The organism is Anabaena sphaerica FACHB-251 (assembly GCF_014696825.1).
Classification (GTDB): Bacteria; Cyanobacteriota; Cyanobacteriia; order Cyanobacteriales; family Nostocaceae; genus RDYJ01.
The window spans coordinates 1-57671 of sequence record NZ_JACJQU010000003.1 but is presented as its reverse complement, the minus strand read 5'-3'; the positions used below and the strand labels follow the sequence as shown (position 1 = coordinate 57671).

The 57671-nt window shown below is 38.1% G+C and carries 33 protein-coding genes (1 of these 33 running past the window's edge); 10 read left to right on the top strand and 23 right to left on the bottom strand.

The features are described 5' to 3' along the window. On the bottom strand, window positions 1–62 hold the 5' portion of the coding sequence (locus tag H6G06_RS07430) for a TRAP transporter small permease subunit (RefSeq protein WP_190558627.1). Its footprint begins 562 nt before the window's first position; only the first 62 of its 624 coding nucleotides appear in the window; its start codon is at window positions 60–62; its stop codon lies beyond the left edge, outside the window. A 102-nt stretch (window positions 63–164) separates the two neighbouring features. On the opposite strand from H6G06_RS07430, the gene H6G06_RS07425 reads away from it, so the two are divergent. The 5 genes from H6G06_RS07425 (at window position 165) to H6G06_RS07405 (ending at window position 7122) form a co-directional block, all read left to right on the top strand. Next, window positions 165–1304 (top strand): TRAP transporter substrate-binding protein, encoded by a 1140-nt coding sequence (locus H6G06_RS07425; RefSeq protein ID WP_190558625.1) that lies wholly within the window; start codon window positions 165–167, stop codon window positions 1302–1304. A gap of 275 nt (window positions 1305–1579) precedes the next feature. Next, window positions 1580–4159, top strand: a complete 2580-nt coding sequence (gene leuS / locus H6G06_RS07420) for a leucine--tRNA ligase (RefSeq protein WP_190558623.1) — start codon at window positions 1580–1582, stop codon at window positions 4157–4159. Window positions 4160–4347: 188 nt separating this feature from the next. Continuing rightward, on the top strand, window positions 4348–6198 hold the full coding sequence (locus H6G06_RS07415) for an AIPR family protein (RefSeq protein ID WP_190558622.1): 1851 nt from the start codon (window positions 4348–4350) through the stop codon (window positions 6196–6198). Window positions 6199–6361: 163 nt separating this feature from the next. Continuing rightward, window positions 6362–6724: a hypothetical protein gene (locus H6G06_RS07410; RefSeq protein ID WP_190558620.1), complete on the top strand. Its 363-nt coding sequence runs from the start codon at window positions 6362–6364 to the stop codon at window positions 6722–6724. Further along, window positions 6721–7122, top strand: a complete 402-nt coding sequence (locus tag H6G06_RS07405; RefSeq protein ID WP_190558618.1) for an HNH endonuclease — start codon at window positions 6721–6723, stop codon at window positions 7120–7122. Before H6G06_RS07410 ends, H6G06_RS07405 begins: the two co-directional genes overlap by 4 nt. An 83-nt stretch (window positions 7123–7205) precedes the next feature. Here H6G06_RS07405 and H6G06_RS07400 read toward each other — a convergent pair whose 3' ends face one another. The 10 genes from H6G06_RS07400 to H6G06_RS07350 form a co-directional block, all read right to left on the bottom strand. Then, the gene (locus H6G06_RS07400; protein WP_190558616.1) at window positions 7206–7952 is read right to left on the bottom strand and encodes a methyltransferase domain-containing protein; all 747 of its coding nucleotides are present in this window, start codon (window positions 7950–7952) and stop codon (window positions 7206–7208) included. Between the two features lie 715 nt (window positions 7953–8667). After that, window positions 8668–11808 carry an Ig-like domain-containing protein gene (locus H6G06_RS07395; protein ID WP_190558614.1) on the bottom strand — a complete coding sequence of 1047 codons (3141 nt, stop codon included), beginning with the start codon at window positions 11806–11808 and terminating at the stop codon, window positions 8668–8670. 905 nt (window positions 11809–12713) lie between these two features. After that, the gene (locus H6G06_RS07390) at window positions 12714–14468 is read right to left on the bottom strand and encodes a choice-of-anchor L domain-containing protein (RefSeq protein ID WP_199306622.1); all 1755 of its coding nucleotides are present in this window, start codon (window positions 14466–14468) and stop codon (window positions 12714–12716) included. A gap of 314 nt (window positions 14469–14782) precedes the next feature. Continuing rightward, complete coding sequence (locus tag H6G06_RS27280; protein WP_242039620.1) at window positions 14783–19897, bottom strand: phytase; 5115 nt, start codon at window positions 19895–19897, stop codon at window positions 14783–14785. A gap of 613 nt (window positions 19898–20510) precedes the next feature. Then, on the bottom strand, window positions 20511–21530 hold the full coding sequence (locus H6G06_RS07375; RefSeq protein ID WP_190558612.1) for a tRNA-dihydrouridine synthase family protein: 1020 nt from the start codon (window positions 21528–21530) through the stop codon (window positions 20511–20513). A 444-nt stretch (window positions 21531–21974) separates the two neighbouring features. Next, window positions 21975–22946 (bottom strand): N-acetylglucosamine kinase, encoded by a 972-nt coding sequence (locus H6G06_RS07370; RefSeq protein ID WP_190558610.1) that lies wholly within the window; start codon window positions 22944–22946, stop codon window positions 21975–21977. A gap of 95 nt (window positions 22947–23041) precedes the next feature. Beyond that, on the bottom strand, window positions 23042–23359 hold the full coding sequence (locus H6G06_RS07365; protein ID WP_190558608.1) for a hypothetical protein: 318 nt from the start codon (window positions 23357–23359) through the stop codon (window positions 23042–23044). Between the two features lie 263 nt (window positions 23360–23622). After that, window positions 23623–24912, bottom strand: coding sequence for an MFS transporter (locus H6G06_RS07360; RefSeq protein ID WP_190558606.1), 1290 nt, complete (start codon window positions 24910–24912; stop codon window positions 23623–23625). Between the two features lie 402 nt (window positions 24913–25314). After that, window positions 25315–29265: a glycerophosphodiester phosphodiesterase family protein gene (locus H6G06_RS07355; protein ID WP_242039637.1), complete on the bottom strand. Its 3951-nt coding sequence runs from the start codon at window positions 29263–29265 to the stop codon at window positions 25315–25317. Window positions 29266–29652: 387 nt separating this feature from the next. Further along, window positions 29653–31833: an alkaline phosphatase PhoX gene (locus H6G06_RS07350; protein WP_190559134.1), complete on the bottom strand. Its 2181-nt coding sequence runs from the start codon at window positions 31831–31833 to the stop codon at window positions 29653–29655. Window positions 31834–32482: 649 nt separating this feature from the next. Here H6G06_RS07350 and H6G06_RS07345 point away from each other — a divergent pair. Together H6G06_RS07345 and H6G06_RS07340 are read left to right on the top strand one after the other, a co-directional pair. Beyond that, on the top strand, window positions 32483–33847 hold the full coding sequence (locus tag H6G06_RS07345) for a CHAT domain-containing protein (RefSeq protein WP_190558602.1): 1365 nt from the start codon (window positions 32483–32485) through the stop codon (window positions 33845–33847). 176 nt (window positions 33848–34023) lie between these two features. Beyond that, window positions 34024–34239, top strand: coding sequence for a hypothetical protein (locus H6G06_RS07340; RefSeq protein WP_190558600.1), 216 nt, complete (start codon window positions 34024–34026; stop codon window positions 34237–34239). A gap of 73 nt (window positions 34240–34312) precedes the next feature. Here the strand turns inward: H6G06_RS07340 and H6G06_RS07335 are convergent, their stop codons facing one another. Continuing rightward, window positions 34313–35815: a phenylacetate--CoA ligase family protein gene (locus H6G06_RS07335; protein WP_190558598.1), complete on the bottom strand. Its 1503-nt coding sequence runs from the start codon at window positions 35813–35815 to the stop codon at window positions 34313–34315. Between the two features lie 175 nt (window positions 35816–35990). Between H6G06_RS07335 and H6G06_RS07330 the strand changes: the two genes are divergently transcribed. Both H6G06_RS07330 and H6G06_RS07325 read left to right on the top strand, forming a co-directional pair. Then, window positions 35991–37706 carry a serine/threonine-protein kinase gene (locus H6G06_RS07330; protein ID WP_190558596.1) on the top strand — a complete coding sequence of 572 codons (1716 nt, stop codon included), beginning with the start codon at window positions 35991–35993 and terminating at the stop codon, window positions 37704–37706. Between the two features lie 75 nt (window positions 37707–37781). Continuing rightward, window positions 37782–39914, top strand: a complete 2133-nt coding sequence (locus tag H6G06_RS07325) for a serine/threonine-protein kinase (RefSeq protein ID WP_190558594.1) — start codon at window positions 37782–37784, stop codon at window positions 39912–39914. 140 nt (window positions 39915–40054) lie between these two features. On the opposite strand, the gene H6G06_RS07320 is transcribed toward H6G06_RS07325, so the two are convergent. From H6G06_RS07320 to H6G06_RS07270, 11 genes are all read right to left on the bottom strand, one after another. Further along, window positions 40055–41641, bottom strand: coding sequence for an Hsp70 family protein (locus tag H6G06_RS07320; RefSeq protein WP_190558592.1), 1587 nt, complete (start codon window positions 41639–41641; stop codon window positions 40055–40057). Between the two features lie 290 nt (window positions 41642–41931). Next, complete coding sequence (locus H6G06_RS07315; protein WP_242039619.1) at window positions 41932–42591, bottom strand: nucleotide exchange factor GrpE; 660 nt, start codon at window positions 42589–42591, stop codon at window positions 41932–41934. Window positions 42592–42618: 27 nt separating this feature from the next. Beyond that, window positions 42619–42831: a DUF2997 domain-containing protein gene (locus H6G06_RS07310; protein WP_071188455.1), complete on the bottom strand. Its 213-nt coding sequence runs from the start codon at window positions 42829–42831 to the stop codon at window positions 42619–42621. Between the two features lie 102 nt (window positions 42832–42933). Next, window positions 42934–43308 carry a DUF1257 domain-containing protein gene (locus H6G06_RS07305; RefSeq protein ID WP_190558590.1) on the bottom strand — a complete coding sequence of 125 codons (375 nt, stop codon included), beginning with the start codon at window positions 43306–43308 and terminating at the stop codon, window positions 42934–42936. A gap of 108 nt (window positions 43309–43416) precedes the next feature. Further along, on the bottom strand, window positions 43417–45006 hold the full coding sequence (locus tag H6G06_RS07300; protein ID WP_190558588.1) for an AAA family ATPase: 1590 nt from the start codon (window positions 45004–45006) through the stop codon (window positions 43417–43419). A gap of 113 nt (window positions 45007–45119) precedes the next feature. Beyond that, window positions 45120–46178, bottom strand: coding sequence for a hypothetical protein (locus H6G06_RS07295; RefSeq protein ID WP_190558586.1), 1059 nt, complete (start codon window positions 46176–46178; stop codon window positions 45120–45122). A gap of 314 nt (window positions 46179–46492) precedes the next feature. Beyond that, a complete protein-coding gene (locus tag H6G06_RS07290) occupies window positions 46493–47590 on the bottom strand; it encodes an SUMF1/EgtB/PvdO family nonheme iron enzyme (protein ID WP_190558584.1) in 1098 nt (365 codons plus the stop codon). A 363-nt stretch (window positions 47591–47953) separates the two neighbouring features. Further along, complete coding sequence (locus H6G06_RS07285; protein ID WP_190558575.1) at window positions 47954–49075, bottom strand: SUMF1/EgtB/PvdO family nonheme iron enzyme; 1122 nt, start codon at window positions 49073–49075, stop codon at window positions 47954–47956. A 571-nt stretch (window positions 49076–49646) separates the two neighbouring features. Beyond that, a complete protein-coding gene (locus H6G06_RS07280) occupies window positions 49647–50780 on the bottom strand; it encodes an SUMF1/EgtB/PvdO family nonheme iron enzyme (RefSeq protein ID WP_190558573.1) in 1134 nt (377 codons plus the stop codon). A 339-nt stretch (window positions 50781–51119) separates the two neighbouring features. Next, the gene (locus tag H6G06_RS07275) at window positions 51120–54239 is read right to left on the bottom strand and encodes an efflux RND transporter permease subunit (RefSeq protein ID WP_190559130.1); all 3120 of its coding nucleotides are present in this window, start codon (window positions 54237–54239) and stop codon (window positions 51120–51122) included. A gap of 97 nt (window positions 54240–54336) precedes the next feature. After that, window positions 54337–55650 carry an efflux RND transporter periplasmic adaptor subunit gene (locus H6G06_RS07270; RefSeq protein WP_190558571.1) on the bottom strand — a complete coding sequence of 438 codons (1314 nt, stop codon included), beginning with the start codon at window positions 55648–55650 and terminating at the stop codon, window positions 54337–54339. A 439-nt stretch (window positions 55651–56089) separates the two neighbouring features. Here H6G06_RS07270 and H6G06_RS07265 point away from each other — a divergent pair, with 439 nt between their 5' ends. Continuing rightward, entirely contained in the window at window positions 56090–57586 is a 1497-nt protein-coding gene (locus tag H6G06_RS07265) for a site-2 protease family protein (protein ID WP_190559128.1), read from the top strand. Window positions 57587–57671 lie beyond the last annotated feature (85 nt).

Below are 57671 nucleotides of genomic sequence, written 5' to 3'. Positions count from 1 at the left end.
TCAATAAATTGTGAAAATTTTAACAACCTACTGATTAAAGAAAATCTTCTTGATTCACGCATAAACAAGAAACATATAAATTAAGCATCTTATTTTACCTGAATTGTTGCATCAATATGATATTGTGGGAACATCTTTATGGTTAGTAAATAGTATTAACTTTTATGAAACGTCGAGCTATTGTTAACAGATTATCTCAAAGTGCGATCGCAGCTACAGGAGTAGCAATTGTCGGTGGCTGTCAAAAAGCCCAAACTCAAGGTGCAAAGGCACAAGCAGACACCAGCAACTTGCCCACCATTAAATGGCAAATGGCGACAAGTTGGCCATTATCCTTAGAAACCATTTTTGGCGGAGCGCAAGTTTTGGCAGATCGTGTCAAAGCCCTAACAAACGGTAAATTTATCATCGAACCCCGTGCAGCTGGAGAAATAGCCCCCGGTTTAGAAGTTCTCAATGTTGTTTCTCAAGGCGCAGTACAAGCAGGACATACTGCCGCTTATTACTACATCGGAAAAAGTCCCGCTCTGGCATTTGGTACATCAGTACCATTTGGACTCAATGCCCAACAACAAAATGCTTGGTTATATGAAGGGGGAGGTTTAGCTAAACTTCAGGAAATTTACGCACGCAAATTTAATGTAATTCAATTTCCTGCGGGAAATACGGGTACACAGATGGGGGGATGGTTTCGCAAGGAAGTTAAAACAGTCAATGACCTCAAGGGCTTAAAAATGCGTATCCCCGGTTTAGGCGGACAAGTTATGGCCAAACTAGGAGTAACAGTGCAGACTCTCCCTGGAGGAGACATCTTTCAAGCCTTACAAACAGGGGCTATTGATGCAGCAGAGTGGGTAGGCCCTTATGATGATGAAAAATTAGGTTTAAATAAAGTCGCTAAATTTTACTATTATCCAGGTTGGTGGGAACCAGGCCCAACTCTAGAAGTACAAGTCAATTTAGATGAATGGAAAAAGCTACCACCTCAATACCAAGCAGCTTTAGAAACCGCTGCATATCAGTCGAATACGACAATGTTAGCTCGTTATGATACCCGCAATAGTGAGTCATTAGAAAAACTATTAAAAACGGGTACTCAACTTCGTGCTTATAGTCAGGAAATTCTGGAAGCAGCCGAAAAAGCTTCTTTTGCTTTATATGATGAGTTTGCGGCTAAAGATGCTGATTTTAAAGCTGTTTATGAACAGTGGAAACCCTTTAGAGATCGGATGTATGGTTGGAACAATCTCAATGAAGGTAGTTTAACCCGTTATGCTTATGGGAAACTGAAGGCAGGGAATTGAGAGTTTCCTTAATCAGCAATCAGTCCGGTTTGACATCTAGGGTTATGCAATTTTTATACTTAGTTTAAAAGCAAAATTGTGGTTTTTAACTAATAGTTTGGTAGAAGAGGTACTGAAGAACCAAACTGTTAGTTAAAAGAAATCGAGGTATTCTCTCTTTGCGCCTCTGCGCCTCTGCGTGAGAAAAAATCATCCCATTAAACACTCAGCAGATACGCACCATCTAGATTATGCCACAATAGCGAAACTAGGAAAAAACATTAGGAGTTTTAATTGTGGAGTCCCCCCAAAAAACATTATACCAACCAGCCACAATTGAGGAAAAATGGCAAAAAACATGGTTAGAACTTGGCTTAGATAAAACACCTCAAGATCAAAACAAGCCAAAATTCTACGCGCTTTCCATGTTTCCTTACCCATCTGGAAGCTTGCACATGGGTCACGTCCGTAACTATACAATTACTGATGTGATTGCCCGCCTCAAACGTATGCAAGGGTATCGGGTATTACATCCAATGGGTTGGGATGCCTTTGGACTACCAGCAGAAAACGCCGCTATTGATAGAGGTGTACCCCCTGCTAAATGGACATATCAAAATATTGCCCAGATGCGGCAACAATTACAGCGTCTGGGTTTATCCTTAGATTGGGAATGTGAAGTTGCTACGTGTTCCCCAGATTATTACAAATGGACACAGTGGATTTTTCTGCAATTTTTACAAGCTGGTTTAGCTTATCAAAGAGAAGCCGCAGTTAACTGGGACCCCATTGACCAAACTGTATTAGCAAACGAACAAGTTGACAGTGAAGGACGTTCTTGGCGAAGTGGTGCAATTGTAGAACGTAAATTACTGCGTCAATGGTTTTTCAAAATTACCGACTACGCCGAAGAATTATTAAATGATTTGGATAAACTGCCTGGTTGGCCAGAACGGGTAAAATTAATGCAGGCCAACTGGATTGGAAAATCCACCGGTGCATATTTAGAATTTCCTATTGTTGGTGCAGAGGAAAAAATCGGCGTTTATACTACCCGTCCCGACACCGTTTATGGTGTTAGCTACGTCGTATTAGCCCCAGAACACCCCTTAACTCAAGTTGTCACCACTTCAGAACAAAAAGCGGCAGTAGAAGCCTTTATTAAAGAAGTTAGCAACCAAAGCGAGTTAGAAAGAACCGCAGAAGACAAACCAAAACGGGGTATTCCTACTGGTGGGAAAGCTATCAACCCCTTCACCGGGGAAGAAGTGCCGATTTGGATTGCAGATTATGTACTCTATGAATATGGTACAGGTGCGGTGATGGGTGTACCTGCCCATGATGTGCGAGATTTCAAATTTGCAAAAGAACAGAATTTAGCAATTAAAGTTGTAATTGTCCCAGAAATTGGTGCAGAGGAAACTTTAAAATCAGCATACACAGAAGCAGGAATTTTAGTTAATTCCGGTGACTTTAATGGCATGAATTCTGTAGATGCGAAAAAGGCAATTATCGAATTTGCAGAAAAACAAGACTTCGGTAAATTAAGAATACAATATCGCCTCAGAGATTGGTTGATTTCTCGACAACGTTATTGGGGCGCACCTATCCCTGTTATTCACTGTCCTAATTGTGGAATTGTGCCTGTACCTGATAAAGATTTACCTGTACAATTACCAGAAGATATCGAATTAAGTGGACGTGGTGGTTCACCTTTAGCACAGTTGGAAAGTTGGGTAAATGTGCCTTGTCCAACTTGCGGTACTCCTGCGAAACGGGAAACCGACACGATGGATACTTTTATTGATTCTTCGTGGTATTTCTTGCGCTTTACTGATGCTAAAAATGAAAATCAGGTTTTTGATGTCAGTAAAGTTAATGATTGGATGCCTGTAGATCAATATGTAGGTGGAATTGAACACGCAATTTTACATTTATTGTATTCGCGTTTCTTCACCAAAGTATTGAGAGATAGAGGTTTATTTAACTTTGATGAACCATTTCAACGCCTATTAACTCAGGGAATGGTACAAGGTTTAACTTACATGAATCCAAATAAAGGTGGTAAGGATAAATGGATTGCTTCTAATTTAGTTGATGCTAATAATCCTGTAGATCCGCAAACCGGAGAACCTTTACAACGTCTCTATGCTACCATGTCCAAATCAAAAGGAAATGGTGTAGCACCGGAAGATGTCATTAATAAATATGGCATTGATACGGCGCGGATGTTCATTTTATTTAAAGCACCTCCTGAGAAAGATTTAGAATGGGATGAGGCTGATGTTGAGGGACAATTCCGCTTTTTAAATCGGGTTTGGCGGTTGGTGACAGATTACGCTGCGGCAGGAGTTTGTAAGCAAAAAGCCGATTTGGAGAAGTTAAGTAAAGAGGAAAAAGATTTAAGGAGAGCGATTCATATTGCAATTCAAGCAATTACGGAAGATGTGGAAGATGAATATCAATTCAATACCGCAATTTCGGAATTAATGAAGTTAAGTAATGCGTTGACTGATGCTAAATGTAATAATTCGCCAATTTATGCAGAAGGTATTCAAACTTTGGTGATTATGTTAGCGCCTTTTGCGCCCCATATTGCTGATGAATTATGGCATTTGTTGGGGAATAAGGGGACGATACATACACAAGTTTGGCCGAGTTTTGATCCTGCGGCTTTGATAGCTGATGAAATTACTTTGGTAATTCAAATTATGGGTAAAACTCGCGGTTCTATTCAAGTTCCTTCCCAGTTAGATAAGGCTGAGTTGGAAAGATATGCGCGGGAGTCTGAAGTGGCGAAGCGTTATATTGAAGGGAAGGAAGTTAAAAAAGTGATTGTTGTTCCTGGTAAGTTGGTGAATTTCGTTTTGGGTTAATTTGGTTTGTAGGTTGTATGCGATACACTCTGACCTCTCTCCTGCGATAAGAGAGGCTTTGAGTCTTGTCCCCTTCCCTGCTAGGGAAGGGGTTGGGGGGTAGGTCTGTATTAGATTCAACTGCAAACCGCTATATTCTTCATTTTATACTACAATTAAATATATCTTACTCAACTAAAACAATAACTATGAGTTTAAAAATATTACTAGAAGACCAAATCGAAAAATTATTTAGTGATAACCCTGAATTAACTTCGGTTAAAAAGAATAGATTTGAAATAGCTACAGCTTCATTTTCTAATTTCAAATTTTTAAATGGTCTTGAGTTTGACGATCTTATTGATGGGATAATGGGTGAAGGAGGTGATGAGGGAATTGATCTTTGTTATGTTTATTGCAATGGAATTTTAGTTAAAGATATATCACATCCTATAACCAAAGACAGCACAGTAAAGGTTAAATTTTTTCAAATTAAAAAAGAAGACGGCTTTTCAACAGATGGTTTCAGAAAATTAAAGGAAGGCATTGAACAAATTTTTAATCTTGAAATTACAATAGAAAAACTTAGAACTATTGGAGCTAATGAAGAAATATTAGAAATAACAGAGCTAATTAGAAAGGTCTTTAGAAAATCAAGAGTTGAGAAAGCAAAATTCTCTTGTGAAGTTTTTTTTGTCACAATTTCTTCGGAAATGAGAATATCCCCAAAAATAAGGTATTTAGAAGAAGAACTTAAAAACAATATTTTGACAATACCATATGAATTTAATTATTTGGGCGTTCAGGATTTGCTTGATTTAACAAGCAAAACAGATGAACAGATAGAAATTAAATTTGACTCACAACCTTTGAATATTTCTGAAAAAGACGTTGAAACTACAGGCTTTGCTGGATTTGTTAATGGAAATGACTTACTTAAGAGTCTTATTGATACAGAAGGTAATTTTAAAAGCCATTTAACTGAAGGAAATGTTCGCTTCTTTCTAGGTGAAGATAAAAAAATAAATTCATCTATAATAGACACCGCGTTAGATGAGAGTAAATCATCTAATTTTTGGGCAATGAATAATGGTTTAACAATCATTGGAGATTCAATTGTATCATTAGACGCTAAAGGCTACAGTGTAACCAATCCACAAATAGTAAATGGATGTCAAACAATTCATTGTCTTTATATTGCATATACAAGAGATAATAAGAATAAGTTACCAGAAAATTTGAAAGTTTTTGTAAAATTAGTAAAAACAGAAAATCTAGATATACAAACAGATATAATTAGTGCAACAAATTCTCAGAATCCAGTTAAATCAGCAAGCCTAAAAGCTAACGACTATATACAACGAAATATTGAGAAATACTTAAAAGAAGTTGGTATTTATTATGAACGAAGAGATAACTATTATAAAAGACAAGGTATTACTGGAAATAAAGTAATAGGGCTTTTAAAGATGGCTCAAATTATTCACACGGTAGTAAATAAAGAAGCTATTTTAGCAGTCAATGATACTACAACACTTTTTGATACGAAAACTAAATATAACTCTATTTTCAATGACAAAGCAGATTTTGACTTATATAAATTTTCAACTATCCTTTATCAAAAAATTTGGACAATAAAAAATTCTGACATTAGAACAAATGATTATCAGAATGAACAAAGAGATTTAATTTCAAAAGGTGGCTTTATTTTCTTACATATTATGAGTTCACTAATTTTTAGTGATGCAGAATATCAAGAAGGTCAAGTTACCCAAAAGTCTAAACTTATAAATAATATAGAAATTCAGGCGAAGAAAAATGAATTTACAAAGCGTAAATCCTGGCTATTTGATAAAATATCAGATGATGCATTGCTAGATAAATATTACACTATTTCCAAAGAAATATTTTTTACTGCGGCAGAAGAGTATTCGATAACTCTAAATAAATCAAAAAATAGTTTATTTAAATTTAGAGGCTTTGATAAGGACTATTTAAAACCACAGATTGACAAGTACCTTACTAAGAAAGAAGAAGGACAAAAGATAATCAAAGATTAAACAGAAGAATAACTTAAAAATCAGAATTAGAAACAGTTTGTAGGTTGGGTTAAATGAAATGCAACCCAATTTATGTATTATTGTTGCTTGATGTTGGGTTTCCTTACGTCAACCCAACCTACGGACTATAATAGATAAATAACAGATATCCTTGTTCAGCGTTATGACTACAGTTGCTATTGTACCTACATCAAATGCCAATGGAGAAAAATCCTATTGTGCAATTTCTGGAGATAAACAGTCTATTGGCAAAACTGCCGGTCAAGCTTTAGATGCTTTGACTATACAGTTAGGTGAAGTTGAATTTCGAGCATTATTAATTATAGATAACTTTCGTCCTGATCAATTTTTCACTAATGAGCAAAAACAACGTTTATCAGAACTGATGAGTATGTGGAGAACAGCACGAGATCAAGGACAAACACTTCCCTCAGAAATACAACTTGAATTAGATAATCTTGTTGATGCTGAACTCAATGCTGCTACAGCCAGAACTGCATCTTTAGCACAACAATTGAATCAATGAATCCATTTTATCATCTAGTAGCAGATCGCGCTTTTCGTCGCTGTGAATATTGTCATGCACCTGAATTAGTATTTAATTTTCCCTTTGAAGTTGAACATATAGTTCCTACTTCTCGTGGAGGTGCTAATGTTGAAATTAATTTAGCCCTTGCTTGTCGTTCTTGTAACCTGCGAAAAGGATCTCGTATTAGTGAAATAGATCCCGAATCTAATACAGAAGTTCGTCTTTTTAATCCTAGAGAAGATAGATGGGAAAAGCATTTTCAAGTTAATTCTGAAACGGGTTTGATTATAGGTATAACGCCTATTGGAAGAGTAACTGTAAAGAGTTTAGAGCTAAATAGTCAATCTCAAGTGATAGCAAGACAATTATGGATTCGTTTGGGATTATTTCCGTAAAATTTGCAACTATATAAACTAATTTTAAGTTGTAGGTTGGGTTAAATAAAATGCAACCCAACCTACAATTTTATAGCTGAATTTTAAACTTCTGGCTTCACACCAGTTACGTAAATTGATTCATCTCTGTATTGTTCAACGTCTGTTTCACCTAACAAACCTTCTTGAAAACTGGCTGCTTTTACTTGAGTAAAACCTGACTCTTCCATCACCAAAGCTAATAATTCAGGATCATACATAAATCTATGTCCCCAACCATAAATAAGTCTGTTTTTAGATAACATCCGGTTGTTAACTTCTTGACCTTCTGGGACTTTAGAATTATTGTAGGCTTCTAAATAAGGTACAGCAACACGGATACACCCACCAGGTTTGAGGTAAGATAAGCAATTTTTCAGGGCTGTTGTTGCGGAAAGAGGATGAATGTGTTCTAAAACATGAGACAATATTATGCTATCAGCAACCTCGAATAAATTCTCATCGTAAACTGTTAGATTCAACAATAAATCATACTTTACTTTAGATTTTCCCGAAATAAATCTGAAAGCACTTTCAATTCCCCATTGTCCGTATATTCGTACCAGATCAGCATTAATATATTCTTCTTGTTCATCCCCCAAGCAACCAATATTTAAAACTACGTTCTCTCTATTTAAAATCGCTATTTTCTTTTTGTTATAACCTCTCCGTTGCATTAATACTGTCAAATTGACACTCAACCATTGTTTAAAGATTCCCTGGACTTCACGTAAGCTGAGTGAAGGAGGTGCAATAACTCTGGCTATCTTTTCAAACTCTTGTAATAAAATTTCTTTTTCAGTAGTTTGCATATTTGTCAAGAAATTGAATAGGTCAAGGAATTATTATTTTTGCTAATTAAAAACTGAAATCTCTCACCCTGGATCATAGATAGTAAGCTGACAGCGTTTGCTAATCTCGACAGGTTGCGGAAATCTCTCCGTTTAGACAGGATAAACTCTAAGGTTTATCCTGCATTGGGAGATAGCCTTGACCGTCCCAGCAGCTTTGAGTAGGTGATACATTTCAACTTTGAATTAGCCTTTGAAAATATAGTAATATATCCGAGTATCTTGTGCAAAATTATTACTCCGAGTATGCGCTAGGGTGAGAGTATGTGTGATGAATTAGGAAATGAGTAAAAAATATATCAAATTTTCATACGTAAATACCGTAAATACAACACTAAAAAAAGCCATAAATAAAGTATACTTCAGTCCTTGTCAGCAACTACAGCCCTAAAAAATTGCTTTGGTTACTTAAAACCTGGTGCAGGTATAAGCATTGCCGTCCCTTATGTTTGTACCTCATTAGACATCTCCGAAAAAGAATGTAGAGACGTTCCATGGAACGTCTCTACAAGGGTTCTAGGATACGCATATTTAATTTCCGGAGATGTCTATTTACCTGCAATCTGCTGTATCAAAAAAATAGTCGGCTCAAGCCGACTTTATCTATGAGCCAGGGAATATGGCTTACGCCACGCTACGCTATTATTCCCAGATTGTTACTCAATTATGAGACAGGTTAAACAATCGAAAAATCGAATTTAATAATTATGTCATTGTAATCCAAGTCACCACCACCAGGTAAATCTTCAAAACCAAAGGTGTTATCTCCTAACAAACGAATGTGATCTACTCCATCAGAATTTACTCCCAAATATGGGAAATAAACTTGAGGATCATTACCAGTGTTACTATCCGTTAACTGAGATAAACTACCATTGACAATGATCATCGGAGCCAAGATTGAACCACCCGCAATTACTGCGCTATCTGTAAATAAACCTTGGTTAGAAACAGCAAATTTGATCGCTGTACCACTATTTACATCTTTAATCAAATTATTGATTGCAGCTTGTAGATAATTTGCACGATTAGCCGCTGTTGCTTGCAAACCGCCAATTTCTCCTTGAGCAGTATCTACTTTATAAAAGTAGACTTCGTTGTTATATGCAGCTTCTCGGAAAACAGAGAAATCTGCTTTCACCGTACCTGTTATACCGCTGAAATCAATTAATTCTGCTTGGTTTGACCCTTGGAGTGCTGTACCTGTCGTTAAAGATTCGTTGGTTGACTCAACCTTAACTACTAGAGAATTAAATTGTGTAACAGTGGAACTTTCCTTCCAAGAAAGAGTGAAACTATCATCTTCTTGAGTAATTATTTGGGTTGAAGATTCAGCAAAGATAATGTTTGTACTTGAGATTTTTCCAGCCTGGAAAGCATCAATTGTACTCTCTCTGACTAAAAAGAATTTCAAGTGACTACCAGAATTAAATCCTAGTAAGCGCGTCAGTTTATCAGCTTCTATTTCAGTTTTAAACCGATCTGGAAGGTTTGCAATAGCGGAGAAAATGCCTTTACCTTGGTTTTTAGCTCGTTCTAAAGCTGCTTCGTTGTAACCTGCTTGCCCTGGTGCAATACCATTGATTCTACCTTCAGCATCGTCAACAGTAAATACACCCAGTTCATTGACAACACTAGAACTGCTGGCCAAGAGAGTGGCTTTGAGTCTGACTGTATTACCAATACCTTTGATGGTAAAGATGTTGTTGTTGGTAATAGCAGCGAGTGGAATATCATCATCATTGATAGTTCCTTTTGCTGTACCATTTGTAGAACTGATAGTTCCGCCGTTTGTGGCACTACTCAAGTTGACGGTGAAAGTCTCATTTTCTTCCACCCGGAAATCTTCTGCTGTCTCAACAGTAAAGGTTTTCTCGGTTTCTCCCACAGCAAAGGTGAGAGTTTCAGTTTTTGGTGTAAAGTCGTCATCACTAGCTGTATCCTGGGTATTGATTGATGTGGATACAGTCACACTTTGTTGAGCTTGGGCATCTCCTGTGCGGGTGATAGTGAAGGTTAAGGCATCTTCTTCTTCTGCTGATGCAGCAGCGATCGCAAATACAGCCCCTGGCTCATCATCGGTGATAGTTCCTTGGGCTGTACCATTTGTAGAACTAATAACCGACCCATTAGTAGCATTACTTAAGGTGACAGTGAAAGTCTCATCACCCTCAAATAAAGCATCTTGTGTGGTTTGAACAGTAAAGGTTTTTTGGGTTTCACCTTGAGCAAAGGTGAGAGTTTGAGTGTTTGCAGTGAAGTCACTGGCACTTGCTGTATCCCCAGCAGCAATAGATGTGGTGACAGTTATTGTTTGGTCAGCTAATATATCATCTGTGCGAGTAATGGTGAAAGTAATGGCATTACCTTCAACTGCTGAAGCGTTAGCAATTGAGAAAACTGGAATTATAAAGCCAAAGTCGTTGGAGGTAAGATCATCTTTGTTGATACCTCTTAAAATACCAAACTCTCTTTCAGAACCATCTATCAGAGCTTTGACAATTGTATCAGCCCCAACTTGCTCTAGGATGATATTGTCATAACTTTGGACTTGAGGGATGCCGGCAATGATAACTTTATCTACACCAATCGTAAAATCTAATACTTCCCCAGGTACATCTGGGACTGAGCCGTTACCAAGATAAAAGCGGTCTAAACCATCACCGCCGGTCATTTGAGAACCTTGTTTACCAGCAAACAGTGAATCATTACCAACTTCACCAAATAAGCGATCGCTCGCTAATAGCCCAATCAGAATATCATCACCATCACCACCTTCAAGGGTATTCTCACCAGTACCACCTTGAACTATTAATTTATCATTGCCAATACCGCCATTGAGGATGTTAAGACTACCCTCTATGACATAAAGCTCATCGTTGCCAGCATCACCAGTGAGTATATTATTGTTTCCTTCGACTACAACCAGGAGATCGTCGTCTTCTCCTCCATCAAGACTGTTATTCCCTGCAATACCTACGGCAAATAAGTTATCTTGGCCAACACCGCCTATTAATATATCGTCATGATTGGCAAAAAGTTCATCGTTGCCAACACCACCATCAAGGGTGTTATTTCCATTACCACCAACTGCATCTAGGATATCGTTTCCTTCCAAGCCAAACACTTCATCACCTTGTTGGGCAAACAATTCATCGTTATCAGGAGTACCGTTAATAATCTTAGTGTTGTCTGGTGCTAAAACATTTACAGTCACTGTTCCGACAGATGTTCCTCCTTTACTATCATTGACAGTATATTTGAAAGTATCTTGACCTAAGAATCCTGTTGCTGGTGTATATGTTCCTTTGTCATCGAAGGGGTTATCTGGTGTGCCATTATCATCGGCAACAATTGTACCACCTGCCTCTGAAGTAGGATCGAAACTAGAAATGAATAAAGGATCTGCGTTGGAGTCAGTATCATTACTCACTAATTCCGCAACAGTTTTGATTAATGGTGTATTCTGTGTAGTTGTCAAGAAATCGTCACCTGCTGTTGGCGGCAAGTTTGGTTCAGTAACTTCAACAGTGACTGTTACCTCTAATGTCCCCCCCTGACCATTATTGGCAGTATATTTGAAAGTATCTGTACCTATAAATCCCGTTGGTGGTGTATATGTCCCTTTGTCATCGAAGGGATTATTTGGTGTGCCATTATCATCAGCAATAATTGTTCCACCTTTCGATGAAGTAGTATCGATACTAGAAATAAACAAAGCATCTCCGGGCAGATCAGTGTCATTACTCACTAATTCCGCAACAGTTTTTACTAATGGTGTGTTCTGTGTGGTTGTAAACAAATCATTGTTCGCCATGTATTTATCTCCGTGCTATCTGCTAAGTAATATAACTTGAATTATGGAAAAAATATTTCAAATGAGAGTTAATTTTTCGGTTATGATTTGATTTTTTTGATAACAGTGGTCGCTCGCTAACATACTAATCAAAATCTTACAGCAGGGAATAGGGCGCAGGGTTGAAAGTCTGTTAGCATAAGACTGTTTTCTTAAATTTTTTACCTCATTTAACTTACAGCTATTTTCAGGTAAATGAATCACATTTTTAAATCTCACACAATCTCCTTAGGCGTAAAGGAAGAAAGGAAGATAAAAACAAGAGTGTGGTACAAATACATTAAAACTGCTGTAAATCTGCTGTATTACCTTGTGGGAGTAGGATATAGCCAGGTAAAAATAGTCTAAACCTATTGATTTCTAAATTTTCATCGAGTTAATATTACATAATTTTATCCTGAATTTTGATGATATTGATCTCATTAATTAATTGATTGTTATTGAAAGGTGATTAAAAAATTAAGAATTGATTTACTCTCTTGACAATTCAATCCGTGTGCTGTTGTTTAAAAACCACATTCCACAGATTAAATCCAATTCCGAATAATTATCACGAAGAATTCAGGATTGTACAAACTTTTCTCCAAAAATGTTCGCAGTAAAGGGGATAAATTCCTAATAGATGCTTTATAGTTCATTTGAACTAAAATCATCAAAAACCTTACTATTCATAGCTTTTGGAGTTAATTATTTTTTACCCTACGCTTCTGCAGAATGTGGGTTAAAAAGATTAATTTGATCCCAAAACTAGCATTTTTAGATATTTTTTTGTGTCAATTTAATTTTTTATGGGATGGGAAAACATAAAAGGGAAAAGGAAAACAGAGGAGTTTTACCTGTATCCTTTCCCTATTAGATCAAGCTATTTACATGAAAGCGAAATTAGCAGCAGTTAAACTGGTAGTATCCACACCATTTAAGGTAGCAATAGTTGTTGCACCGATCATAATGCTATTACCACTGAGAGTTAAAGCAGTGAAGTCAAAACCAGCACCTTGACCAGCAATACCTAACACATCAGTACCCATTGCAAAGTCAAGGATGGTATTAGCAGCACCAGGTAGATCGCCCGTTAGTATCCAGAACTGGTCAGCACCTTCACCACCGGCAATGATATTACCACCACCTTCTTGGACATAGAATTGATCATCACCTTCACCACCTAAAGCACGACCATCCGCACCCAGGTAGAAAATATCATTACCTGCACCACCGGAAAGGCGGTAGCCTGTGGCATCTGTAGCATCTATTTCATCATCTCCACTACCACCAAAAGAGCGATCGCCATCTCCCACATCAATAATATCAGCACCGCTACCAGTAAAGATGCGATTGTTACCAGCTTGGCTACCACCAAAGGGAACATCTACCTCATCATCTCCAGCACCAGTGAACACTGTATCATTGATAGCATTAAAGTCAACGCCACCTGTCAATACATCTGCACCTGGAGTTCCTGTGATGAGTTCTCCAGGATTATCTACAGGTGTCTCCACCAGGGACTCTACGGCAATAGTTTGGTCATCAAATTGTAGTTCTTCTACATTTGTGAGGATGTCACTATTAGTGCCTACCTGAATAATCAGATTCTCAATATCAATGACAGTCACATTAAAAGTATTAAATGAGCCATTGAATACAACTTTATCGAAGCCTAAACCACCATCTATTTGATTATCATCTGTTGACTGACCATCCCCTATAATAATGTCATTACCAGGACCTGCATTTACTGTGTCATTACCAGGTCCAGGACTGATAAAATCATCACCATCCCCAGCATCAATATCATCATCACCATCCCCAGCATCAAAGAACTCATCCAAATCTGCACTAGTATCAGAACTACTCAATGTATCATTTCCTGATGTTCCTTCTATGTTGAGAAGAACTCCACTACCATTACCTGTATCTATATTACTGGTAGTTAGGTTAGCAATAAATAAACCAGAATCGTAAATTTGATCTCCTGTATCTGCGACTCCAAACTTAATTGTGTTAGTTCCTTGGTTAACAGGAGCGACAATTGTTAAACGAGAACTAATACCATCGTATTCAATAGGAAGTTCTGCATTTACGTTATCCCTGAAATTACCCAAAGATAAATTGGTATCTATAATACTTAAGGGCTGGACTACATCGTTATTGAATAAGGCAAAGTTTGTCCCATTGATAAATACTCCAGCTACATCCACAAAAGAAGAGTTGGAAAATTCAGGAAACTCGTCAGAACCAAAAACTAGATCAAATTGGATAGACTTTACAGTTGTATCGTCAATAGTAAAAGAAAATTCTAAAGTGTTAGCATCTTCAACAGTACCAGCACCACTAAAAGCACTATTAGCTACTGCTTGTAAATCATTGTCAGTGTTTCCTTGTTGACTACGGCTAAAAGAAGACTCTGTATTTGTAGTAGGTGGATTCCCTTCCCCAGATGTAAGTAAAATACCTGCACCTATTCCTAAGGCTGTCAAACTGCCATCATAAAACGAGGTTTGAGAATCGTCTCCGAACAGGACAATGGTCTCTGTATCAATTGTAAGATTAGCATCATCATCTACAATTGCATTCACCAAACCTAGTGTACTGTTAGTTAATGAATCGAATACAGTAAAAGCCATAGTGAATATCTCCACTGTGTAAAAAATTATCCATAGCCGAGTATACATCACTTGTTACAGCACTGGTATATATTTTGATTAAACTATTATTAAATGTAATTGATATTATACAATCAATAAAAATATAATATGATATGATATTAGATCAGGGTGCATCTGTGCGTCTGTAATGATATATTTACTTTTCTCAAAGATATTGATAGATGCACATAAAAACGATATAAAATCCTCGATCGCAAAAATAGATCGAGGATATGATACTGTTTCAAAATCATTAATTCCTGGTTGTTAACTAACCAGTGTTGCAAATGCTTTTACATGAAAGCGAAATTAGCAGCAGTCAAACTGGTAGTATCCACACCATTTAAGGTAGCAATAGTTGTTGCACCGATCATAATGCTATTACCACTGAGAGTTAAAGCAGTGAAGTCAAAACCAGCACCTTGACCAGCAATACCTAACACATCAGTACCCATTGCAAAGTCAAGGATGGTATTAGCAGCACCAGGTAGATCGCCCGTTAGTATCCAGAACTGGTCAGCACCTTCACCACCGGCAATGATATTACCACCACCTTCTTGGACATAGAATTGATCATCACCTTCACCACCTAAAGCGCGACCATCCGCACCCAGGTAGAAGATATCATTACCAGCACCACTGGAGAGACGATAAGCAGTAGCATCGGTAGCATCTATTTCATCATCTCCGCTACCACCAAAAGAGCGATCGCCATCTCCCACATCAATAATATCAGCACCGCTACCAGTAAAGATGCGATTGTTACCAGCTTGGCTACCACCAAAGGGAACATCTACCTCATCATCTCCAGCACCAGTAAATAGGATGTCTTTAATACCGTCAAAATTGGCTGTAACACCTGCAATTAAAGTATCTGAATTTGGACTACCAAAAACTAGTTCAGGAACTTCTACAAGGTTATAGGGTAATTCTAAAATACCCAATTTTTCAGGAGTTTTAGTTCCGTTAACGTTGAAGTCGTCATCATTAATTAACGCTAAGGTGTTGGGTGCAACTAACGCCAAACCCTCTAATTTTTCAACTCCGGTATAACCCAATTGTGCTGCATTAGCAATCAAACTCTTACTAACGGGAGTAATCTTAGCAGTAGTTAATTCTGATGGTGTTAATTGTTCAATTGTCTTACCCGCAGGTAAGGTAAAGTTTGCAGGATTATGGATATTAGTTGCTGTTGCTAAATCAATTTGATAGATAAGTTTGTTGGAAGTTTCATCACTTCTATCATCTCGTTCTACAACTGCAAATTTACCATTACCTAAAGAAACAGCATCACCGATTTTATCGGTTTTAGCATTACCACTGCCTGTAATATCATCAAGAAGATAGAGATATTGACCAGTTACAGTTTTAGAAACTATGTCAAATTCCAGAATTCGCAAATTACGAGAATTTCTAGAAGTTGTATCTCCAGAATTATCAGGATTATCAATTGCACTTTGAATAAAAGCATAAAGCTTATTACCTTCCAAAGCCACAGCTTCAAATCCTCTGTTAGCGCGTCTTTGGGAGTAAACTGCTGGTAAAACTTCAGTTCCAAAAGTTCCTGCGGTTTGATCTGGGTCTGTTGCAGTTGCTGTTCCTTGGGGAATAAAACGGTCAAGTAACTTCCCATTGACATCAAAATGATAAATCGCCGGACGGTATTCATCCACCAGCCAATAGTCGCCATTTGGTGCAATAACGATACCTTCTAAATCAGCCCCCAAGGTATCATTAGGTAAAACTTGACCATTAATATCAACACCTATTTCATCAGTGTAAGCTGTTCCACCTGTCCCAGCTTGCAAGTTAGGAAGTCCTGTTAATGGGGTTGTACCATCTTCACGAAATAACCCCGTTCTCTTCGTGATGGTAATTTCATTAGTAGTTTGGTTGAGTTCAAAACTGATTATTTCTGGTTGGAAGTCAGGTAATAAAAACGGTCTATTTTGACCTGTGGGTTCTCCATTTGGTCCTCTGTCTGTGTGGGTGACAAATTTGAGGTTGCCGTTATTTGCAATCCCTTGAAAATATAATCCAGAAAAACCACCTAAGAAGATATCTTGACCTGCGGAAGTTGTCCCTAATTTGGGTAAGTTGGTAAATTCGTAGTTAGTTAATCTCGGTTGAAGTACGGGGTTGCGGGGGTCGTAACTGGTGGTGTCAATTTTGAAGATATCGGGAAGGGTATTAGCAATATTTTCCCAAGGTACAAATTTAAAGTTGCTATTGACGTTTTCTAGTTCTCCGTCATCTTCAACTAGTTTGGCTGGGTCGTTGTTACCATCTTGGGTGACAAATAAACCATAGGGGAAGTTTGCACCAAGAGGAACGTTAATTACATCTGCACCATCTGATTCTTGGACGCTATCAATTGCACCGTTATTACCAACAGCAAACCGTCCTAAAAATGCGTTATTGCCTTCACGGGTGTATGCTGCAAATGTATTGTCTCCTTGACTAGATGCAAGTAAATAACCTGTACCGTTTGCATCGTAGTAAATGGTTAAACCTTCTACGTCAGCTACTAAATTACTTCCACCAAAATCTTTGACTACATCAATTAGTTTACCTGTGTTGCTGCCATTTGGTTCTGCTTCAAATTTCCAAATACCGACATTTTCTTGACCGATGTAGAGGAAACCGGTTTCTTGGTCTGCAACCATTCCCTCGGTTTGGGGGTCAACATTACCAAAATTAGTAGGAGGAGTAACTGTAAAATTCCGTACTCTTTCTGCACCGATTTTACCATTGCCCAAGTCGATTAATTTAAGCTGGGCAATATCTCCTGTTTCTCTGCGTCCTGTGAAGACATAGTAATCATTGGTGAAAGGACTGCGATACATTGCTATTCCATAGGAACTGCGGGAAGATGGTTCGTATGGAGGTTCAAAGGGTGCAGCTTGGAAAATTGTGCCGATATTGCTGTCGGTGATATTTTCTAAATAGTTGCCGTTGGTAGCATTGGGGTTGATTTTGAAGATTACTAGTTTATCATTATTGCGATCGCTGGCTACGGCAATATCAATTTTTTCATCACCTAATTGAAATCCATATTGCAAGTCAATGTTATTGTAACGGATATCGCCAGGATTCACTGTTTGCAATAATTCCCCAGACAAGTCATAAACCCGCAAACCAGCATTTTTTACCGAAGTTAATACTAAACTATTCGCGGAATTGGTAGCATTTACATAAATTGCTGGGTCATCCGCATCGGCATTTTGATCTACTATAGCTTGTCCTGGATCTTCATCATCAAATAGATCGGGACGGGTTTCAACTGTGGGTGCAGCACTGGGAAGTATTTCATAAAAGCTAACAGTATTACTAACTTCATTAGCAACTGCCAGCATGGGTTTACCATTAGAACTATCTTCACCAGCAATGAATTTTAAACCTTCAGGACTAACATCACTTTCAGTTGTAATGTACTGAACAAACTCCGGTGCAGTCGGGTCACTGAGGTTATAAACCATCACCCCACCACCAGCACGTTCTAAACCAATAAAACCATAGGGTATACCATCAATAACACCAACAACTACACTTTCTGGTTCAGGTCCTTTATTATCAGAACGAGTATCAACATCGTCAGGAGAACCATTATTAGCATTGAAAAGTGCGGGAGTTTGTTGGGCTGTAATTCGTTCAAGTTGATCGCCACTATCAAATACTAAATTACCTTGAGCATCCCAAATCGTGAAAGAACGACCACCGTAAGCATAAAGTTTATCAAAATCTCCATCTCCGTCGGTATCTCCCAGAGTCTTGGTAATTATGAGACGACCCAGATTTTCATCAGCTTGTAATTCAGCAGCATTAGGAAAAGCTGTAGGATCTAGTACGATATCCTTAACCCTTTTTTCTTCATTGAAAATATCACCTTCTCCATCATTAGGAACAGGTAAAATATCATCATCGGTAGGACGGATGCGAGCATCTCCTTCATTAGCGGTGATATAATAGGTTGCACCACCAACTTGAAAAGAGCTAATAGCATCGGGTTGGTACATCCCCAAAACAGGCCAGTTTTGGATATTAATCCCACCGTCTCTATCACTAGCATCTAGACCATTTCCAAGTAAACTATGGTCTTTGAAACCTAAAGGTAAAACATCGGTAATAGTACCATTGTTAATACCAAGAACGGCAATAGCATTATTATCTTGTAAAGTTATAAAAGCAATTTGATTATCAGGAGAAACTGCAATATATTCTGGTTCTAAATCTTGAGCTACTGAAGCATTTTGTCCAAAAATTCTCACTCCTGCTGCTTTTAATGTTGCTTCTTGACTATTAAATGCAGTGAAGTCAGCGGTGGTAACATTCTGATCATTGAATACTTTTTGTAGCTTCCCACTGTCAAAAGAGACCGTTGACTGCTGAGTATTAGATAAAGGTTGGATGCCAGAAATTTCAACGATCATGTCATCGAAATCTTGATTAGAGTCTGCAAATGGCAACTCTTCTGCACCAAGAACTAATACATCTCCATCCTTATAATAAGTTACAAACTGTGAACCACTATCAGGATTTAGTAAGTTATTAGTAGAAAAAGTATATTTTTCAGCACCATTACCAGTTGGATCACCGTTAGGGAGATTATTTATTAGTCCAAAATGGAACTGCTGACTAAAACCTGTAGCAACTTGTAAGCCATCAATAGCTACATTACCTAGTTCATCAATAGTAATGTTAACTGTTTTACCAGATCCATCAAGACCTTCAAAAATTGTAACTGTTTTGGTAGGATCAGCAGCATCCTGAAGAATGAACTGATTGGTATCTCGCACATTACCAAACAAATCTAAAACATCTTGTGGACTATCTAGTCCAGGATTTTGTTCGGCAATTAATTTGACTGTAAAGGATGTGCCGGTGAAAGTAGCAAAATTGGTTTGGTCGTTGTTGACATCAATGACATTAATTGCACCATCAACATCAATAATACTAATTGAACCTTCTGGATCAATAGTATAATCTTCGCTAGGTTCTCCTTCGTTAGCAACTAGTAATTTGTTGCCATCGGGTGTGAAAGTGATCATATCAGGTAAAGCACCGACTGTCACTTCAGAAATTTTAGCGAGAGTAACCGCATCGTAAAAAACAACTTTACCAGCATCGGTAAGATTATTTGCAGAAATAGCAACAGCAACAATGCTATTTTCAGTTCCTGTTCCTTTTCTAACTGCTACACTTTGAGTTCCTGCACCTAAGCTAGAAAGATCAATGTTAGTAATCAGAGTGGGATTGCTTGGATCAGAAGCATCAACAACTTGCAGAACAGGTTTACCTTCAGATTCTCCAGTTACAAACAGACGTTGAGATTTGGGGTCAAAATCAGAAATCTCTGCACCGTTTAAACTGACATTACCAAGATGGTTAACTTGAATTGAATTTGTCATTTTTATATTTGTAATTAGAGTTTGATAGTTACAAAGAAGCCAGGAGGCAGGGGGCTGTCTTGCAGGAGGGAAGAAGCATGAATTAAAACTTTAGTTCTGGGTCTCAAGCCCAGTTTAAAAGAGGAATTGTATCGAGACGCATAGCGCGTTAGCGAAGCGGCACGAAGTGCGATACAAATCGTCCTTGCTTCAATCCCACGGACAGAAAACGTGGGTTCCTCCTGCCTCCTGCCTCTTGAATTAGTTTGTAATCAGGAAGTTAGTCCTATTGAAATAAAAAAATCAGGGTTAAAACCCAGACTACAAATAAAAACTTATAGCAGTTACTTTAAGAAAAAAATAATAAAAGGTTAAGGAATTAGTAATTGCATAATTTTGATATGATCAACAAAAATATCCCCTACTTCTCTAAACAGTAGACATAGGAGTGGAAATTAAATATGCGTCATCCAGAACCCTTGTAGAGACGGAGAAGTTACACCAATTTTATGTGAGGCTGCACAGAATGATGACATCAACAGAATGAATTTAACTGTTTTACCTTTGTTTCCTCATTCTAATTTTAGATTAGGTTTATATTTAATTTTACTTCAACACTAAATAATTGCCATAATTACACGCTCAAAGATGGTGCTAGGGCTAAAGTTTTTGTCAGATCAGTAAGGAGAAAGCGATCGCACAAATTAAACATTTCTACCTCAGTCTGCGCCCGTCGCATCAGCCGCAGAAAATGACCTTCAGTGTCAACACTCAAAGCAATGTAGTTAAGGAACATTTTCAGGTAGGCTACCCGCGCCCTTTCTGGTATAGTTGACGCTGTGGGAGTTTGCCATAAACGGTCAATATAGTTGCGTACCTCTACTAAAGGAACCAGTGTGATCTCCTCTCCTCGTAAAGCTTGCCGAATTTGATTAAACAGCCACGGATTCCCAATCGCCCAGCGTCCCACCATCACACCCGCCGCGCCCGTTTGAGAAAGCACTTCCAGGGCAGTTTTCGCCGAGTTGATATTGCCATTAGCCAACACTGGACAATCAACCCGTCTTACCGCTTCCGCAATCAAATCATATTTAACTTCCCCGTGGTACATATCTTTCACCGTGCGACCGTGCAAACTCAGCAAATCAATGTTGTGGCGATTGATTATATCGAGAATTTCGTAAAAGTTATCTGTATTTTCAAAGCCTACGCGCATCTTCACAGTCAAAGGTTTATCATTCACAGCAGCACGCAATTCTCCCAAAATCTGCTCTACTTTTTCCGGTTCTCGCAGCAATCCACCGCCAACATTTTTGCGATAGATTCGAGGTGCTGGACAGCCCATGTTTAAATCTACTCCCGCGATATTATATTTGCAGAGTTCCTTGGCTGTTCTTACTAAGTCGGGAATGCTTTCACCAATCATTTGAGCAAAAACGGGGCGACCGGTATCGTTTTCGGTGATTGCTGACAGAATGTTACGATTGAGACGTGAGGTATCATTGACGCGGAAATACTCGGTAAAAAAATAGTCAGGACTGCCGTAGTGAGCGATGACCTTCATAAACCAGAGGTTTGTTACATCCTGCATGGGCGCAAGAGCAGTGAAGGGTAGGTCTGGCTGAAGCGATTGGGGGAGTGATATCTGGGACATAGAGAATTTGATAAAAAAATCAGTAATTCAAAGTAATTCAAAGGAAGTCAGGGAATAAATTCCCTGTCTTAGAGGATGTTTTAAAAGTTTTGAATGTATAAATAAACCCCTCTCCAAACCTCTCCCCGACGCGGGGAGAGGCTTTGAAACCCCCATTCCCTCGTAGGGAAGGGGGGAAGGGGGGTTAGGTTGCTGAAGATTATTGGTTTCATCTAATACTTTTCAAACAACCTCTTATAGCTGAAGTCGGTTAAAACCGACTATTTGTGGTCTAGTTCTTCTATTTTGAGTTTAAAAAGAGTGCGTTTCAACGCACTTGAGCTATGAGACCGGAAATTGATTTCCGGGCGGGTGTGAAAGCTAACAGATAACCCATTAAACCTCTACGCATCTAGGCTTTTCGTAATTTTGTAAAACTCCATTTCCCAACCGTGTTTAATATAACTACCAATTACCAGATAAAGCCTTTAATGCCAACAAACCCGCCCCATAAGCTGGTTCATAGCGGGGATAAATTACATTTACCAAAGGATACTGATCAATAATAGAGTTAACAAATCTTTCCCGTAACCCACATTTTCCCAACCAAATACTACCTGTACTCACAATTTCCACAACCTGATTAGAATCAAAAATGTGATCCATAACTGTAGAAGTAGCTATTACCAATTCTTTAATAGCTTCATCAATAATGCTATTAGCAATTTTATCACCTTCACTAGCTGCTTGATCAACAATTGGCGCTAAAGCTGCTATTTCTTTTACACCCCATCCTTTTCGATATATCACCTCTATTAAGTTTTCCATCCTTTCTAAACCAAGATGCTGTTGCAAATTCTCCACAAGACTTGTTGGTTTACCACGTCCATCATAAGCTTTTAGTGCAGCTTGCATTCCAGCAACAGCTATTTTATAGCCGCTACCTTCATCCCCTAAAATATACCCCCAACCACCGACTCGTTTAGTTTCTCTTTGATGATTTCGTCCAAACACGATAGAACCCGTTCCGGCTGCTACCACAATACCCACAGCATCACCAACTCCTCCCATTAAAGCAATTAAAGCATCATGACAAATAACAATATGAGATGGTTGTAATTCCCAGGTAATGGGTAGGATATCTTTGCTATTTTGCAATTTACTGACTATAGCTTTTATTACTTCCATATCCTCTGGACGACTAACACCTGCTAACCCCAAACAAATAGCGATAATATTAATATTATTTATGTGATTTAAGGCTGTAATTGTTGCTTGATGAATTGCAGATTGAATTTGTGATTGGGCGGCTTCTATCCCCATACTTTGATAATTAGATGCACCTGCTTCACCTCTTCCTAGAATCTTAGCAGCATCATCCATAATGATACAAATAGTTTTGCTACCGCCGCCATCAATACCCAAAATACAATTCATATAACCCTCTTTCATCACTATCGGATAAATTGATTAATTTTCAAGGTTACAGCCCATGAAAAATTAAGGTTTCACCCTGATTTGACGGCAGCAGGTTAATCATCCAGCCATAAATAACCTTTTTCCCCTGCTCCCTTACCTTTCCATTCCATTTGTTCACTCATAGCTTTAATTTTAAAAATAATTCTTTTTGGATCTTCTGATGATTGTTCCCAATCTTCAATTATTCCTTGTAAATAAGATAATTCTTGTTTAGTTTCATGAAGTGCAAAATAAATACCTTTATCTAATTTTTGTTTAGTTATATGTTTTTTCGCCACCCACCAATGACCACTTCTGAAATACCCATTATCTAATCGTTCCACTCTAAGTCTGTCTTCACAAATAACATGGATTCCTGCAACTCTTGACATTTTAACGTTTCCTTTAATCACTCATTGGTATTTTTAACGCATGAAAACTAGTTGTTGGTCTTAAAATAATATAGCAGTCCTACCCTAAACATGAGAAAACACGTAGACAAAAATCCTTATTTTATAAGCATTTGAGGCTTCTAGAACTCTCACGTATCATTGAGGATTGCTATATAATCCAAAATGCTTAAATAAATGAAAACCTCACACTATTTCAACAAAATATTTCTGAAAATCAGATGGGCAGTATCCATTCTACAACATTAATTTACTTGGCGATTATTTTCCGTTTCTGAAGGTAAAGGAATAAAAAATATAGTTAACATCCCTGGAATAGTTGCCAAACAAACTAACACAAAAAACAATGGATATCCTAATGCTTGTTGAATTTGTCCACTAATGGCTCCTGGTATCATCAAACCTAAAGCCATTAATCCCGTAGATATGGCAAAATGTGAAGTTTTATGTTCTCCTTTAGAAACATACATTAAATAGACGGTAAAAGCTGTAAATCCTACACCATAGCCAAATTGTTCTAGGGAAACTAGAGGATAGACAAATTTTATTGGTGGTTTAGCATAAGCCATATATACATAAAAAATATCAGGTAAATTTAATGCTAAGGCCATAGGTAATAGACATTTTTTTAAACCAAAGTTAGCAATTAATAAACCTCCTAAAATTCCCCCACAAATGAGAGATATAACCCCAAATGTACCGTATACTAAACCAAATTCTTGGGTAGATAAACCTAATCCTCCAAGTTCGGGTTTATCTAATAAAAATAAAGAAGCTATTTTGAGTAACATTGCTTCACCAAATCTGTAAAGCAAAATAAACGCTAATATTATTACTATTTTGGGTTGTCTAAAATATGAAACAATAATCTTTAGAAAAGGTATATTAGTTATATTTGTTGCTGGATTTGATTCTAAGTTTTTATTATTTGATTCTGGTTTTGGTAAAATGACTAGATGAAAAACAAATAAAAATGCAAAAATGACAGCAGCTATCCCGATCACAATACTCCAACTTAAAGGAAGATTCTGAGTTGATTCTTCTAGATAACCTGCTAAAAATACTAAAAATCCTGTACTAAATAAAATTGCAAATCTATAAAACAATGAGCGAATTCCCACAAACAAAGCTTGTTGTTCTGGGTGTAAAGCCAGCATATAAAAGCCATCTGTGGCAATATCATAGGTAGCAGAAATAAATGCCGCAATGGTTAATATTCCTAGAGATATAAAGAAAAAATTAGGAAGATGAAAAGATAAAGATAAAAAACTCAAACAAAAAAACATGATCATTTGCATTGTCAGCAACCATTTTCTTTTTGTTGAGTAAATATCTACAAATGGCGACCAAAACATTTTCAAAATCCAAGGAAAACTGATTAGACTTGTCCAAAAAGTAATTTGAGCATTATCTACTTCCAGTTTCTTGTAGAAAATGACAGATACTGCGTTAATAATCATGTAAGGTATCCCTTCCGCAAAATAAAGGGTGGGTATATAAAGCCAAGGGGAAAGAGATGTAGTTTTATTTGTCATAGATTTGATTTTGAAAATAAATAGTTCCCCTGATATGCACAGGAGTTAAAGGGGAATTATATTACTTTTCTTGTTTAGTGAGAAATTGTGAATGTTAATTTTGATAGCGTCTGGTTAGAGAATTTTCCGATTGTTGCACAGATGGCGTAATCATACTTGTATCTTCAACGAGCAGCGAAGCTCACAGTCGGACATGATATGAAAATATCCCCGACCTCTCTAAGAAGTCGAGGATATGAGACTTTTTGGGCGTTGCTGAATTAGGGTATGAAATTGAAAAATCAATGATTTCAAACTCTTACTCTCTGTGACTGGAGCGCCTCTGCGTGAAACAAAATCATACTCTTAATCAGCAACGCCACTTTTTGCAAGTCAAAAATTACAAACAAATGCTATGCCTTTTTAAGCAAAAGCGAAATTAGCAGCAGTCAAGCTGGTAGTATTCATTCCTGTCAGAATTGCAACAGTTGTGCTACCTACCATAATGCTATTACCACTTAAGGTCAGGTCACTGAAGTCAAAACCTGCACCTTGACCACCAATACCTAAAACATCCGTACCCATCTCAAAGTCAACGATGGTATTAGCAGCACTGGGTAAATCACCTGTGAGTATCCAGAATTGATCAGCACCAGCACCACCAGAGAGTAAGTTACCACCACCCTCTTGGACGTAGAACTTATCGTCACCTTCACCACCTAAAGCGCGACCATCTGCACCCAGGTAGAAGATATCATTGCCTGTACCACCAGAGAGACGGTAGTTACTGGCATCTGTAGCGTCTATTTCATCATTGCCACTACCACCAAAAGAGCGATCGCCATTACCCACATAGATAATATCAGCACCACTACCAGTAGAGATACGGTTGTCACCTGCGCGATTACCACCAAAGGGAACATCTACTTCATCGTTGCCAGCACCTGTGAAAACTATGTCACTGATACCATCAAAGTCAGTTCCAGCTATCAATATATCTGCGTTTGGTGAACCTGTAACCAGGTCTTTTGCCGGTTGACCTACACCCGCAGCTAGGTTGAGGGTTTGATCTAATTTGAGGATGATGATTTCGTTGTTGTCGATATCTGGACCACGACCAACAGAGAAAGGATAGTTATTGTCATTGGCCACCAAAATGGTTTTTTCGTCAATAACTAATACATCTTCAATGGTGACAAATGGGAAGTCAAATGTCGTTTTGCCATCTCCGTTGAGGTCGTTGGGGTCTTGGATGTTGAGGAGGTCAGCTACTTCCACTTTCTCAACAAAGCCGTTAGCGTCTTTTTTCGACAAATCAACTTTGTAGATTTTTTTGAATTTAGCCGCGTCACCTTGACCACCATCTCTTTCTATGATCAGGTACTCATTGTTATTAATGACTGTGAAATCACCAATAGCATGACTGGGGCTTTCCATGCGGTAGAAACCCTGTAATCCTTGGTATTGCTGGGAAGCGACATCAAATTTATAGATTCTCAGTGAACCTATAGGATCACCAAAAACGGTTCCTTCCAGTAAAGGATATAAGGTTTTTTGGTCGGGACTAATAGCCATCCCTTCAAACCCTCTGGAACCACCAAGGTTGGAAACAACAGTTTCACCTACGAATTGGTCACGCACCAAGTCACCTGTACTGGGGAAGTCGGTAAAATAGCCGTCAATACCCAATTCGATAAACTGCTCATATTCAGCTTTTGGATCACCGTTGTAGTCTGATGCCAGAAACAGTCCTTCATTGCGGAAGGTGTAGGGATGTACCAGCAAACCTGCTTCATGGGCATCTTGGACTAAAGTTGTGGGAGTACCAAGAACTCGGTCAGCTTCGTTAATTGTGCCATCACCATTGAGATCATCTGGTTGACCATCACCATTATTATCTACTGTGTTGGCAGGAATAATTAAACGCTTGCTGGGTCCAATTCCAGAGGCATACTCGGCAATTTTAGCTAGTTCTGCGGGAGTGGTAAGATTGCCGTAGGTGCGAATATCACCACTAACTACAAAATCATAAGGTCTTTGTGTTGCTCCCCCATATAATTGAATTAGTGGTAGATCAATACTTGCCGCTGGCATGATCACATCATTGAGTTCTTGGAGATTGCCTACTTCAAAAGACTGGATAAATACCCGTTTTGGATCAGTAAAGTTATTAGCAACTAAGGTGTTAACTAGCAACTGCCCTAAATTGGTATTAATTGGGGTTGTTCCGTCTAGAAGTTTACCTTCAGTCGCAAAATAGGTGGGGTGTTTGGTTTCTGGATAAATACCGATTTTGCGACCTGTTTCTGTTTCTACCTGTTTGACTAAATCAATGATTTCTGTGAGGGTGGGAACTTCTAAGTTGTCATTGTCGTATTCTGTTCCCCGTAAGTCTGGTAGTCTTTCTATCGCTTTTAGGGTTTTGATTTCTGCTAAAGTTAAATCTTCAGTAAACCAACCTCTGATAGTACGACCATCAATGATTTTGGTGGTGAAACGGTCTGCAAATTCTGGACGGGTAGCAATATCAGTGCTGGTGTCCGTGCGGTTGATTGTACCATCAGCGTTGAGAATTGCTAAGGCGTTTTCATGACGTGCGATCAAAATTCCGTCTTTGGTAGCTACCAAATCAGGTTCAATAAAATCTGCCCCATCTGCGATCGCTAATTTGTAAGCTGCTAAGGTATGTTCTGGACGTGAACCACTTGCACCTCTGTGACCAATTACTAAAGGTGCATTACCATCTAAGGTGTTAAACTCGGTTTTAGCTAGAACATCAGGGTTTTGGGGCGATCTTACAAATGAACTGGTAATTTGGTCGCGTGCTAAGTCACCTGTACCTGGAAAATCGGTAAAATAGCCATCAACACCCAAATTGATCAACTGTTTAAATTCTTCCGCTGGGTTGCCATTATAATCTGAAGCTAAATAGCGTCCTTCATTACGGAAGGTGTAGGGATGTACCAGCAAACCCACAGCATGGGCATCTTGGACTAAAGTAGTAGGGGCAGTTAGAGTTTTATCAGCATCGTTAACTGCACCATCACCATTGACATCATCCGCTACACCATCATTATTAGCATCCACACCCTTGACAGAAACAATCATCCGTTTCCAGGGGCCAATACCATCCGCATAGGTAGCAATTTCTGCTAAACCTGCGACTGTTCGTAAGTTTGCATAGGTGCGGATATCACCGCTAACCACGAAATCATAAGGTTGAACTTCTTGCAGAGAACCATCAAGATTGACATCATAAGCATCTAATAATTGAACTAGAGGGATATCCGTTTTGCCATTCAGTTCTTTGAGGTTAGCAACTTCAAAAGATTGGATAAACACCCGACTAGGATCAGTAAAATCTGCTGCTTCTAAAGTTGCTAACAGCGGTTCTTCTAAAGATAGATTCAGATTATCGTGGAAAGTTGGATGTTTAGTTTCTGGATAGATGCCAATTTTGCGACCTGTATCTAGTTCTACCTGTTTAACCAATTCAATGATTTCCGCAAAAGTAGGAATTTCATACAAATCATTAAACACTTGAGTGCGGAAACCTTGAGGCATTTTTGCCTTTAGTGTTTTGATTTCTGCTAAAGTAAAGTCAGAAGCAAAATAAGCAGTGACTTCTACACCATCCAGCATCTTGGTAGTTTTGCGGTCTGCACCAAAAACTTCTGCTACGTTGGTAGTGTCATCAAGCATTGGTTCATGACGGGCAATTAACACACCATCCTTAGTAGAAACCAAGTCTGGTTCAATGAAGTCTGCACCTTGTTCAATTGCTAACTTATAAGATCCCAGAGTATGTTCTGGTAGTTCACCACTAGCACCTCTGTGTCCAATGACAATTGGCGCTTCACCAGTTAATGTATTAAGTGTGATTGTGTTAGGTGTAGGAATAGGTGCATCTAACAATTTGCCAGTAGCATCAAAATGTAATAGATAAGGACCAAATTCTTCACCAATCCAGATTGAACCATCTTTGGCAATCACAAATGATTCAATATCAAAGTCTGCACCAGTTAATAATCTTGCCGTAGTTCCTTCATTAACGATTGAAAACGGAATTTTATTATCAGGGTCAGAAAGTTGAATGAAACCTAAAGTATTAACAGTACCGTCACCATTTTCTGTCCCCTGAAAATTAGGATCTACCCGATGGATACGCAGTAAATAATCTGCACTATTGTTTTTTGCCCCATAACCATTATCTGACAGAAAATAAAAACTCTTATCATCTGCAAATTGTACACCGCTAAAACCTTGTATTGGCTGTCCGGGAAAGGGTCCGGTTCTACCATTACCAGAAATACCATTTCCTGATTCTGGACCCTCAGCAAAACTATCAGCAGGGAGAGAAGAAAAACCAATCAATTCAACATTTTGAACCATATATTTAATATCTCTGTTTTTGATGTTTTTGATTTTTACTTTTGGGTACTATTAAATTTCTCAGTATTCACTCACTAAAAAAGCACAATGAGAAACTTTAACAAGTACCAATAAGTGATATTTTCATAAAAAGATTAAGATAGAAATAACTTAGGTAAAACAAAAGGTTAAAATAAATCATAGTTCATAATTAACTTTAAAAATTAAGCATTAAAAATTAAGCATTTTTTTCTTCTCTCTGTGTTCTCTGTGCCTCTGTGGTTAGTTAAAAAAATAAGATCCCCGACTTCTTAGAGAAATCGAGGATCTGAGACCTTTTAAAAGTCAAAAATTTAAAATGAATGCTGTCTTTATGAATGCTGTCTTTTACTAAACAAAAGCGAAATTAGCAGCAGTCAAACCAGTCGTATTCATTCCATTCAACATAGCCACGGTTGTTGCACCAATCATAATGCTGTCACCGCTCAAAGTTAGGTCGCTGAAATCAAAACCAGCACCTTGACCGCTAATACCTAAAACATCAGTACCCATCTCAAAGTCAACGATGGTATTAGCAGTAGCAGGTAAATCTCCAGTCACGATCCAGAATTGGTCAGCACCAGCACCACCGGAAATTAAATTTCCGCCACCTTCTTGGACATAGAATTGATCATTACCATCACCACCTAAAGCACGACCATCTGCACCCAGGTAGAAGATATCATTTCCAGCACCACCAGAGAGACGGTAGTCAGTAGCATCTGTAGCGTCTATTTCATCATTGCCACTACCACCAAAAGAGCGATCGCGATCGCCCACATAGATAACATCTGCACCGCTACCAGTAAAGATGCGGTTGTCTCCTGCTAGATTACTACCAAAGGGAACATCGACTTCATCATTACCAGCACCTGTGAACACGATGTCATTGACCCCATCAAAGTCAATACCACCTGTCAAAGTATCTGCACCAGTAGAACCAGATACCAATTGAGAATCTTGAATCAAAGAGGCATTAGGAGTAACTAAGAAAGCTAACTGGCCACCTTGCACCAAGTTGTCACTAGCTTCAACTGTGCCATCTCCATCGGTATCAATACCGGGTTTATTAATAATATCGCCATCACGAAGGCTGTGAGCTTGGGTATCAATGATGAACTGTGTACCAGGAGCGTTACCAAACAGTTCGGAAACATCGAGAATACCGGAGGATTCCCAGTTACCAATATCTGTAGGGCTAGAATCAGTTTGGCCGACAGGTACACCAGAGCGATCAATTTGTGCTACACGGGTTGCAGTTGCAGCAGGATCTGCGGCTGATGGGTCAATACTCCAGATAGAAGCTTCTTCTCCAGAAGTTGCACCAAATAGGTCAGCACCAATGGCGCGGTCTTCTTGGACATAGATTTTGCCATTATCAGCCCAGTCTAAGTTATCAGGACTCCGCAATCCAAAATCTTTGTTACCGTCGTCGTTACCATCGTAGAGGATGTTAAGGTTTGCGGTGATTTCAGTTGCGCCAAAGTCAACATCTATTTTATAAGTTGTACCCCAGGTATCAGCATCATCGAAAATACCAGTACGACCAGTGGAAGCCAAAACAGCTTCAGTACCATCAAAGGGGTTGGTGGCTACATCTTCAGGACGAGAGAACAAGAAAGCACCTACTCCCGCAGCTAACGCATCCTGTTTAGCTTGATCGGCAAAACCTTGAGCATCGTAACCATTAGTACCAGCTAAGTCGGGGCGATAGTGGTCGATTTCCACAAATTTACCGTTTGTGTTGTTACCACTGCCATTAAAATCTCTAGGATCAGCTTCAATAGCATCTGCGGCATCTGCGGCATCATCGGCAACCCAAACATACAATTTACCGTCAGCTAGTCCATTACGATCTAAGAAACTGCCATCACCATTAACATTTTTGTTACCAACATAGAGAATTAATGGTGCAGCACCGCGATCATCTCCTACTAACAGGGCTACTTGATCAGTGTTACCAGTGTCTAGTTCGGTGACGCTTTCCCAAGCCGCACGACCTAACCAGGGTACAGCCCACAGTTCACCTGTTTGTACATCCAAGGCAAATTCTGTACCACCGTCGGTTTCTTCACCAGCAAAGTAGATGGTATCCGCAAAACCCATACCAGCACCAAACTGGTTGGCTTCCATTAAGTTGGCAGAACAAAAGCGGTCAATACCACCAAATTCTAAGTCAGAAGCTTCGTCTACAATTTCACCAGCACGGTTGTAAATGGTGTCATAAGCTAGACCTGAATCAACTATTTTCAGGGTACTTTTATCAATGTCAAAATAGCTAATTCTTGCACCAGGTAATGAAGCACCACTTTCCAGGGTATATTCATAACCTACGTTGCTGCTCAGTTCGCTGTTAACCAAGATTCTAACTGTGGTTTCGTTGAGTTCAAAAGCACCTGTACCATCAAGAATACCTGGTGGGGTATAACCATTAATGGTTTCACCAACAGTAAAAATAGGGTCAACTGTATAACCGTTCAAACCTTTAACTTGTGCGGGTTGGGTTGTATCGAATGGTGTATTAATATGCATCAAATTCTTCAATTTTCTTGGCAATAATTACTAATAAATCAGCGCAAAAGCTGTAACAACAAAGGCTCAAAACTATAAACCGAAAGTTGCATCAACCTTTCTTTCTATGACGGTTTTAGAAAGATTTACATGGACTGATTATTTTTTGATATCACAATAAATAGGATTTCATTTAGAGGTTAAGAAGTGAATATGATCTAGCTATTAATTGATTATTAATTGATTATTAATTGATTATTTGTTAATTATTATTTGATTAAAATTTGTGATTTTGACGAAAATAGACTTGCTATAATATAATCTCGGTTTTTTGTCAAGGATAAATCAACGATCAATATTTTCACAATTCAGGAGTCCAAAGATTAGACATTGTATAAAAATAATCCATCATGTTTTCATCCTGATTAAATTATTTATATTTATGTTTAATTCCTGATCTCTAGCAATCCTATTTGATTCGCAAACGCTGAGAGGCTTAGATACAGGACTCCTTAAAGAAGTCCGGGATCTTCTTGTTCATAACTCATTTAGGATTGCTATATTACTTACACGTTAACTAAACCGAAGTAACTAAAAACTTATATCACTGGCAGGGGATATGGAAAATATGCTTAAATTAAGTAAGTAGTAAAAGCTAGGGAGTACATTAATGTTTCACAATCGATGGAAAAAAGCAATTACTTTTTCTTTATTATTTGCTTTGGTATTTTTAAGTACAATTACCTTTAATCTTCTCCTGCAAAATCAATCTGCTTATGCTGTTAAAGAAGAAGATTGGGATAGATTTCTCAAAAACAAAAACTTTATTGAAGCAGTAAATGAAGTTGAGAAACATTGGGAAAAAGACTATGAACAATATTTTGATCAAAATTTGGCGGATTTTACCTTAACGGCTGAAGATATAGGGAAGACACTTACTAAAATATCTCAACAAACTTCTACAAAATCTGCTGTTATCTGGATATGGCCACGAGAAACACAACTGCAATTAGTAATCATCACTCCTGGGAAAAAACCACAGGTTTATAGTGTTGTAGAAGCTGACAAAAAGACTTTAATGGATGTGATCAAAAGGCTAAATGTCGCCATTACCAGTCCCAGCAGACGTAGAACCAAAGCTTACTTGGAACCAGCCCAAACATTATATAAGTGGATGGTAAAACCATTAGAATCTACGCTAGAAACTGAAAAAATAGATACCATACTTTTTTGTTTAGGAAGTGGTTTACGTACTCTACCAATAGCAGCATTACATGATGGAAAACAGTTTTTAGTAGAAAAGTATGCGATCGCCCGCATTCCTGCTTTTAATTTAATGAATTCTAACTACAAAAAAACTAAGTATTCGCAAGTTTTAGCAATGGGTGCATCGGAATTTTCTCAACTGGAATCTTTACCAGCAGTACCAGTAGAATTAAATGAAATTACCCAAGAATTGGGTTCAAGTAAACAATTTATCAATCAAGAATTTACCCTCAAAAATTTCCAAGCACAACGAAAAAAACAGCCTTTTAAAATTGTTCACTTAGCTACCCATGCAGAGTTTAAACCAGGAAACCCCGATCAGTCTTATATTCAGTTCTGGGGTAATGAAAGAATTAGATTAGATGAAATCGACAAGTTAAATTTGGATAAACCACCAGTGGATTTATTAGTTCTAAGTGCTTGTAGAACTGCGTTGGGAGATCAAGAAGCAGAGTTAGGTTTTGCAGGGTTAACAGTTAAATCAGGAGTAAAATCCGTTTTGGCCAGTATTTGGAATGTTAGCGATGTGGGAACTTTGGCTTTGATGACAGAATTTTATCAGCATTTGCAACAGACACCACTCAAAGCAAAAGCACTGCAAGCAGCACAAGTTGCTATGCTAAAAGGGAAAGTGGGTTTAAAAAGGGGTGAGTTACAGGGATCTAGTGGAGGTTTGCAACTTCCATCAGAATTAGCAGCATTGAGGGATGAAACTTTCTCCCACCCTTATTATTGGTCAGCTTTTACAATTATTGGTAATCCCTGGTAAATTTTTTAGGAATCTTAGATCCCTGACTTCTTAAATATGTTGGGGATTTGATTATAAAAATCTTTTTGTTCATCACTAAATTTTGGTGCTAAGATATATTCACAGCCTTATGGAATCTCCGCTTCGTAAACTTCCTGCGCTTCTAGAAATAATTACCAACTCTTCAAATTACCCTCATGAAACGTATTACTTCTTTTTTTATCGCTACTGTAATAGCGTCTATGTCCGTGTTGGGTATTACACAAAATGCTGATGCACATCCTCATTATCGTCGTCAGACTACTACCCATGTAAGACGTTATCGGACTTGTACTGGAAGAAATCGTTATAGATATTATCATGGCAGGTATTATAGATGTCGTTACTCTAGACAGAATACAAGACATCATTAATTACCTATTATGTAGGTTGGATTGCGACTGCCTATGCCAACCTACAAAATAAATTATGAATTATGAATTGGTATTACTTTCGTGTATATCGATGTTTGACACCTACAGGGAAATACTCAACATCACCCGTAGGTTTTAATTCTACTTGCGGTGTTTGATATTCCACGGGAACATAATTAGCAAACTCGCTATTTAACCGCAACAGTTGAGAAAGAATAGAACTAGTTATAGCTTGTCTTTTCTCTTCACTACCCTCTATATTTGGTGCTAATTCCACAACCACAGATAAAAAGCGATTTTTATCTAAATCTTCTTGTACCTGCAATACAAACTTACCTGTTACCCATTCTCGAATTATCGGTTGTTCTAATCCCACTGTCACATTTTCTGGGTAAATATTTGCACCAAAATAGGAAACGGTAAAATTAGAACGTCCAAAAACATAAACAAATGGTAATTGATTAATTCCTCTATTTTGCTGTAATTCTATAATGGGATTAAACCCCCACTCTACTAAAAATTTCAGCATCTGGTCATAACTAATTAACCCACCATTATCTAAGATATTATATCTAATTAAAGGAATGCCGTTATTACCAGAAAATATTAATCTACTATCTTCAACTTCAAAAAATCGACTACAAGGATCATACTGTACTAATGTTGGTAAACGAGACTCTCCAAATAATGCTTTAGCTGCTGCGGGATTTTCTGCTAAAAACCGCCGAATACAAATACTTAAAGGTGTTTCATTTCCTAAAACTCCTGCGTCTGCTGTTCCATACATGGAAGCAAAATCATAACAGGGATTTTCAGATCCTATCCTTTCACTAACTAAACTCCGCCATTCTTCACTAAATACTTCTCCAGCCATTACTAGTTTAATTTGATATTGTCCCCACTGTAAACCATTGGCAATACCCATATCAATTACATCTTTAAGAAATGGCGGATATCCTAATAGTACAACTTGCTCAAAGTTACCACCCAGTTCCTGCACAACTCGCAAAATTTCTGTTTTATTGTTACCAGGAGTAATGACTGTGATAGGATATCCTTTGAGGGCAAGATACCGACAACAATTGGTCGTGAACATTCCCCCTACCCATGTTCCCAAGGTAAAACACACTACTGCTAAGGTGCTTTTGGTGTCTGCATGAAAACTATCGTGAAAAATCTGCTCAAACCTTGTGGCTATTTGTAGTTCATCTGTCAAGAAACGCGGCCAAAATGTGGGTTTCCCCGTTGAGCCAGAGGAAGCTGCGATCATATCACAGCTTCCTAATGTTCCATAGTTACATAATTCTGATAAGGAGTAAAGAGAAATATAATTTTCTTTACAAATGACTGGCAACTTTTGGAAGTCTGCTAAGGTTTGAATTGTCTCAGGATTGATGTGATGTTCTGCTAAAAATGCTTTGTAAGCTGGTACAGTAGCAGCTACAGTTTGAAATAGATGTATAACTATTTCTTGAGTGTCAATGTTCAGATGCTGTGCTAATTTCTCTGCTAAGGGAGTAGAGACAAAATTTTCCAGTTCTTTAATTGCGTTTTGGGTTTGTGTTTGCGGTTTCATCAGGCTTGTGATTTTTAATGATTCGGTGATTTGGGCGGGCAAGATGCCCACCCCACAAGATTGTATAATTAATTTATTTTTTGTATTTTTTTAATATATGCCTTGGTGGAAATGTTCGTAAATTACCTTTTCGCTGTTGTAGAACTGTATGAGTAACTGATTATCTTCCCCTACCATGTCGGTATATTGCAGCAAAAAACACGTGAATAATAGCAGTAACAGTTTTTGTACTCACTGCGGAGAAGCGTTACCTCTAACTGTAGGACAGGTAATAGATAATCGTTATGAAATTGCGCGTATACTGGGGCAAGGTGGTTTTGGACGTAGCTATTTGGCGATTGATAGGCAAAAAAGCCGTCAAAAGTGTGTTTTAAAGGAATTTGCCCCCCAAGTTGTCAAATCAGAAGATTTACAGAAAGCTAAAGAATTATTTGAACGGGAAGCAAGTGTACTCAAAAAAATTCAGCATCCCCAAATTCCGCGTTTTCATGCTTCACTACAAGCAAAGATTGGCACTAAGGATTTTTTCTTTTTAGTCCAAGATTATATTGAGGGTGCTAATTATTATCAGTTATTTGCACACCGTCAAAGTCAGGGAAAATCTTTTAGTGAGGAGGAAGTTATTAACCTTCTGTACAATCTTCTCCCCGTTTTGAGTTATATTCACTCTCTAGATATAGTTCACCGCGATATTTCACCGGATAATTTGATTTTACGCCAAAGTGATAATTTACCTGTGTTGATCGATTTTGGAGGTGTAAAACAATTACCAGCTTATCAGGGTTTTTGGCAGACACAGTTGGCTGGAAATGGAACTTTATTAGGTAAAAAAGGCTACGCACCTGAAGAACAGTTAATTCAGGGAAAAGTATTTAAAAGTAGCGATTTATACTCGTTTGCAGTGACTGTTTTGGTGTTAGTGACTGGGAAGGAACCGCAATTACTTTATGATAGCTATAACGGGACTTGGTACTGGGGAAAGGAAATTAATGTTAGTCCGAAATTAGAGGCCATCTTAAAAAAGATGTTGGCATATAAGCCGAGCGATCGCTATCAAAAAGCTGATCAAGTCCTCAAAGATTTACCCCCATCAGCTTCTCTCCATACAGTAAATACAATAAATACTATGCAACCTCCCGTCAATACCCAAAATCCTTATATTACCAAGTTGAAAACGATGGTAGCCGCACCTGGGGTAAAACGCGCCCAAGCTATTGGTAGTAAATTCCATCATCGGACTCAACTTGCTGTCCAACAAATCCCCATGCCAGTATGGTTGCGCCCTTTTGCTGTTAGCTTTATCATTACGACGGGAGTAACTTTAACTGGCGTGGGTGTGTGGGCGTTGGGAAATTTTATGGTAAAAAGTGTATCATCAATTACTTTACCTAAAATTGAAGTTCCCAAAATACCATCTATCAATAATCCTGGGGGTGTAGCAAATAGTAATCGCAGTATTCAAGAAGTTTTCAGCCGCTTGCAAGAGTTGGAAATTTCTCCAGTGGTTTTTACTAGGATAGTAGATGAACGCTTTTATACCTTAAGAACGGGATTGCAAAGAAGGGTGTTAACAGATAAACCGGAAGATAGAGTTTTACGTGAACAGTGGAATAGTACAGCTGATGAGTTGTTAAAGAACATTGAACGGGCTAATTTAAGTCAAACAGCACGCCGGAAAATAGGTAGTTATAGTCAACAAGATTCTCAGCGTTGGGATCAACTGGCTAAAGCTGGTAGATTGGGTAAATATAAGTCTTTTCAGGATTTGCGAGAAGAGACATATCAGAAATTTGATCCATTGTTTCCTGGTCAAGAGCGTGGGAAACTAAATCAGCAGACTTTTCTGCAAATTTGGTATGCGATCGCATCTGATCAGGTAGGGAACAAGTGATTGGGGACTGGGGACTGGGAACTGGGAAGAAAATCTACCAATTACTAATTACTAATTACTAATTACTACTAACTAATGACTAATCTTTATTGTTCTCAAGGGCATCAAAATCCGTCGGGTAGTAAGTTTTGTCTCCAGTGCGGGGAGAAAATGTTAGATATCCCTACTGCAACCAGTGGTATCCAAGCTGGACAAACTTTAGGCGATCGCTATGTTATTGTTCGTCTACTCGGACAAGGTGGGTTTGGACGGACTTATTTAGCTGAAGACCTCAACCGTTTCCGAGAAGCTTGTGTTTTAAAGGAATTTTCTCCCCAAGTTCAAACTCCCTACGTTGTCCAAAAAGCTAAGGAACTATTTCAGCGGGAAGCAAGTGTTCTTTATCAATTAAAACATCACCAAATTCCCCGCTTTCGGGAATTATTAAGTATGAACTTGCAAGGTAAAGAATACCTGTTTTTGGTGCAAGATCATGTAGAAGGAGAAACTTATAATTCTTTATTAAATACCCGCAAACAGCAGGGGTTAAGATTTACAGAAATAGAAGTACGTCAGCTATTACAGCAAATTTTACCAGTCTTGGAATATATCCACTCTGTGGGTGTAATTCATCGTGATATTTCTCCTGATAATTTAATGCTTCGCAATGTTGATAAATTACCAGTATTAATTGATTTTGGTGGTGTTAAACAAGTCGCTGCAACTGTCGCTTCTCAATATTATCAATCGGGTGAAATCTCATCTAGTAACAGTGGCACTCTGTTAGGAAAAATAGGGTTTGCACCTCCAGAACAAATGCAAACAGGTCTGGTGTCTCCCCACAGTGACTTATATGCGTTAGCTGTAACAGTGCTAGTTTTACTGACAGGTAAACAACCGCAAGAATTAATTGATACTGAAAATTTAAATTGGCAATGGCGGCGAGAAGTTAACCTCAGTCCCGTCTTAGGTAACATTTTAGATAAAATGCTATCGCCAAGACCAAGCGATCGCTATCAGTCAACCCGTCAAGTTCTTGCAGCACTCAACCCCCAAGGAGTTGATTATCCTCCCACCCAACTCCCAGCTAACTATCCTCCTACTCAATACCCAACTCCCACACCCCCACCTATTCCCACAGCAGGAACAGTGGCTGTCTCTCCCCCCAAAACACCAGTCCATCAACCTGTTGTCACGCCCACACCTCAAACCGCAAGTGTATGGACAGCTACAAACGTCTTTATTGTTACCGTCGCCTTATTTAGTAGTGTAGGTCTGCTGTGGTGGGGATTCAATAACCGCCCAGAGGGTTTAAAGGGAAGTGATCCCTTGATTACATCCAGTCCTACCCCTAGCAAAACTCCATCCCCTGAACCCACAGCTAATTATTCACCAGCAGAAAGAGAACGCAAACAAAGATTGAGCGATCGCCGTCAACAGTTGGGTATAAATAATAGCTTTTATGTCAGTTTAATTAATCAAATCTTTTGGCAAAAAAACCCCAGTCTTACAGGACGCACCCTCAGCGATAAACCAGAAGATGAAAGTTTGCGGTCAGAATGGGATCAAACCGCCTCCGAAGTCCTTGATAAGCTTTCTCCTCTCAGTGAGAGTTCCCGTAGGCAAATAGGAACTTATACACCAGCAGAACGCGATCGCTGGAAAGTAGAAGTTAACAAAATCAATGTTGGTAGTCGTTCTTTGTATGACTTGGGTGATGCTGCCTTCTACCGTGTATTCCCAGAACAGCGAGGTAACAATTTCCTAGATCAACCAATAGGGCAAGTTTGGCACGCATTTGTCAGTGATAAACTAAACGCCATCCTTGCAAACAGCGCCTTTCAAAGAATAGTGTTTCCTGAAGGTGCTACAGGTAAAACAATTAGCGGTACTCTCCAACCAGGAGGAGGTAAAGTTTTCATTGCTGGACTGGCCAAAGATCAAAATATGGAAGTTAAACTAGATGCCGGTTCTCAAGTTTTACTATCAATTTATTCTCCCTCTGGTAAAGTCACATTTTTAGAAGATTCTACACAACGTAACGTTTCCAAGACATTACCAGAAACCGGATTTTATGAATTTGTCGTCGTTTCCAAAGCGTCAAAACCCGTAGATTATCAACTAACTGTCACAGCAGAAAATCCTCCAGAACCAGAACCCACACCCACAGAAACACCCACACCAGAACCCACACCAGAACCGACAGAAACACCAGAACCCACACTTTAGACTAGAAGGGACTGGGAACACAGGAGTTTTTGAATTTTGAATTTCACTATTTCTGGTTTTAACAGAGATTATTAATATATGAATTTTATTCTTTTTCCTGAGTAGTTTCGGGAGTATCTTTTTCTGGGTATTACCAAAAATTACGTCAATTTATAAATTTCTCCCCTATCAACTAACACTTCTCCTGTTAATAAATCTTTCACAGTTGCTAACAAAGTCCGCCGAGAATCTACCTCAAATAACACCGATATTCTATCAAATCCTGCTTCACCTGGAGGGTTAAGTTTTGCCACACAAACCTGTTGATGTTGAGTATCTAAAGAACAGTAACTTTCTTGATGTTGAAGAGTGCTAGAAGTCATTCTTCCTGAAGCATCAAAAGCAATTTCTGTTTGTGTCGTATCACCTAACTCACCAATATCTAAACGAATCTCTCTTTGTCCATTATTAGCAGCTTGTAAAGTTAACCATTCTTGACGTTGACAAGGATATTTTTCACCTTTGGTAAATAAATGATGATAAATATAACTTTTACTGTAACTTTCCCATAAACGAATTGCGTAACTATGACGCAAAAAATCATCTATTTCGGTAATCTGCGTTATTGCTAATGCACCATGACAAACTGCATCAAAAGGTTTATTTAACTTTACCTTAGTTTTACCAAAATAAGAAATTATCAATTGTTGAACTGCGGGAATTAAACAACTTCCTCCCACTAATAAAACTTGTTCAATATCATTTTTAGAAATACCCTTTCGCAATGCAAAAGTTAAAACTTCATCTAACGCATCTCGTAACTGTTGTAAAAACTGTCTATATTCTAAAATCTCTTCTAACTTTTCACGAGTTATTTTTAATTCATAAGACATAAAAGATTCATCATCAAACCAACTTTCAGAAACAGATGAATTTTTTGATAATTGAATTTTTAACCTTTCAGCAATTTCTAATAAATTCTGATAACTAATTTTACCCACTGCTTCCGGTGTGAGATTTTGAGAACGTAAATAATCATCAACTATCCAAACATCAATATCTTCACCACCTACATAAGCTTCCGACTTAGCTAAAACCTCAGCGCGTAAACTATTATTTTTATCAGAATTAGTTACAGTTTTAACTAAACTTAAATCGAGAGTTCCCCCACCAAAATCTACTACTAAAATCAATTTACCGGGACTTTTTACAGCATAACCTAAAGCTGCTGCTGTAGATTCATCAACGATAGATACTTTTGGAACATTTAACTTTTTTCCTAAATCTCGAAACCAATCTAAATAACGTTCAAAAGCACCAACAGGAACAGTAAAAATTAAATGACTAGGTTCGATATTTTGCTTTTTAATTTCTGTCCAAATAGTTTGGATAAACAACTCAGAAACAGAAACAACATGATAATTTATGCCATCAATTTGAATTGCTGGTGGTTGATAATCCCCAGCTAAATCACGTTTAAACTTTTTAAATAACCGTTCAGGAGGATAACTTTGAGAAAGTCCTAAACGTTGACTTCTCACACCTTCACCTAATATAATATTATTACCTGATTTAATAAATATTAAACTAGGAATAACCGGATATTCTAATCTTTCACCTTGAGAAGTCACACCCACAAATACACGGGATAAATTAGGAAAACGTAAACTTTTAGGTTGTTGAGTATCAGGTTCTAAAATACTAATTACAGTATTACTTGTACCAAAATCAATTGCAATAATTGTCATAATTCAAGTAGGTTGGGTTAAGCGAAGCGCAACCCAACAAAAACGAAATATTTTTATGTTGGGTTCAGACATAATAAAGATATTAAGTAACTTGGCACAATTAAATATAAAACCTCTCTCCAAACCTCTCCCCTACCAGGGGAGAGGCTTTGACTCCCCCTTCCCTAGTAGGGAAGGGGGCTGGGGGGTTAGGTTTATATTATATTTTTTAACGCCCACTTACTTATTTAATAATTTGTAAGCAGTAAATGTTGGGTTTCGTTCCTCAACCTAACCTACTATATTATCATTTAATTATTATCAAATCCTGGAGGAAGAGTGCGACTAACCTTAGCAGCATAGAGAATTTTATCACTATTTTGATAACCAATAAAACGAATATAGACTAATTCCCCTTCTTGAATATCATCACTATCAGCTTGATGTAATTGGGGATTATAATTAACCTGTTCCCAAGTTTCACCAATAGCAGTATAACCCCAACTGGTAATTAAATTATCTAAAGATGTAAATAGGGAAATTAGATTTTTAGCTGGTAAATCAGGTTTAGCTAAAGCCATTTTTTTGACTGTGGGATAGTTGCTGAGTAAGGTTTGTAATTGGGTAAAAGTTTCATTTTGAAAATCACTTTGCAATTGTTGAGATTGTTGTTTTAATTCCTCCCTTAGTCGTTGACATTGAATTTCTAAATCTTTGATTTTCTGTTCTGTGTCTGGAGAGGTTACAGATTCATTATTATTAGATGTATCTTGATTATTTTCTGGGAATAATATCCGCAGAATAATATAAACGATGATTACGAGAATTACAGCAAAAGCAACTTGATTAATTTGTTCTAGCATATTATTTCTTAGTTTATTTAATTCTCGTTCCCAGTCTCCAGACTGGGAATGTAATTCTAGAGGTTCTACCTCCATTTTATCAGAAGAGGCAGAGCCTCTATATTGCATTCCTTGTCAGAGACAAGGAACGAGGAATTATTGTTGTTGTAAAGATTGATTTTCAGAAGTGGTAATTAACTCATCATCTTGATAATATTCTGGTAATAATTCCTGAGATTCTATTTCTCCCAAGGATTTTTCTAACCCTTTTGTTGTTTCCACACAACTAGAACCAGTTGCATTTAAAACCCGTTCCACAATTTTACCATCTTTACCAATGCGATATTCTATCTTTTGATATTCAGCCATGATGATTTTTCCTTTTGTCCTGAGATCCCCGACTTCTTACCTTATTTAATCATTGATTGATAAAATATTACAAAGAAGTCGGGGATCTTAATTTATTCTTATTTAAACCCATCTACCAACTAGAACCCGCACCGTACCATCTGCTAAAACTTCCTCTTCTTCCACATTAAAACCCTCAGTTTGTATGGTTTCCATCAAGGTTTTATGGGCGTATTTTTGACTAATATTATTAATAAACTCCTGCTGATTAATTTTCGCACCCCAAAAATCTGCCACTAATTCATAACTTTCTCCATTTTGACGAAAACCTAAATCATAACCATTAGATTGCTTAATCACATATTCAGCATTAGTTTTATCACCCCTATAACCCCGAACATGAGTATTTTGTTCAACTTGATAACCCAACTCTTTTAATACTTGAAGCAGCACTTCACCCTGCTTAATTTGCACCTTGATAGTTGTAAAATGAGACATAAAAAATTAACTCCTATGAAAAATCTCTCTTAAACTCTCTTCCCTTCGCTTCCTATCTCTTCGAGACGCTGCGCGAACGCTTCTTCGTGGTTCGTTTTCTTTTATTTCTTAATCCACCTCCAAAGGACCCAAACCTTGCTGCTGAGAATAAACCTTTAACTCCTCAATTAACAGTGTATCAATAGAAGCCGTTCTTGCGCCAGCTTCCGCAGCCCAGCGTTTTAAACTGGTAATTTGTTCCTTAGCAATAGCCGCTAAAGGAACAGTTTCCGATACCGCCGCTAAAATATCTTCAGTGTTAAAATCCCGCCTATTACCATCTATTAAACTACCAAAAGCGCGGTGCATTCCATCAATAATTACTTGTTGAATTTCTGCACCGCTAAAATTCTCGCTATTTCTAGCAAGTTTCAGTAAATCAAAATCTCGCAGTCGGGAAGGACGGATTTTTTGAATGTGGACTTTAAAAATATCATGGCGTTCTTTTTCCGTAGGTAAATTTAAAAAGAATATTTCATCAAATCGCCCTTTTCTTAATAACTCGGCTGGTAATATTTGCACATTATTAGCAGTGGCTACCATAAACACCGGACTGGTTTTTTCTTGCATCCAGGTAATGAGTGTACCAAATACCCGGCGCGATGTTCCAGAGTCACCATCTACACCACTATTAATATTACCAAATGCTTTATCTATTTCATCCATCCATAATACACAGGGTGATATTGCTTCTGCTAATTGTATCATTTGGCGAATGCGATTTTCACTTTCTCCGACTATTCCCCCAAATAATCTCCCCACATCTAAACGTAACAATGGTAAACGCCATTCATGGGCGATAGTTTTGGCTGATAATGATTTTCCTGTTCCTTGTATTCCTACTAATAAAACGCCTTTGGGGTTGGGTATGCCATAACGTCGTGCTTCTTCGGTAAAAGCATCTTGACGCATTCGCACCCACTGTTTAAGATTTTCTAATCCACCGACATTTTTTAATGATTCATTGGATGTGTAAAATTCTAATATTCCTGTTTGTCTAACTGCTTGTTTTTTCTCTTCTAATACTCTATCAATATCTGTTTCGTTGACTTGTCCTTTTGCTGCTAAAGCTGCGGCTAAAACTCTTCTAATTCTGGCGCGACTTAATCCTTGACAGGCTTTGATTAATTGTTCTTTTCCTAGTCCATTTAAGTTAAGTTTTTCGGGGACTATTAATTGATGAATTAAATAATCTATTTCTTGAATGTTGGGTAAGGGAAAATCAATTACTGTAATTTCTTCTTGTAGTTCTGGAGGAATGGTTAATGTATGACTGGTGAGGATGAGGGTTTGGCGTGTGCGTTTGAGTTGACGGGTGAGGTTTTTGATAGCACGAATTACGGGAGCATTTTTTTCTGTTTCGGGGTTTTTGAGGATAAAATGTATGTCTCGCAATACAAAAATTGTGGTTGTATTTTCTGGGGTTTTGGTAATTCTTGATAATGCACCCATGACTGAACCTTTATCAGTTCCGTTGTCATCCCAACCGGTGACGATATCCCATAATAATAGTTGTCGTGGTGTCTGGGATATTTGGGTGAGTTGTTGCAGGACTTGTTCTATTGGTTCTTCTTCGACTCCGACTATATATAGTAGGGGATAGCGGGCGCGAAGCATGAGGTCTATTTGTTGGAGTAGTTGTTGATGGGGGTTATTCATTATGTATAAATGGGGGGTAGTTGTTAGTTTATTGGGTTTTTTATTTGTAGGTAATAATTATAATTTGTTAAGTAATTTATGACAGAAAATGCCACATAATTATTTTAACTGTATTAATCAAAATCACAATTATCATCCTCTAATTGATCATAATATTCTGATATTTCTGAGGAATATTCATGACCATACATAACTTCCCATAAAACTTCCCATAAGGGACTATAAAGTTTTTCGCTTATTAATTGAAAAATATTCAATGCAGCGTCTATCATGCCTACTGCTTGCTCTGAAGAGACAGTCATAATATCATATCTAGACTTAGCATTGTTATGGAAAAAAGAATATTTTTGTATTTCTGATTCTATGTTTTCAGGAAAAGGAAGAGCTTGCCTGTAATTGCTATCTTGAACTATATATAATAAATCATGTCCGTATGGTTTGTAACTTAATTTTCTCACTAATTTTTGAATTTCTTCACCCAGCATTAAATTTTCTGAAATAACACAAGCTTTTAATAGCTTCTCAATGGCTTGTGAAAGGGGGAAAATTATGAATTGATAGTTACTGCTGCTGGTATTTTTTAAGGTAAGAATAGCAAGATTCAAATCCTCAATAGCAAGAGAAAGAAAATTTATTGTTTCAGCAGCCAAGCAAAAACTATTTTCTTGAAGTCCGATAAAATCATTTTCACTTTTTCTTCTTTCATCTCGCTGACAAATAACAGATTGTAGATTTTCTATAGCTGCCCATTGTATTTTTGCTCTTTTAAATTCTTCTCGTAAAAATTTATGTTCTTGTTCTGTTAAATCCTTTACTATAACCTCTGGTAAATTTGTATGATTATTAATATTATAATATTCACCTGTTATTTTATCCACACAAATGTAATAAATATCTCCTTGTAGAAGAAAAGGTTTTTCTTGGATAAAATTATTGACATTTATTTTAATCTTATAATTTTTTTCATACCAAATATCAATGCTCATTAACAATAACATAGTATTTGGATCTAAATTAAAAGGATCAATATTTATATTTATATTTAGAGCATGGCATATTTCCCTCTTGACAATATCAACTCTGTCAAAAACAGATATATTCTCACCTGACAATCTGCGATCTATATTAGCTACTACTTGAGCTATTTTAGCATCTATTTCATCTTGGTTCATTTTAAATTCATCCTCAGATATTACTTAAAAACAGCCTTATTTAGACAATTATAATCTAGCCATATCCCAGAATATAAATCAGAAACCTTCGTTAGTTAAAGTGCCTGATGACTAGTTATAAATCTGTATAGTTTAGATAGTATCATCTATAAACCATCAAATTACAATCCTGTAAATCCTCTAATCCTGGTTATCCTGATTCTGACAAAATAGAATAAGTTTAATTTTTTAATTAATATTGGTGCGTTACGTTGCGTATGTAATTCAACGTAAATTAAATAGTATTTTCGCTATCCTAACGCACCCTACATACTCTACAAATTTTCGGAACATAACACGACCCGGAAACCGCAGTTTCTGGTACGCTCATCACGCTCCCTATAACTGCGAGCAGCCGACCGACAGAGATTAGCACCGTAGTGATAGTAGCCACCACGAACTATCTTATCTTCCTCACCATTTAAAGGAGGTCTTACGTAAATATCCCAGTTATCTTCACACCATTCATCCACATTGCCATGCATATCGTACAAACCAAAAGCATTAGGGGGAAAAGAACCTACATCCGTTGTTGTGTCTCGATATTCACCTACTGGTGCAGCAGCGTAGGGAGCAAAACCATTGTAATTTACTAAATCTGGGGTAATCGTTTCACCAAAATAAAATGGTGTAGTTGTCCCGGCTCTACAAGCATATTCCCATTCTGCTTCCATTGGTAGTCTGTAGTTTTTTCCTGTGCTTTTACTTAACTTTTCACAAAAAGCCACTGCATCATACCAACTGACTTGTTCAACTGGGCGATTATTACTTCCAAACTTAAACCTAGAGGGGTTATCACCAGTAATAGCTTGATATTGTGCTTGTGTAACTGGATATTTTCCTATAAAAAAACCAGGAACAGTCACTTGATGCGGGGTACTTTCAAACTTATCTCTTCTTTCTTCATTTTCTGGTGAACCCATCATAAAAGTACCACCAGGAATTGCAGCCATTTTTAAAGTTACACCATTACCTAAATCTTCAGTAAAATATCTGGCTATATGTTGCTGACGCTGAATAAGGTTACCAAATTTGTTGACTATTACTAAATGTATTTTTTTTAGTTTTAACCATTGTGGTTTAAACTCTAGTAATATTTTTTTTACTCTTGCTTCTGTTCTAGATATTAATATTAAATAAGCCGCAATTTGCACATCCCAAGATTTATCCTTTAAACCTTCAATTACTAAATATAAACCCTGTTCTCCATAATTCAATGCTTGCTCAAGTGCAGCAATTCTCACCTTTGCATCTGGATTTTGCAACCGTAATTTTACCCCTTCAATTCCACCTAAAACGGCTGCACCTTCTAGTGATGGACTATTACCACCAAGCACAGCATCGTATTCTCGCGGTTGTTGTGGATTATTCATGATTCGTTAATGGTTGGTTTCATGTATGCTGTATATAAAATAGCATATTATTGTCAGAATCAGGACACCCTTCGGGAAGTCAAAAGTCAAAATTCAAAAGTCAAAATTTTACATTTGTCAGAATCAGGATGTCCAGGATGTGATTGTTTGATTATTGGTTAGTTGTTGATGATTAGTGTGGAGAAAAGTGAATATTTATGAAGTGAGATGGAAGAATAAATATATGAATCTCAACTATCAACCATCAAATTACAATCCTGTAAATCCTTTAATCCTGGATATCCTGATTCAGACAAAAATTTTTTCACTATGCGAGAGAGGTAAGAGAAGAGAAAATCAAGAGGGCAAAAACGTATAGTGCTACTAAGTCCTCGGCGCACCACTACACACAACCCGAAACCCAATATTGCGGTTGACCAGGTTACTGAAGTAGCGAAAAGCAGAACGGCAAGCTTCAGGAAGGATGTCCCACGAACCACCGCGCAGCACCTTTTGAGGAAAATAAGATTCATTATTTAACCATGCACTTCCATCTGTAGGCGCAATGTCATAGCCACTCCTCCAATAATCTTGACACCACTCCCATACATTCCCGTGCATATCATATAATCCAAAGTTATTGGCTACTCCAAAACTTCCTACTTCTGTTGTTTGTTTTCTGTAAATTCCTTTAACCGTATTACCATAGGTGTAGTAGCCAGCATAGTTAGCTAAATCCGTTGTAATCGTCTCTCCAAAGTGAAATGGTGTGCTAGTTCCCGCTCTACAAGCATATTCCCATTCGGCTTCACTTGGCAGTCTGTAGGTTTTGCTGATTTTTTGGCTTAACTTTTTACAGAAAGCTACTGCATTATCCCAACTAACGCATTCAACAGGGCGATTATCACCTTTGAAATGATAAGGGTTAGTTCCCATAATAGCTTCATATTGTGCCTGTGTTACTGGATATTTTCCCATAAAAAAACTAGGAACAGAAACCTGATGTTGAGGACTTTCATTATCCATTCTTCTATCTTCATTTTCTGGTGAACCCATCATAAAATTACCACCAGGAATTGCAGCCATTTCTAATATTACGCCATTACCCAAATCCTCTATAAAATATCTGGCTACTCGCGGCTGACGCTGAATAATTTTACCAAAATTATTGACTGTTAATACTTCAATTTTTTCTAGTTTTAACCCTTGAGTATTAAACTCTATTAAAGACTTTTTAACTTTTGTTTCGGTTCTATTCCTTAACAATAAATAAGCCGCATCTTGTATTTCTACAGATTCATCATTTAAACCTGCAATTACTAAATCTAAACCCTGTTTTCCATAATTCAAAGCTTGCTCAAGTGCAGCAATTCTCACCTTTGCATCTGGATTTTGCAACCGTAATTTTACCCCTTCAATACCACCTAAAACGGCTGCACCTTCTAGTGATGGACTATTACCACCAAGCACAGCATCGTATTCTCGCGGCTGTTGTGGATTATTCATGATTGGTTTCATGTATGCTGTATATAAAATAGCATATTATTGTCAGAATCAGGACACCCTTCGGGAAGTCAAAAGTCAAAAGTCAAAAGTCAAAATTTTACATTTGTCAGAATCAGGATGTCCAGGATGTGATTGTTTAATTATTGGTTAGGTGTTGATGATTAGTATGGAGAAAGGTTAATTTTTCTGAAATTTCTGTAACAATCAATACATTATTCACGTCTAGTAATTATCAAATAATCATCTTGTTAATCCTTTAATCCTGGTTATCCTGATTCAGACAAAAGGTTAATTTTTCTGAAATTACCGTAATAATCAATACATCATTCACGTCTAGTAATCATCAAATAATCATCCTGTAAATCCTTTAATCCTGGGTAAGTAAGTCGGCGGGAAAAAACCGAAGTATGTAACAAAAAGTAAATTCACCAAAACCCTCTTCCCCGTTCCCTGTTCCCTGTTCCCTGTTCCCTTGTCATAACGACAATTTTTAACGCCCACTTACTTATCCTGATTCAGACAAAAAATTATCGCCTATGGTGAAGGTAAAGAAGAGTAAGAGTACAAAGAGCTAGTAAGTCCTCATCGTGCTACTACAAACAACACGAAAACCGACATCCATACTCCTGAAATCGTGGTGGAGTTGGATACGGTAGGCAGAACGGCAGTTTTCAGGATTGTTGTTCCAGGAACCACCGCGCACCACCCTGATATCAATACGCCGTGCAATCTCAAGCCATGTTTTATCAACCCATGCGCTTCCATCTGTAGGCGCATTTTCATAGTCATTATGCCACCTATCTTGACACCATTCGCATAGATTGCCGTGCATATCATACAATCCAAAATTGTTAGCTATTCCAAAGCTGCCTACTACTGTTGTTTCATCTTTAACCCCATCGGGATTAGTCAAGCGAGGCCAATAGTTAGCTAAATCTATTGTCATCGTCTCTCCAAAGTGAAATGGTGTAGTGGTTCCCGCTCTACAAGCATATTCCCATTCGGCTTCACTTGGCAGTCTGTAGGGTTTTCCGATTTTTTGGCTCAACTTTTCACAGAATGCCACCGCATTAATCCAATCAACTTGTTCAACGGGACGATTATCACCTTTGAAACTGGAATCATTTTCTCCCATAATAACTTGATATTGTGCCTGTGTTATTGGATATTTTCCCATAAAAAAACTAGGAACTGTAACTTGATGTTGGGGACTTTCTGAATCACTTCTTCCCTCTTCATTTTCTGGTGAACCCATCATAAAACTACCACCCGGAATTGCAGCCATTTCCAATTTCACACCATCACCCAAATCTTCTATAAAATATCTAGCTACACGCGGCTGACGCTGAATAATTTCGCCAAATTTGTTGATTGTAACTACTTCTATTTGTTCTAGTTTTAAACCTTCGTGATTAGGCTTTTGTAATAGTTGCTTAATTCTTGATTCTGTTCTTTTATTTAATATTAAATAAGCCGCATTTTGAATATCCCCAGATTCATCTTTTAAACCTTCAATCACTAAATCTAAACCCTGTTCTCCATAATTCAATGCTTGCTCCAGTGCAGCAATTCTCACATTTAAATCTGGATTTTGTAACCGCAATTTTACCCCTTCAATTCCACCTAAAACCGCAGTATTTTCCATTGATGGACTATTACCACCAAGGACAGCATCGTATTCTCGCGGTTGTTGTGGATTATTCATGATTCGTTAATGGTTGGTTTCATGTATGCTGTATTAAAAACAGCATATTATTGTCTGATAGCGAAGCGTGGCGTTAGCCATATCAGGATGTCCAGGATTTAAGGATGTACAGGATGTGATTGTTTGATTATTGGTTAGTTATTGATGATTAGTATAGATAAAAGTGAATATTTATGAAGTGAGATGTAAGAATAAATATATGAATCTCATCTATAAATCATCAAATTACAATCCTGTAAATCCTATAATCCTGGTTATCCTGATTCAGACAAAAAAATTCTAACTTTTTGACATTTTACTTTTGACTTCCCAAAGGGTATCCTGATTCAGACAAAATCATCAATGAACAGGTCGCAAACCCTCACGAATTTTACCAATGATTATATACAGAATTGGCACAATAAACAAACTTAAAAAAGTCGCCACAAACATACCACCAAACACCGCAGTACCCAAAGATTGACGACTACCAGCACCAGCACCAGTAGCCACTGCTAAAGGAAAAATACCCAACAGAGTAGAAATAGCAGTCATCAAAATTGGACGTAAACGACCTTGTGCAGCTTCAACAGCAGCTTTAGTAATTGATAAACCTTGTTGTTCCCGTAACTGGTTAGCAAATTCTACAATCAAAATCGCGTTTTTACTTGCTAAACCAATTAACATCACCAACCCTACTTGGCAAAATACATCATTACTTAAACCCCGTAAAGATTGCGATGCTAAAGCCCCCATAATAGCCAAAGGAACAGAGAGCAAAATAATTAAAGGATCAACATAGTTTTCATACTGAGCAGCTAACACCAAAAACACGAAAATTAAACCCAACCCAAAAATTATTGGTGCTTGTCCACCAGACTCTTTTTCCTCAGCCACAATACCCGACCATTCATAACCCATGCTTGTGGGTATAATCTCCTTAGCTAGTTTCTCCATAGCTGCGGTTGCTTGTCCAGAACTAAAACCAGGAGCAGGAGAACCATTAATTTCAATAGAGCGAAATAAGTTGTAATGATTAATAGTTTGCGCTCCAGTAGTAGGAGTCAATTTCACCAAACTACTCAAAGGAATCATCTGGTCATTTTCCGAACGCACATACAAGGAATTGATATCATTGGGGTTAGCACGAAATTGAGAATCAGCTTGAATATATACCCGATAGTTGCGTGAGAGAAAATTAAAATCATTGACATATCTTGAACCTACATAAGTTTGCAGAGTTCTAAAAATATCGTCAATGGAAACCTGGAGAGATTTAGCTTTATTGCGGTCTACCTCAATTAGAATTTGCGGTGTATTCGCTTTAAAAGTGCTAAATACAGCTTGCAGTCCAGGAGTTTGATTACCCCGCATCATAAATTGACCGACAACTCCCAACATAGAATTTAAACTATTCGTTCCAGCTACATCTTGTAACTGAAACTGGAAACCACTAAAACTACCTAAACCGCTAATTGCCGGGGGGTTAACTGGAAAAACACTAGCTTCCGTAATGTTGAAAAATCTTTGTCTTAGCTGACCAATAATAGCCTGTACTGACTGATTAGGTTTTTTCCGTTCATCCCAAGATTTAAGGGTACTGAAAATTACACCGCCATTAGCACTATTACCGCTAAAACTAAAACCACCAATAGCAAAAGTTCCTGTAACTTCTGGTAATTTTAGGATTTCCGTTTCCACTTCACTCATGACCTTACTCGTGTATTGAAGTGAAGAACCTTCTGGAGCTTGAATAATGGTGATGAAATAACCTTGGTCTTCATCAGGAAGAAATGATGTTGGGACATTCAAATAAAGCCAACCCGTAAACCCAATTAAGGCTATAAAGACAACTAAAACAATGGCTTTGATTCTTGTCAACAAGATCAAAACTTGCTGATATCCCCGCCGCATGGCTTCTAAAAAACCATTGATCATCCCAAAAATGAAGCCAAAAATACCACCGGGAGGACGACTTTGACGTAACAACAATGCACACAGAGAAGGTGTGAGAGTCAAGGCTAAAAAAGTAGAAATCGTGATAGAAAAAGCAATTGTCAGAGCAAATTGTTTATAAATTTGACCAGTTGAACCAGGGAAAAAAGCCACAGGTACAAACACAGCCATTAATACCAAAGAAGTTGCAATTACCGCCCCTGTCAGTTCAGCCATAGCTACAGAAGCAGCTTTGTGGGGAGAGAGATTTTCTTCTTGAATTAAACGGGAGATATTTTCCACAACAATAATTGCGTCATCAACTACCATCCCTGTGGCTAGGGTTAAACCAAACATGGTTAAAGTATTGATGGAAAAATCAAAGGCTTTAACGAAAGCAAAAGTACCAATTAAAGATAGGGGAATAGTGATGACAGGAATTAAAGTAGTGCGCCAATCTTGTAAGAAGATAAAAATTACCAGAATAACCAGAGCGATGGCTTCTACAAGAGTTTTCACTACTTCTTTTAAAGAACCTTCCACAATGGTTGTCGTATCAAATGCAACGTCATATTTCATCCCTGGTGGAAAGCTTAGGGAAAGTCGTGCCATCTCCTTTTTAATAGCCCTGGCAACGTCCAAAACATTACTTCCCGGTGTGGGAAATATACCTATACCTACACCTTCTTTGCCCTTAAATCTCAGAAATGAGCTATAGTTTTGAGCGCCAAGTTCTGCTCTACCTACATCTTTCAATTTAATCAAACTACCATCAGCCGCCGTTTTAATGACTAAATTGTCAAATTCCTGCGGTTCTGTCAGCCTACTTACTGCCCTCAAGTCAATTTGATACATCTGACCATCTGGGGCTGGTTGTTGTCCAATTTGCCCCACACCTACCTGTAAATTTTGCTCATTGAGAGCATCAACTACATCATCAGTGGTTAAATTGCGACTAGCCAATTTATTGGGATCAAGCCAGAGACGCATCGCATAACGACGTTCACCAAAAACTCGCGCCTCACTCACACCTTTAAGACGTTTGAGAGCATCAGCAATATACAAATCAGCGTAATTACTTAAAAATACATTATCAAACTCTTTATTCTCACTATACAAACCCATCCCTAACAAAATATTATTAGACTGCTTGTTAACAGTTACTCCCGTTTGTTTTACTGCCTCTGGTAATTGTGGTTCTGCCAAAGAAACACGGTTTTGGACATCAACTGCGGCAATATCTTTATCACGTGAAGCATCAAATGTAACTGTAATGGTGCTAGTGCCATCATTACTACTGCTCGAAGTCATATATTTAATGCCTTCGACACCATTAATCTGACGTTCTAAAATAGAGGTGACAGTGCTTTCTACCACTTCTGCACTAGCACCAACATAGTTAGAAGTGACAATAATCTGAGTCGGACTAATCTCTGGATATTGTGCTGTGGGTAAAGTCGGAATACTAATTACTCCTACCAGCAAAATGATAATCGCGCAGACACTGGTAAATACAGGTCGCTTAATAAAGAAATCAACAAACATGAATTTGGGTAATTGGTAATTGGTAATTGGTAATTGGTAATTGGTAATTGGTAATTGGTAATTGGTAAATTTCTTTCTATCACCTGTCACCTGTCACCTAATTTTCAGGAATTATCGGTAAGCCATCTCGGAGATTTTGTACACCTGAGATGATTAGTTTTTCATCTGCTTTCAAACCTTCAATTACTTGGTAATCATTACCCTTGATATTGCCTAACTTCACTCGCTTTTGTTTGGCTATTAATTGAGAATTACCTTCAGGAGATGTTTCTGTTTGAGCTACAAATACAAAATTTTCTCCCGCAATGCGAGATACTGCTGTGGTGGGAATTAAGACTCCAGAACCCTGATCCCAAATCACTCTGGCGCGAATTAACTGATCTGCCCGCAGCTGACCGGCGGAGTTATCATACAGTGCCTTGACCAGTATTGATTGGGAATTATTAGTAATATTAGGAGAGACAAAAAATACTTTGGTAGTAGTTAAACTTTGACCTTGGGCGTTAATTAATTCTACTGGTAATCCCTGGCGCAATTGAGGTCCTCGTTCCAGTGGCACAGGGATATTGACCTCTAAAGGTCGATTTTGAGTAATAGTAGCTAGTGGAGTAGAATTACTAACGAAATCACCTACTTTTACAGGTATATTACCTACCGTACCGCTAAAGGGAGCAGTAATTTTGTAATACTGAAGTTGGACTTGTTGTTGTCTGATATTGGCATCAGCCTGCTCTAAAGATTTTTCAGCCTGGGATATAGTGGCTTTTTGGGCTTGAATCCGGGAATCTATAGCCCCAAGTTCTGCTTTAGCTGTAGCCAGCTTGTTAGCATATAAATCTTTAGTTTGGCGAGATACAGCCCCTTGATCAGTTAAATCAGAATAGCGTTTATACTCTTGTTGGTTCAACTGCACATTAGCTACTTTACCTAACCTTTCTGCTGCCAAAGATTTGAGCGTAGCACGAGCGTTTGCTAACTGTGCTTTTGATACTTGAGCAGCAGCAGATAAACTATTAACTGCGGCTTGTTGCTGTCTAGCGTCTATTTGTATAATTGCTGCACCAGCCGTAACTAGATCTCCTGACCTAACGAATATTTGGGTAACTTGACCTTGAACTCTGGGTTGGAGATTGACTGAACGCCTAGATTCTAGAGTGGCTATAAACTCTGTACTATCCTCAACTGTGCCTGTTTGCACTGCTGAGAGTTTGACTTTTACGGCTGGAAGTTGAGCATTAGCCGCTGCTGGTGGGTTGTTAGGAGTAAGTAAACGCCAAGTTATAGCTGTTCCACCTCCAATTATGAGTACTACAGCCAACAATAAACGAAGCCACCGTCGGGATGTCGGAGGTGGCTTAAATGAAGACTGGGGGATTTCTTCAAAATCAGTTTGCGGCTCAGGAGATGTCATAAGTTATACGGAAGTTAATAAACAAATAATGAGATCAGAATTCAAGGAATCAGATGTAAAAGCATGAGTGTGGCAGAGCTTTGCGATCGCCTCCGGTGGGCGGTTACGCCATCAAATTTTCTACCTCATGTACCTGCAATATTCTGTAAAACTTGATCCGAATTCAATCTATGGAATGTTAAAATTACGCACTTAGCATGATGCAACCACAAAAATTATTTGTCTGCTTCACCAAGTATACAGGAGCAAGAATTTTTGACAATCTACCGAAAGATTAAGCTTCACAAGCTAAATTTCTCGCTGATACAACATTTTCCTAGAACCACGTTATAGATGGCAATATTTGTCTATGGATTGGGCGAAGTTTTACAATACAGTTACTAATGTATCTATAAAACCGGACTTGTTCTGGCTTGATCTCAATAACAAAGGTTTAGCGATGTTAACTTCATCAGAAACTCCTATAATTGCGGCTGTTGTGCTGGTCGCTTTCGCCATTTTGGGTTGGGGCTTTTATCGCGCCAGACCTTTTGGTAAGCTGGGTATCTTAGCCTGGTTACAGTCTGTAGTATTAATGGCTCCCTGGCTGCTGTTCTTTGGCTTGTTTGCTGCTGGAATTTATATCAATATAGCAGGTATATTGTTATTGCTTGTGCTTTCAACTGGGATATACATCTTCTTAGGTAGACAGTTGCGCCAAGCTGGCCAAGATGCGATTCTCAAGCAACGGGCAACGGCAAGACTTGCTAACCAAGCTTCAGAAGCAGTAACTACCCCCGCAGATGCCAAGCAACTACCAGTGGTTGCAGAAGTGAAAGTGGAGGCCATAACAATACCGGAAGAAGATTTAAATACCATCAAAGGTATTTTCGGTATTGACACATTTTTTGCCACGGAAACTATCCCTTATCAAGAGGGAGCAATTTTCAAAGGTAATTTGCGGGGAGAACCGGAGGAAGTTCACAACCGTCTCACCAAAAGTTTGCAAAACCGTTTAGGTGATAAATATCGCCTGTTTTTAGTGGAAAACACAGACGGTAAACCGGTGATGATTGTTCTGCCTAGTCGCACTGACCCAAGACCTTTGCAGTTACCGCAAAAGGTCTTTGCGGTAATCCTACTAGTAGCAACTATCGCCACCAATTTAGAAGCAGCAGGTTTATTACTGAATTTTGATTTATTCTCCAACCCATCACGAGTTTATGAAGCTTTGCCTATCGGCTTGGGAATCTTGACAATTTTGATAGCTCACGAAATTGGTCATTGGTTATTGGCACAAAAGCATCAAGTCCGCCTGAGTTGGCCTTTTTTCCTACCAGCTGTGCAGATTGGCTCTTTTGGTGCAATTACCCGTTTTGAGTCTCTATTACCTAACCGCAAGGCGTTATTTGATATTGCTTTGGCAGGTCCAGCTTTTGGCGGTATCGTTTCTTTGATTATGCTGGTGACAGGGTTGCTAATTTCCCACCCAGGCAGTTTATTTCAATTGCCAAATAAGTTTTTTCAAGGTTCGATTTTAGTAGGCAGTTTGGCGCGAGTTGTGCTGGGTTCGTCTCTACAAGCGCCTTTGGTAAATGTCCATCCTCTAGTGATCATTGGTTGGCTAGGATTGGTGATCACAGCTTTAAACTTAATGCCCGCTGGACAATTAGACGGGGGGCGCATTGTCCAAGCAATTTATGGCCGCAAAACCGCAGGAAGGGCGACAATTGCGACTTTAATTTTGCTGGCGTTGGTGTCTTTGGGTAATACTCTAGCTATGTATTGGGCAATTGTGATTTTCTTTTTACAACGTGATGCAGAACGCCCCAGTTTGAATGAAGTCACAGAACCCGATGACGCAAGAGCCGCTTTGGGTCTTTTGGCTCTATTTTTGATGATTAGCACTCTTTTACCCCTTACCCCCGCTTTAGCTGGAAAGTTGGGAATAGGGTAAGGAGGTAGGGGAGCAGGGGAGCAGGGGAGCAGGGGAGCAGGGGAGCAGGGGAGCAGGGGAGCAGGGGAGCAGGGGAGCAGGGGAG

What these genes read in the sequence shown, in the direction of transcription:
- H6G06_RS07425 (WP_190558625.1), top strand. Translation starts at nt 165, where the DNA reads ATGAAACGTCGAGCTATTGTTAACAGATTATCTCAAAGTGCGATCGCA.
- H6G06_RS07415 (WP_190558622.1), top strand. Translation starts at nt 4,348, where the DNA reads ATGAGTTTAAAAATATTACTAGAAGACCAAATCGAAAAATTATTTAGT.
- H6G06_RS07410 (WP_190558620.1), top strand. Translation starts at nt 6,362, where the DNA reads ATGACTACAGTTGCTATTGTACCTACATCAAATGCCAATGGAGAAAAA.
- H6G06_RS07405 (WP_190558618.1), top strand. Translation starts at nt 6,721, where the DNA reads ATGAATCCATTTTATCATCTAGTAGCAGATCGCGCTTTTCGTCGCTGT.
- H6G06_RS07400 (WP_190558616.1), bottom strand. Translation starts at nt 7,952, where the DNA reads ATGCAAACTACTGAAAAAGAAATTTTATTACAAGAGTTTGAAAAGATA.
- H6G06_RS07395 (WP_190558614.1), bottom strand. Translation starts at nt 11,808, where the DNA reads ATGGCGAACAATGATTTGTTTACAACCACACAGAACACACCATTAGTA.
- H6G06_RS07390 (WP_199306622.1), bottom strand. Translation starts at nt 14,468, where the DNA reads ATGGCTTTTACTGTATTCGATTCATTAACTAACAGTACACTAGGTTTG.
- H6G06_RS27280 (WP_242039620.1), bottom strand. Translation starts at nt 19,897, where the DNA reads ATGACAAATTCAATTCAAGTTAACCATCTTGGTAATGTCAGTTTAAAC.
- H6G06_RS07375 (WP_190558612.1), bottom strand. Translation starts at nt 21,530, where the DNA reads ATGTCCCAGATATCACTCCCCCAATCGCTTCAGCCAGACCTACCCTTC.
- H6G06_RS07370 (WP_190558610.1), bottom strand. Translation starts at nt 22,946, where the DNA reads ATGAATTGTATTTTGGGTATTGATGGCGGCGGTAGCAAAACTATTTGT.
- H6G06_RS07365 (WP_190558608.1), bottom strand. Translation starts at nt 23,359, where the DNA reads ATGTCAAGAGTTGCAGGAATCCATGTTATTTGTGAAGACAGACTTAGA.
- H6G06_RS07360 (WP_190558606.1), bottom strand. Translation starts at nt 24,912, where the DNA reads ATGACAAATAAAACTACATCTCTTTCCCCTTGGCTTTATATACCCACC.
- H6G06_RS07350 (WP_190559134.1), bottom strand. Translation starts at nt 31,833, where the DNA reads ATGCATATTAATACACCATTCGATACAACCCAACCCGCACAAGTTAAA.
- H6G06_RS07345 (WP_190558602.1), top strand. Translation starts at nt 32,483, where the DNA reads ATGTTTCACAATCGATGGAAAAAAGCAATTACTTTTTCTTTATTATTT.
- H6G06_RS07340 (WP_190558600.1), top strand. Translation starts at nt 34,024, where the DNA reads ATGAAACGTATTACTTCTTTTTTTATCGCTACTGTAATAGCGTCTATG.
- H6G06_RS07335 (WP_190558598.1), bottom strand. Translation starts at nt 35,815, where the DNA reads ATGAAACCGCAAACACAAACCCAAAACGCAATTAAAGAACTGGAAAAT.
- H6G06_RS07330 (WP_190558596.1), top strand. Translation starts at nt 35,991, where the DNA reads ATGTCGGTATATTGCAGCAAAAAACACGTGAATAATAGCAGTAACAGT.
- H6G06_RS07325 (WP_190558594.1), top strand. Translation starts at nt 37,782, where the DNA reads ATGACTAATCTTTATTGTTCTCAAGGGCATCAAAATCCGTCGGGTAGT.
- H6G06_RS07320 (WP_190558592.1), bottom strand. Translation starts at nt 41,641, where the DNA reads ATGACAATTATTGCAATTGATTTTGGTACAAGTAATACTGTAATTAGT.
- H6G06_RS07315 (WP_242039619.1), bottom strand. Translation starts at nt 42,591, where the DNA reads ATGCAATATAGAGGCTCTGCCTCTTCTGATAAAATGGAGGTAGAACCT.
- H6G06_RS07310 (WP_071188455.1), bottom strand. Translation starts at nt 42,831, where the DNA reads ATGGCTGAATATCAAAAGATAGAATATCGCATTGGTAAAGATGGTAAA.
- H6G06_RS07305 (WP_190558590.1), bottom strand. Translation starts at nt 43,308, where the DNA reads ATGTCTCATTTTACAACTATCAAGGTGCAAATTAAGCAGGGTGAAGTG.
- H6G06_RS07300 (WP_190558588.1), bottom strand. Translation starts at nt 45,006, where the DNA reads ATGAATAACCCCCATCAACAACTACTCCAACAAATAGACCTCATGCTT.
- H6G06_RS07295 (WP_190558586.1), bottom strand. Translation starts at nt 46,178, where the DNA reads ATGAACCAAGATGAAATAGATGCTAAAATAGCTCAAGTAGTAGCTAAT.
- H6G06_RS07290 (WP_190558584.1), bottom strand. Translation starts at nt 47,590, where the DNA reads ATGAATAATCCACAACAACCGCGAGAATACGATGCTGTGCTTGGTGGT.
- H6G06_RS07285 (WP_190558575.1), bottom strand. Translation starts at nt 49,075, where the DNA reads ATGAATAATCCACAACAGCCGCGAGAATACGATGCTGTGCTTGGTGGT.
- H6G06_RS07280 (WP_190558573.1), bottom strand. Translation starts at nt 50,780, where the DNA reads ATGAATAATCCACAACAACCGCGAGAATACGATGCTGTCCTTGGTGGT.
- H6G06_RS07275 (WP_190559130.1), bottom strand. Translation starts at nt 54,239, where the DNA reads ATGTTTGTTGATTTCTTTATTAAGCGACCTGTATTTACCAGTGTCTGC.
- H6G06_RS07270 (WP_190558571.1), bottom strand. Translation starts at nt 55,650, where the DNA reads ATGACATCTCCTGAGCCGCAAACTGATTTTGAAGAAATCCCCCAGTCT.
- H6G06_RS07265 (WP_190559128.1), top strand. Translation starts at nt 56,090, where the DNA reads ATGTTAACTTCATCAGAAACTCCTATAATTGCGGCTGTTGTGCTGGTC.